At 45.6% G+C, this 52,787-nt stretch carries 63 protein-coding genes, 4 tRNA genes and 1 pseudogene; 26 read left to right on the plus strand and 42 right to left on the minus strand.

The window, feature by feature from the left end; translation table 11 throughout:
- Positions 1-76: pseudogene (locus tag RO21_RS12760) on the plus strand (IS1595 family transposase); the annotation flags it as partial.
- 215 nt (positions 77-291) lie between these two features.
- Here RO21_RS12760 and RO21_RS03790 read toward each other — a convergent pair.
- Positions 292-978, minus strand: a complete 687-nt coding sequence (locus RO21_RS03790; protein ID WP_047976467.1) for a GDSL-type esterase/lipase family protein — start codon at positions 976-978, stop codon at positions 292-294.
- 273 nt (positions 979-1,251) lie between these two features.
- Here RO21_RS03790 and RO21_RS13735 point away from each other — a divergent pair, with 273 nt between their 5' ends.
- Entirely contained in the window at positions 1,252-1,380 is a 129-nt protein-coding gene (locus RO21_RS13735; RefSeq protein WP_420911984.1) for an IS1/IS1595 family N-terminal zinc-binding domain-containing protein, read from the plus strand.
- Between the two features lie 1,076 nt (positions 1,381-2,456).
- Here the strand turns inward: RO21_RS13735 and RO21_RS13105 are convergent.
- The 14 genes from RO21_RS13105 to RO21_RS03860 form a co-directional block, all read right to left on the minus strand.
- On the minus strand, positions 2,457-2,612 hold the full coding sequence (locus RO21_RS13105; RefSeq protein WP_162198519.1) for a DUF5363 domain-containing protein: 156 nt from the start codon (positions 2,610-2,612) through the stop codon (positions 2,457-2,459).
- A 24-nt stretch (positions 2,613-2,636) separates the two neighbouring features.
- On the minus strand, positions 2,637-4,592 hold the full coding sequence (locus tag RO21_RS03800) for a heme lyase CcmF/NrfE family subunit (protein WP_047976469.1): 1,956 nt from the start codon (positions 4,590-4,592) through the stop codon (positions 2,637-2,639).
- Positions 4,589-5,110, minus strand: coding sequence for a cytochrome c maturation protein CcmE (ccmE, locus tag RO21_RS03805; RefSeq protein ID WP_047976470.1), 522 nt, complete (start codon positions 5,108-5,110; stop codon positions 4,589-4,591). The genes RO21_RS03800 and ccmE overlap by 4 nt, the downstream gene beginning before the upstream one ends.
- Before the next feature lie 248 nt (positions 5,111-5,358).
- Positions 5,359-6,633 carry a UDP-N-acetylglucosamine 1-carboxyvinyltransferase gene (murA, locus tag RO21_RS03810; RefSeq protein ID WP_047976471.1) on the minus strand — a complete coding sequence of 425 codons (1,275 nt, stop codon included), beginning with the start codon at positions 6,631-6,633 and terminating at the stop codon, positions 5,359-5,361.
- A 78-nt stretch (positions 6,634-6,711) separates the two neighbouring features.
- Complete coding sequence (locus RO21_RS03815) at positions 6,712-6,969, minus strand: BolA family protein (protein ID WP_047976523.1); 258 nt, start codon at positions 6,967-6,969, stop codon at positions 6,712-6,714.
- Positions 6,950-7,309 carry an STAS domain-containing protein gene (locus RO21_RS03820; protein ID WP_047976472.1) on the minus strand — a complete coding sequence of 120 codons (360 nt, stop codon included), beginning with the start codon at positions 7,307-7,309 and terminating at the stop codon, positions 6,950-6,952. The genes RO21_RS03815 and RO21_RS03820 overlap by 20 nt, the downstream gene beginning before the upstream one ends.
- Positions 7,310-7,319: 10 nt before the next feature.
- Complete coding sequence (mlaC, locus tag RO21_RS03825; protein ID WP_047976473.1) at positions 7,320-7,958, minus strand: phospholipid-binding protein MlaC; 639 nt, start codon at positions 7,956-7,958, stop codon at positions 7,320-7,322.
- 36 nt (positions 7,959-7,994) lie between these two features.
- Positions 7,995-8,504, minus strand: a complete 510-nt coding sequence (gene mlaD, locus RO21_RS03830) for an outer membrane lipid asymmetry maintenance protein MlaD (RefSeq protein ID WP_047976474.1) — start codon at positions 8,502-8,504, stop codon at positions 7,995-7,997.
- A gap of 72 nt (positions 8,505-8,576) precedes the next feature.
- On the minus strand, positions 8,577-9,353 hold the full coding sequence (gene mlaE / locus RO21_RS03835; RefSeq protein ID WP_047976475.1) for a lipid asymmetry maintenance ABC transporter permease subunit MlaE: 777 nt from the start codon (positions 9,351-9,353) through the stop codon (positions 8,577-8,579).
- Positions 9,346-10,149, minus strand: a complete 804-nt coding sequence (gene mlaF, locus RO21_RS03840; protein WP_047976476.1) for a phospholipid ABC transporter ATP-binding protein MlaF — start codon at positions 10,147-10,149, stop codon at positions 9,346-9,348. The genes mlaE and mlaF overlap by 8 nt, the downstream gene beginning before the upstream one ends.
- A gap of 173 nt (positions 10,150-10,322) precedes the next feature.
- Positions 10,323-10,913 carry a division/outer membrane stress-associated lipid-binding lipoprotein gene (gene dolP, locus RO21_RS03845; RefSeq protein ID WP_047976477.1) on the minus strand — a complete coding sequence of 197 codons (591 nt, stop codon included), beginning with the start codon at positions 10,911-10,913 and terminating at the stop codon, positions 10,323-10,325.
- A 16-nt stretch (positions 10,914-10,929) separates the two neighbouring features.
- Positions 10,930-11,520, minus strand: a complete 591-nt coding sequence (locus RO21_RS03850; protein WP_047976478.1) for a D-sedoheptulose-7-phosphate isomerase — start codon at positions 11,518-11,520, stop codon at positions 10,930-10,932.
- Position 11,521: 1 nt separating this feature from the next.
- Entirely contained in the window at positions 11,522-11,866 is a 345-nt protein-coding gene (locus RO21_RS12765) for a YraN family protein (RefSeq protein WP_047976479.1), read from the minus strand.
- Positions 11,867-13,600 (minus strand): penicillin-binding protein activator, encoded by a 1,734-nt coding sequence (locus RO21_RS03860; RefSeq protein WP_047976480.1) that lies wholly within the window; start codon positions 13,598-13,600, stop codon positions 11,867-11,869.
- Positions 13,601-13,691: 91 nt separating this feature from the next.
- Here RO21_RS03860 and rsmI point away from each other — a divergent pair, with 91 nt between their 5' ends.
- The 3 genes from rsmI (at position 13,692) to RO21_RS03875 (ending at position 17,060) form a co-directional block, all read left to right on the plus strand.
- Entirely contained in the window at positions 13,692-14,561 is an 870-nt protein-coding gene (rsmI, locus tag RO21_RS03865) for a 16S rRNA (cytidine(1402)-2'-O)-methyltransferase (RefSeq protein ID WP_047976481.1), read from the plus strand.
- Between the two features lie 19 nt (positions 14,562-14,580).
- Complete coding sequence (locus tag RO21_RS03870; protein ID WP_047976482.1) at positions 14,581-16,386, plus strand: monovalent cation:proton antiporter-2 (CPA2) family protein; 1,806 nt, start codon at positions 14,581-14,583, stop codon at positions 16,384-16,386.
- A 188-nt stretch (positions 16,387-16,574) separates the two neighbouring features.
- Positions 16,575-17,060, plus strand: coding sequence for a Dps family protein (locus tag RO21_RS03875; protein ID WP_047976483.1), 486 nt, complete (start codon positions 16,575-16,577; stop codon positions 17,058-17,060).
- Between the two features lie 57 nt (positions 17,061-17,117).
- Here RO21_RS03875 and pflA read toward each other — a convergent pair whose 3' ends face one another.
- From pflA to RO21_RS03890, 3 genes are all read right to left on the minus strand, one after another.
- On the minus strand, positions 17,118-17,858 hold the full coding sequence (gene pflA / locus RO21_RS03880; RefSeq protein WP_047976484.1) for a pyruvate formate lyase 1-activating protein: 741 nt from the start codon (positions 17,856-17,858) through the stop codon (positions 17,118-17,120).
- Between the two features lie 54 nt (positions 17,859-17,912).
- Positions 17,913-18,692, minus strand: a complete 780-nt coding sequence (deoC, locus tag RO21_RS03885; RefSeq protein WP_047976485.1) for a deoxyribose-phosphate aldolase — start codon at positions 18,690-18,692, stop codon at positions 17,913-17,915.
- A gap of 111 nt (positions 18,693-18,803) precedes the next feature.
- Entirely contained in the window at positions 18,804-20,078 is a 1,275-nt protein-coding gene (locus RO21_RS03890; protein ID WP_047976486.1) for a NupC/NupG family nucleoside CNT transporter, read from the minus strand.
- 247 nt (positions 20,079-20,325) lie between these two features.
- Here RO21_RS03890 and RO21_RS03895 point away from each other — a divergent pair, with 247 nt between their 5' ends.
- Complete coding sequence (locus RO21_RS03895) at positions 20,326-21,018, plus strand: N-acetylmannosamine-6-phosphate 2-epimerase (RefSeq protein WP_047976487.1); 693 nt, start codon at positions 20,326-20,328, stop codon at positions 21,016-21,018.
- 1 nt (position 21,019) lies between these two features.
- Entirely contained in the window at positions 21,020-21,907 is an 888-nt protein-coding gene (locus RO21_RS03900) for an N-acetylmannosamine kinase (protein ID WP_047976488.1), read from the plus strand.
- A gap of 211 nt (positions 21,908-22,118) precedes the next feature.
- Here RO21_RS03900 and RO21_RS03905 read toward each other — a convergent pair whose 3' ends face one another.
- From RO21_RS03905 to RO21_RS03915, 3 genes are read right to left on the minus strand one after another with little or no spacing between them, the layout of a single operon-like run.
- Entirely contained in the window at positions 22,119-22,658 is a 540-nt protein-coding gene (locus RO21_RS03905) for a GNAT family N-acetyltransferase (RefSeq protein WP_047976489.1), read from the minus strand.
- The gene (locus RO21_RS03910; protein ID WP_047976490.1) at positions 22,648-23,115 is read right to left on the minus strand and encodes a GNAT family N-acetyltransferase; all 468 of its coding nucleotides are present in this window, start codon (positions 23,113-23,115) and stop codon (positions 22,648-22,650) included. The genes RO21_RS03905 and RO21_RS03910 overlap by 11 nt, the downstream gene beginning before the upstream one ends.
- A complete protein-coding gene (locus tag RO21_RS03915; protein WP_047976491.1) occupies positions 23,112-23,555 on the minus strand; it encodes a MarR family winged helix-turn-helix transcriptional regulator in 444 nt (147 codons plus the stop codon). Before RO21_RS03915 ends, RO21_RS03910 begins: the two co-directional genes overlap by 4 nt.
- 140 nt (positions 23,556-23,695) lie before the next feature.
- Between RO21_RS03915 and RO21_RS12100 the strand changes: the two genes are divergently transcribed.
- A complete protein-coding gene (locus tag RO21_RS12100) occupies positions 23,696-24,277 on the plus strand; it encodes an opacity family porin (protein WP_053067703.1) in 582 nt (193 codons plus the stop codon).
- 56 nt (positions 24,278-24,333) lie between these two features.
- On the opposite strand, the gene pgi is transcribed toward RO21_RS12100, so the two are convergent.
- The 12 genes from pgi to dapD form a co-directional block, all read right to left on the minus strand.
- Entirely contained in the window at positions 24,334-25,974 is a 1,641-nt protein-coding gene (pgi, locus tag RO21_RS03925; RefSeq protein ID WP_047976492.1) for a glucose-6-phosphate isomerase, read from the minus strand.
- A gap of 22 nt (positions 25,975-25,996) precedes the next feature.
- Entirely contained in the window at positions 25,997-26,263 is a 267-nt protein-coding gene (ubiK, locus tag RO21_RS03930) for a ubiquinone biosynthesis accessory factor UbiK (RefSeq protein WP_047976493.1), read from the minus strand.
- Positions 26,264-26,375: 112 nt separating this feature from the next.
- Positions 26,376-26,450 (minus strand) — tRNA-Gln (locus RO21_RS03935).
- Positions 26,451-26,500: 50 nt separating this feature from the next.
- Positions 26,501-26,575: transfer RNA gene (locus tag RO21_RS03940), tRNA-Gln, on the minus strand.
- Positions 26,576-26,598: 23 nt separating this feature from the next.
- A tRNA-Leu gene (locus tag RO21_RS03945) sits at positions 26,599-26,683 on the minus strand.
- Positions 26,684-26,688: 5 nt separating this feature from the next.
- Positions 26,689-26,765: transfer RNA gene (locus RO21_RS03950), tRNA-Met, on the minus strand.
- A 159-nt stretch (positions 26,766-26,924) separates the two neighbouring features.
- On the minus strand, positions 26,925-27,746 hold the full coding sequence (gene aroE / locus RO21_RS03955; RefSeq protein ID WP_047976494.1) for a shikimate dehydrogenase: 822 nt from the start codon (positions 27,744-27,746) through the stop codon (positions 26,925-26,927).
- 3 nt (positions 27,747-27,749) lie between these two features.
- Positions 27,750-28,304 (minus strand): L-threonylcarbamoyladenylate synthase type 1 TsaC, encoded by a 555-nt coding sequence (tsaC, locus tag RO21_RS03960; protein ID WP_047976495.1) that lies wholly within the window; start codon positions 28,302-28,304, stop codon positions 27,750-27,752.
- A complete protein-coding gene (locus RO21_RS03965; RefSeq protein ID WP_047976496.1) occupies positions 28,304-28,834 on the minus strand; it encodes a DNA topoisomerase family protein in 531 nt (176 codons plus the stop codon). Before RO21_RS03965 ends, tsaC begins: the two co-directional genes overlap by 1 nt.
- Positions 28,821-29,138 carry a N(4)-acetylcytidine aminohydrolase gene (gene yqfB, locus RO21_RS03970; RefSeq protein WP_047976497.1) on the minus strand — a complete coding sequence of 106 codons (318 nt, stop codon included), beginning with the start codon at positions 29,136-29,138 and terminating at the stop codon, positions 28,821-28,823. The genes RO21_RS03965 and yqfB overlap by 14 nt, the downstream gene beginning before the upstream one ends.
- Entirely contained in the window at positions 29,116-29,574 is a 459-nt protein-coding gene (gene recX / locus RO21_RS03975; protein ID WP_420911985.1) for a recombination regulator RecX, read from the minus strand. The genes yqfB and recX overlap by 23 nt, the downstream gene beginning before the upstream one ends.
- 170 nt (positions 29,575-29,744) lie before the next feature.
- On the minus strand, positions 29,745-30,569 hold the full coding sequence (dapD, locus tag RO21_RS03980; protein WP_047976498.1) for a 2,3,4,5-tetrahydropyridine-2,6-dicarboxylate N-succinyltransferase: 825 nt from the start codon (positions 30,567-30,569) through the stop codon (positions 29,745-29,747).
- Between the two features lie 316 nt (positions 30,570-30,885).
- Between dapD and RO21_RS12105 the strand changes: the two genes are divergently transcribed.
- From RO21_RS12105 to RO21_RS04040, 13 genes are all read left to right on the plus strand, one after another.
- Positions 30,886-31,200, plus strand: coding sequence for a hypothetical protein (locus tag RO21_RS12105; RefSeq protein ID WP_162198520.1), 315 nt, complete (start codon positions 30,886-30,888; stop codon positions 31,198-31,200).
- 96 nt (positions 31,201-31,296) lie between these two features.
- Positions 31,297-31,821 carry a 23S rRNA accumulation protein YceD gene (gene yceD, locus RO21_RS03990; protein WP_047976499.1) on the plus strand — a complete coding sequence of 175 codons (525 nt, stop codon included), beginning with the start codon at positions 31,297-31,299 and terminating at the stop codon, positions 31,819-31,821.
- Between the two features lie 17 nt (positions 31,822-31,838).
- Complete coding sequence (gene rpmF / locus RO21_RS12410) at positions 31,839-32,000, plus strand: 50S ribosomal protein L32 (RefSeq protein WP_084724243.1); 162 nt, start codon at positions 31,839-31,841, stop codon at positions 31,998-32,000.
- Between the two features lie 26 nt (positions 32,001-32,026).
- Positions 32,027-33,049 (plus strand): phosphate acyltransferase PlsX, encoded by a 1,023-nt coding sequence (gene plsX / locus RO21_RS03995; RefSeq protein ID WP_047976500.1) that lies wholly within the window; start codon positions 32,027-32,029, stop codon positions 33,047-33,049.
- A gap of 11 nt (positions 33,050-33,060) precedes the next feature.
- Complete coding sequence (locus tag RO21_RS04000; RefSeq protein ID WP_047976501.1) at positions 33,061-34,011, plus strand: beta-ketoacyl-ACP synthase III; 951 nt, start codon at positions 33,061-33,063, stop codon at positions 34,009-34,011.
- 105 nt (positions 34,012-34,116) lie between these two features.
- Complete coding sequence (gene trmB, locus RO21_RS04005) at positions 34,117-34,857, plus strand: tRNA (guanosine(46)-N7)-methyltransferase TrmB (RefSeq protein WP_047976502.1); 741 nt, start codon at positions 34,117-34,119, stop codon at positions 34,855-34,857.
- Between the two features lie 57 nt (positions 34,858-34,914).
- Positions 34,915-35,259 (plus strand): YggL family protein, encoded by a 345-nt coding sequence (locus RO21_RS04010; protein ID WP_047976503.1) that lies wholly within the window; start codon positions 34,915-34,917, stop codon positions 35,257-35,259.
- Between the two features lie 97 nt (positions 35,260-35,356).
- On the plus strand, positions 35,357-36,379 hold the full coding sequence (locus RO21_RS04015) for a LacI family DNA-binding transcriptional regulator (RefSeq protein WP_047976504.1): 1,023 nt from the start codon (positions 35,357-35,359) through the stop codon (positions 36,377-36,379).
- Between the two features lie 399 nt (positions 36,380-36,778).
- Entirely contained in the window at positions 36,779-38,287 is a 1,509-nt protein-coding gene (locus tag RO21_RS04020; protein ID WP_047976505.1) for a sodium-dependent transporter, read from the plus strand.
- Positions 38,288-38,289: 2 nt separating this feature from the next.
- Positions 38,290-38,385 (plus strand): methionine/alanine import family NSS transporter small subunit, encoded by a 96-nt coding sequence (locus tag RO21_RS12415; protein WP_047976506.1) that lies wholly within the window; start codon positions 38,290-38,292, stop codon positions 38,383-38,385.
- Between the two features lie 280 nt (positions 38,386-38,665).
- Complete coding sequence (gene manX, locus RO21_RS04030; RefSeq protein WP_047976507.1) at positions 38,666-39,655, plus strand: PTS mannose transporter subunit IIAB; 990 nt, start codon at positions 38,666-38,668, stop codon at positions 39,653-39,655.
- Between the two features lie 10 nt (positions 39,656-39,665).
- The gene (locus RO21_RS04035; protein ID WP_047976508.1) at positions 39,666-40,466 is read left to right on the plus strand and encodes a PTS mannose/fructose/sorbose transporter subunit IIC; all 801 of its coding nucleotides are present in this window, start codon (positions 39,666-39,668) and stop codon (positions 40,464-40,466) included.
- A 13-nt stretch (positions 40,467-40,479) separates the two neighbouring features.
- A complete protein-coding gene (locus tag RO21_RS04040) occupies positions 40,480-41,316 on the plus strand; it encodes a PTS mannose transporter subunit IID (protein WP_047976509.1) in 837 nt (278 codons plus the stop codon).
- A 50-nt stretch (positions 41,317-41,366) separates the two neighbouring features.
- Here the strand turns inward: RO21_RS04040 and RO21_RS04045 are convergent, their stop codons facing one another.
- Both RO21_RS04045 and RO21_RS04050 read right to left on the minus strand, forming a co-directional pair.
- Positions 41,367-41,645: a virulence factor gene (locus RO21_RS04045; RefSeq protein ID WP_047976510.1), complete on the minus strand. Its 279-nt coding sequence runs from the start codon at positions 41,643-41,645 to the stop codon at positions 41,367-41,369.
- Between the two features lie 5 nt (positions 41,646-41,650).
- A complete protein-coding gene (locus RO21_RS04050; protein WP_047976511.1) occupies positions 41,651-41,839 on the minus strand; it encodes a DUF5397 family protein in 189 nt (62 codons plus the stop codon).
- Positions 41,840-42,132: 293 nt separating this feature from the next.
- On the opposite strand from RO21_RS04050, the gene RO21_RS04055 reads away from it, so the two are divergent.
- Together RO21_RS04055 and manA are read left to right on the plus strand one after the other, a co-directional pair.
- Positions 42,133-42,588, plus strand: coding sequence for a DUF986 family protein (locus tag RO21_RS04055; RefSeq protein WP_047976512.1), 456 nt, complete (start codon positions 42,133-42,135; stop codon positions 42,586-42,588).
- The gene (manA, locus tag RO21_RS04060; protein ID WP_047976513.1) at positions 42,585-43,787 is read left to right on the plus strand and encodes a mannose-6-phosphate isomerase, class I; all 1,203 of its coding nucleotides are present in this window, start codon (positions 42,585-42,587) and stop codon (positions 43,785-43,787) included. The genes RO21_RS04055 and manA overlap by 4 nt, the downstream gene beginning before the upstream one ends.
- Positions 43,788-44,175: 388 nt before the next feature.
- Here manA and RO21_RS04065 read toward each other — a convergent pair whose 3' ends face one another.
- The 7 genes from RO21_RS04065 to RO21_RS04095 all read right to left on the minus strand — a co-directional run bounded on the left by RO21_RS04065 (position 44,176) and on the right by RO21_RS04095 (position 49,721).
- Entirely contained in the window at positions 44,176-44,550 is a 375-nt protein-coding gene (locus RO21_RS04065; protein ID WP_047976514.1) for a CrcB family protein, read from the minus strand.
- Between the two features lies 1 nt (position 44,551).
- Positions 44,552-45,616 carry an MFS transporter gene (locus RO21_RS04070; protein WP_047976515.1) on the minus strand — a complete coding sequence of 355 codons (1,065 nt, stop codon included), beginning with the start codon at positions 45,614-45,616 and terminating at the stop codon, positions 44,552-44,554.
- Between the two features lie 107 nt (positions 45,617-45,723).
- Positions 45,724-47,073, minus strand: coding sequence for an ATP-dependent RNA helicase SrmB (srmB, locus tag RO21_RS04075; protein WP_047976516.1), 1,350 nt, complete (start codon positions 47,071-47,073; stop codon positions 45,724-45,726).
- 7 nt (positions 47,074-47,080) lie between these two features.
- Complete coding sequence (locus RO21_RS04080; protein WP_228064851.1) at positions 47,081-47,428, minus strand: helix-turn-helix domain-containing protein; 348 nt, start codon at positions 47,426-47,428, stop codon at positions 47,081-47,083.
- Positions 47,425-48,759 (minus strand): type II toxin-antitoxin system HipA family toxin, encoded by a 1,335-nt coding sequence (locus tag RO21_RS04085; protein WP_047976517.1) that lies wholly within the window; start codon positions 48,757-48,759, stop codon positions 47,425-47,427. The genes RO21_RS04080 and RO21_RS04085 overlap by 4 nt, the downstream gene beginning before the upstream one ends.
- A 108-nt stretch (positions 48,760-48,867) precedes the next feature.
- Entirely contained in the window at positions 48,868-49,305 is a 438-nt protein-coding gene (gene rimI / locus RO21_RS04090; RefSeq protein WP_047976518.1) for a ribosomal protein S18-alanine N-acetyltransferase, read from the minus strand.
- Positions 49,302-49,721: a DNA polymerase III subunit psi gene (locus RO21_RS04095; RefSeq protein WP_047976519.1), complete on the minus strand. Its 420-nt coding sequence runs from the start codon at positions 49,719-49,721 to the stop codon at positions 49,302-49,304. The genes rimI and RO21_RS04095 overlap by 4 nt, the downstream gene beginning before the upstream one ends.
- 82 nt (positions 49,722-49,803) lie before the next feature.
- On the opposite strand from RO21_RS04095, the gene rsmC reads away from it, so the two are divergent.
- The 3 genes from rsmC to ychF all read left to right on the plus strand — a co-directional run bounded on the left by rsmC (position 49,804) and on the right by ychF (position 52,671).
- On the plus strand, positions 49,804-50,793 hold the full coding sequence (gene rsmC / locus RO21_RS04100; protein ID WP_047976520.1) for a 16S rRNA (guanine(1207)-N(2))-methyltransferase RsmC: 990 nt from the start codon (positions 49,804-49,806) through the stop codon (positions 50,791-50,793).
- Positions 50,794-50,871: 78 nt separating this feature from the next.
- Complete coding sequence (gene pth, locus RO21_RS04105) at positions 50,872-51,459, plus strand: aminoacyl-tRNA hydrolase (RefSeq protein ID WP_047976521.1); 588 nt, start codon at positions 50,872-50,874, stop codon at positions 51,457-51,459.
- 120 nt (positions 51,460-51,579) lie between these two features.
- Positions 51,580-52,671, plus strand: coding sequence for a redox-regulated ATPase YchF (ychF, locus tag RO21_RS04110; RefSeq protein ID WP_047976522.1), 1,092 nt, complete (start codon positions 51,580-51,582; stop codon positions 52,669-52,671).
- Positions 52,672-52,787 lie beyond the last annotated feature (116 nt).

A 52,787-nucleotide genomic window follows, 5' to 3' on the forward strand; every position in this document is an offset into this window, starting at 1 on the left:
ATGGCGTTTTAACCACAGTGAAATAAAAGTTCAATTTTCCATTTTAAAACAATTAGTAAAGCAGAATTTATTCTAGTTATCTAGTACAGCCCCTTTAGATATACAAGGGACGCCAGAGTGGCGTCCCTATTGCTATTTTATGACGATATAATCCCGAAAATTTTCCCTCTTTTATTAGAGGAATTTTTACATAAATTCAGGCAAAGGCAACCGCTTGTATCATTACAATATAAGCAAAAAATGCTCTAGTCAGACGGTTAAGGAAATTTTCCAGTAGAGCACAAATCTTTTTTATTTAAGATAAGGTTTGATAATTTCTTGCCAACGCAAGTAACCTGCTCCTAATAAATGTAGCCCATCGTTACTATATTGAAGATTCAGCTTTTTCGTATTGATATCAACAAATGGGGTGTAAATATCAATATAAGTATTTCCCATTTTTTCAGCAATACTTTGAATTTGCTTATTAAATGTCGGAATTTGTTCCCAAAGAGCCGTATGTCCGGGAAATAATTTTAATTCGTTAGAAACCGGTAACAGACTTTGAATGTATAAGCTAGTTTTAGGAGAGTCCTGCTTTATTTTCAGTGATATAGCCTCTAAATTTTTAAGTACATCTTCAATTTTACCTCCTCGTCCTAAATCATTAATACCTATCAATAAAAATATTTTCTGCGGTTTACCCCGTGTTATTGTCTCTAGCCTATCCAAAATGCCTTGCGTAGTATCTCCGCTAATACCTCGATTTTTATAATACGGGTTTTGGTAAAGTTCAAACCATTCATTGCCATCTGAAATACTATCGCCTAAGAAAATAATATCCTTGTTTGAAGTAGGCAATTGTTGGAATAAACTCTCTCGTTGGTAGTAATAATTAGAATGTTTTGCCGGTGAATCAGTATTTAGAGGAGAAGGCGTATTTGGGCTATTACAAGCTGATAGTGCTAAGAGTAGAGATAAAGATAATAATTTTTTCATAGAAAGCTCCGGGGTTAGTTGATGTAGAAGCGAAAATAGTATTGAGCTCCATTCGTGGAATGTCAGCTCTTTTTTGTACCGAATAAAAAGGTCTCTAGGTAAAACTTTCAAATTAAAATAGGAATAGAGAGAAATATAGTGGGGAATTAATAAGAGAGTCAGTCTTGCTGCCGGCTATGGGGAAATGATAATGGATATATTTTGGCATATAGGGCAAAATAGTTGGGAAAAGATGACTTAACGCCTTATAGTACAAGGATTTAAGCCATCTTTTTGAAAAATGAACAAAAAACGTGTCTACATTGTCAATATTCCCCAATCCACAAGTATGGCACTCAAAATAACCTTCAGAGTTATAAATGCCCGAACTGTAATAAAACTTTTACCTTCCTCGCAAATTAAATGCCAGCCGGATTTGGCTTGATTATTCGATGGGAAAACAAACCCATCAACAATGGGCAGATAAATATCATTGTTCCCCTTGAACAATCCGCCGATATTTAGCAAAAGTTCCTAAATCTTTATTAAATTCCCCACAAAATAAATCTCTCATTCTTATTATCGATACCACCTTTTTTCATCGTGATTTTGGTGTAATGGTTTTTATCGACAGTCTCTCAACCAAAGTGGTTTATCATCAAATCGTCAAAACAGAAAAAAACATTTATAAAAGGGCACTGAATAAGCTAAGAGAGAAAGGCTATATGCTTCAATTGGTTACCTGTTATGGGAAAGCCCTTTTTAATACACCGATACAGATGTTCTAATTTCATTTAGCCTCAATGGTCATAAGAAAGCTGAGAAAACAACATAAATCTCATGCAGAAGAGAATTAAAAACGATGATAAGGGCATTAAAGCATAGTACAAAAAATGAATTTTATCTTCGCTTATCCTATTATAAGTGCATTTCCCTACCTTATTTTGGATGTGTTATCTGTTAAATACCAGCAAGCAGGTTGATGATTTTTTATTCGGTTTAGTTGAGTACGACCCATTGACCACTTGGAGGGAAAAGTGGTCAATGACTACCTCTAAGTAAAGCCTGCCTCTGTAGCAATATAGGTGATATTCTCAAACTAAATCTGGTTAGGGGAAGAAGGTAGCGTTGATGTGCAAGATTTGCCTCAAATTCAATCGCCTTCGTTTCCATACTTCCAGTGGGGCAAGGAGCTCTAAAGGCATCCGTCAATGGTAAATCGTAGCACGATATAGCGTTAAATAACGTGCTAACTACTGAGAGGATGAAAGATCATCGGGAGGAAACTTTTTTGCTGGATATTGCCGCTGTATAATTGCTTGCTCTTTGCCCACAGATGTTGGATTTTCCATTGGTTCAGGCGTAATAGCAGTACGGATACCTAAATATTAGAGTGTCCAACGGTTGAGTACCGCCTTTTATTTTTAGACAAGTTTACCAATATGTCTTTTAAATATTGTAGGAAATTAGACCATTACAGGGTAGATTGTTACTTATGGCTACGCTTTCGGCGGTTCGTCTTTTTTGCGTTCCGGATCAAATTTTACTACCGGGACGCAGCCACGGCACGCCCCTTGTTCTACGCCGAGATCTTTACAGAGGGCGTTATATTTATCCATCAGTTTACGAAAAAACGATTTTGGTTGTTCTGTCATTGCCTTTTCTCCTAGCACAGATGATTATTGAGCCATATTGGGTTTTGTGGTTTTGAGACGGTAACGTTTGTCTAGCATACAGAGTAGGCCGCCAAGTGCCATAAAGACACCGCCCAGCCAAATCCAGCGGATAAACGGCTTATAGTATAACCGCACGCCCCAAGAGCCGTCTTCCAATCTTTCACCGAGGGCGGCATAGAGATCACGGGTAAAGCCCCAATCAATTGCAGCTTCGGTCATTCCCATTTTGCTGACATTATAGAAACGTTTTTCGGCGTGCAGTGTCGCTTCGTATTCACCGTTGCGATGAATTTCAATGTCTGCCGTGCCGCCAATGTAGTTTGCGCCGTTGCTATCTCTGATGCCTTTAAAGGTAAATTGGTAATCTAGGATATTGACGCTATCGCCTACGTTCATTCTGACATCTTTCTCAATGCTGAAGTTTTGGCTAAAAGCGATGCCAAAGACCGTCATTGCGACGCCTAAATGAGCGAGTACCATTCCCCAGTGCGAGCGGGGGAGTTTAAAGATGCCGACTAAAAACGAATGGCGGTGAGTTGCCCGCTGATGCAGTTCGTAGAGGCTTAGTAGTAGGATAATCAGTGCCATCATCGTGCCTAATACGGCACTGAGGGTGATGTGATTACCGAACAGGTAAGGCAACCCAAAGCCAAGCACCGTCATCAGTATTAGAGCGATAATAACCGGCAGACGAATAGCGGAAACCTGATCCCGCCGCCATTTGACCAGTGGCCCGATACCCAGTAATAATGAAAACGGAATCATCAGGCTCATAAACATTTGGTCGAAAAACGGTGCGCCGATTGAAATAGAACCTAAGCCGATTTGCTTATGAATTAGCGGTAAGATTGTCCCTAGAAAAACCACCGATAAAAATGCCATCAGTAGAATATTGTTGAGTAGCAGCATTGATTCTCGGGAGTAACGTTCCGAGTTATCCAAACTTTTGATTTTGCTGCCTTGATAGGCATAAAGAAGCAGTGAGCCGCCGATCACTAAAACTAAATAGGCAAGAATATATAAGCCTCGGGTCGGGTCTGACGCGAAAGCGTGTACCGAGACTAAAATCCCTGACCGTACGAGGAAGGTGCCGAGCAAACAGAGGGAAAAGGCTAAAATTGCCAGTAAGACTGTCCACGCTTTAAATGTGCTGCGTTTTTCCGTAACCGCCAATGAGTGAATCAGTGCCGTCCCGGCTAACCAAGGCATTAGCGAGGCGTTTTCGACGGGATCCCAAAACCACCAGCCGCCCCAGCCAAGCTCGTAGTACGCCCACCACGAGCCGAGTACAATCCCCAAAGTGAGAAAGACCCAAGCCGCCATTGTCCAAGGGCGCGACCATCTTGCCCACGCTGTGTCCAATCTGCCGGTCATTAAGGACGCGATAGCAAAGGCAAATGCCACCGAAAAGCCGACATAGCCCATATAGAGTAGCGGCGGGTGGAAAATCAGCCCCACATCTTGCAACATCGGGTTAAGCTCGCGCCCATCGACCGGAAAATTCGGGAAAGTACGGTCAAACGGGTTGGAAGTAAACAGAATAAACACTAAAAAGCCAATGCTCACTAACCCCATAATGCCTAAAACCCTTGCTACCGCATCTTCCGGCATTTGGCGGCTAAAGAGCGCGACGGCGACGCTCCACAAGGAAAGCAGCCAAATCCAGAGTAATAGAGAGCCTTCGTGTGAACCCCACACGGCGGACAAGCGATACTCAATCGGCAGCAGGCTGTTGGAATTATTCACCACATATTGTACGGTAAAATCATTGACGGCGAACAGATAGAACAGTGCGCCAAAGGAAACGCTCAAGGCAAGGAAAAGCGCCCACGTCATCGGGCGGGCAAGTGCGATGAGGGAGGCATTGCCTTTTTCTGCGCCGACAAGCGGTAGGATCGCCAATAAAATTGACAACGCCAAGCTGACAGCGAGTGCGTAATTACCTAATTCGGCAATCATTTTTGTTCTCCCCGTTGATAGCGATCCCGTTCGGACTCACCTTTTAAATCGTTAGCGGAAATACCCATTGGCTGATGCTGTTTTTTCATCTGATCATCCAGCTCCGGCGGCATATAGTTTTCATCGTGTTTTGCTAGCACTTCGGTAGCTTTCAGTTTGGTCGGCTCAATCAATGTACCTTGTGCCACAATGCCCTGCCCTTCACGGAATAAATCCGGCAAAATGCCCTCAAATTCCACTTCGATCGCCGGTCCGATATCGTTTAAGCCAAAATTGACTTTGAGGGTTTTATTGTCCCGTTTAACCGAGCCATCCACCACCATTCCGCCTACACGGATACGTTGCCCCACTTCAGGCTTTGTTTTCGGATCGTTATTTTTGCCGTAAATAATTTCGGACGGGGTATAAAAAAGGTCGATATTTTGGCTGAGGGCATAAAGGGTCAAACCGGCGGCAACCGCGACACCGCTGAGTACAGATAACACCACTTTTAAGCGGGATTTGCGTCTTGGGTTCATAAGTAAAACACTCCGAAAGATGATAACCGAGCGACTTTGCCGATGGATTTGCAAAAAAGATGCCAAAACCAACCGCTTGTAAGCCGACTTGCCGGATCAATGTACCACTGAAAAATAAACTAAAATCGCCGCTATCCTATCAAAAAAACCGATAAAAAGCGTCAATTATTCCGTTCGGTTTTGATCTAACAGGGGTAAAAATAAAGGGGCGTTAAGCCCCTTTGATATTTGTTCATCGTTTATCGGTATTATTCTTCGTTTGCTTCGTTAAAGCGTTCAATGTTTGCCCCGATACCACGCAATTTCTCTTCAATATGCTCATAGCCTCGGTCGATATGGTAGATACGATCAACGATCGTTTCTCCATTGGCAATACAGCCGGCAAGTACCAAACTGATAGACGCACGCAAATCCGTTGCCATCACTTGTGCGCCGGAGAGTTTTTCTACCCCGTGGCAGATGGCGGTATGACCTTCGATTTCCGCCTTTGCGCCCATTCTGATTAGCTCCGGAATGTGCATAAAGCGGTTTTCAAAAATTGTTTCGGTAATTTTGCTTGTGCCGTTTGCCACCACGTTGAGCAGGGTAAACTGTGCCTGCATATCCGTTGGAAAGCCGGGGTGAGGCATTGTACGGATATTGACGGCTTTAGGGCGTAAACCGTGCGAATCAAGGGTGATTGTATCTTCACTTACCTCTACCTGCATTCCTGCTTCACGTAGTTTTTCAATCACGGCATCAAGGGTATCGGCTTTTGTGCCACGACAGGTAATACGCCCGCCGGAAATCGCTGCTGCGACTAAGAATGTGCCGGTTTCGATGCGATCTGGTACGATGTGATGCTCGCAACCCGCAAGACGTTCTACGCCTTCAATGGTAATCATATCCGAGCCTGCGCCGCTGATTTTTGCGCCCATTTTGTTAAGGAAAACCGCTGTATCCACGACTTCCGGTTCACGGGCAGCGTTTTCAATCACTGTCGTGCCTTGCGCGAGGGTCGCCGCCATCATTACCGAGAGCGTTGCGCCGACACTGACTTTATCCATCAAGACTCTTGCACCTTTTAAGCGTCCGTTTACTTCCGCTTTCACATAACCTTCGTCTAAGGTGATTGTTGCGCCCATTTTTTCAAGACCGGCAATGTGCATATCGACCGGTCTAGCGCCGATAGTACAACCGCCGGGAAGCGAAACTTGCCCTTGGTGAAAGCGAGTCAGTAACGGCGCTAATGCCCAAATAGAGGCACGCATTGTTTTAACCAATTCATAAGGGGCAACATAATGATCGATGCCGCCGGCGTCAATTTGCACTGCGCCTTGAGCATCACGTTCAACAATCACCCCTAATTTGCGCAAAATTTTAAAGGTGGTTTCGACATCTTTCAGATCCGGCACATTGGTGAGGGTTACCGGCTGTTCCGCTAAGATAGCGGCAAATAAAATAGGCAGTGCGGCATTCTTTGCCCCTGAAATATCAACTGTCCCGTTTAGGCTAACGGGGCCGTGAACACGAAATTTTTCCATATTAAGTCCTTAAATTAACACGAGAGACGGGCGGTAAGCGGTCGGTTACAGGCAAAAATCTGCAAAACGACTTGACGATTAACCCGGCATATTTAATAGACGTTCTCGTTTCCACTGTTCAGTAGTGAAGGTTTTGATCGTTAATGCGTGAATAGCATTGGAGGCAAATAGCTCTGTGAGCGGTGCATAGATCATTTGCTGCTGCTTCACTTTTGAGAGGCTGGCGAATTGATCGCTCACGGCGATTACGCCGTAGTGTGAGCCTTCACCTTGCACATACACTTCATCAAGGGTGAGGGCATTTTTGAGGATTTCTTCAATTTGTTTCGGTTCGATCATTGTAACATTCTCTGTATAAAAAAGGGGAAAACCAAGCGGATAACCCAAAGAGCGCCGCTAAATTTTTGACCGTATCGGGCGGGTTAATGACGCTATTGCAATTCTGCTTTTGATAGTGGTTGAGTAATTCAGCCAATAAAGTAAAGCCGGAAGAATCTATTTGGGTGAGTGATTTGAGATCCCAATAGATATGCTGATTGGCTTTCGGCGATAAAAAAGAAGCACGTTGCTTCCAAAGTGGAAGCAACGTGTCCCGTGTCAGTTCGCCGGATAACTGTACCATCAGGCTTTCGTTATTTTGCTGAATGTCCCATTTTAATGGACTTTTTGCATTCATAACAGTGTTATTATTTGCTCAATGTGATCGGTTGTTTGGCAGATTGCGCAACCTGTGCGGTTAAAGCATCAATGCCTTTTTGACGTAATACGCCACTCCACTCGTTTTGTTTGGTTGCGACCATACTCACCCCTTCCGCTGCCATATCGTAGGCTTGCCATTCACCGGTACGGCTGTTTTTACGCCATTTGAAATCCAGTTTGATCGGTTGAGCGTTGCCGGATTGCAACACATTGACACGGATACTCACAATAGATTTATCGCCAAGGGGTTTTTCCGATTCGATTTGCACTTGTTGATCGCTATATTGGGTGAGAACCTGCGCATAGGATTGTTCAATAAATTGACCGAACGCCGTGAAAAAGGCTTCACGTTGTGCATCGCTCGCCGCTGACAAGTTTTTGCCTAACACTAATTGACCGGCATATTTAACGTGAATATGCGGCATTAAATCGTTACGCACGATAGTCCGTAAATAGTTCGGATCTTTTTTAATTTTGGCTTGGCTGGCTTTAATATCGCCAAACAATTTATCCGCCGTTTGTTGCATCAACACATAAGGGCTGGTATTCGCAAACGCATTGTTTGCCACTAATGTTGATAGTGCAACCGCACCGGCAATCAATATTTTTTTTAGGGTTTTAATCATTTTAACACTCCAAGTTGATGGGGATTACCCACGTGTTTATTCCGCTTTGGGTTCAGCGGTATCGTTAGTTTGGTCAGCTTTTTTATCACCGTATAAAAACTGACCGATTAAATCTTCAAGCACCATTGCAGAATTAGTATCGGCAAAGGTATCGCCTGCTTTTAGCATTTCTGTTTCGCCTTCAATCGTAAAGCCGACATTCAATGCAATATATTGTTCGCCAAGTAAGCCGGAGGTTTTAATCGACAGCGAGCTGGTGTCGGGAATCTGATTAAATTCCTCATTGACGGCTAAGGTAACTTTCGGGGTATAGGTTTTGGTATCCAACTCAATATTGGCTACTCTGCCTACCACGACCCCGCCGACCTTAATCGGCGCACGGACTTTTAGTCCGCCGATATTATCGAAAGTTGCATACAGGGGATAAGTTTTTTCCGCAGAAAAGCCCTGTACGTTTGCCACACGCAAGCCGAGAAAGACTAACGCCCCCAAGCCAAGCAGTACAAACAGCCCGACCCAAAATTCATACTTAATTGATTGACGCATAATTGTCCTTAAATTTGATAAAAATCAACCGATGCAAGCGGTTTGATTATGCCATTTTTTTACCAATGTGGTTTAACCGCCGAACATAATGGCAGTCAAAATAAAATCTAAGCCCAGTACCGTAAGCGATGCGTGTACCACGGTGCGCGTGGTTGCTTGGCTAATGCCTTCGGAGGTCGGTAGCGCATCGTAGCCGTTAAATAAGGCAATCCAAACTACCGCAAAGGCAAAGACAATGCTTTTGATAAAGCCGTTCAGCAGATCGGTCAGTGTAACGCTATTTTGCATTACCGACCAAAAGCTGCCTGAGTCCACCCCTTTCCAATCCACGCCGACTAGCGAACCGCCCCAAATACCGATAGCGGTAAAGATCACAGCCAAGATCGGCATCGCAATGACCCCCGCCCAAAAACGTGGCGCAACCACGCGGCGTAGCGGATCAACCGCCATCATTTCCAAGCTGGAGAGCTGCTCGGTGGCTTTCATTAAGCCGATTTCGGCGGTTAATGCCGATCCGGCACGTCCGGCGAACAGCAGTGCCGTTACTACCGGCCCTAATTCACGCAGCAGCGAGAGGGAAACCAACTGCCCTAAACTCGTTTCGGCGGAAAAGTCCACCAAGACGACATAGCATTGCAAGCCCAGCACCATTCCGATAAACAAGCCGGAGAGCATAATAATCAATAACGATTGGACGCCTAAAACGTGGAGTTGCTTAATCAGCAGCGGCGTATGTTTACGCCATTCCGGTTTGCCAACCAAAGCCCCCCAAAGTAAAAAGCTGGCACGTCCGAATGCTCTCACTGTACGGATCACCGAGCTGCCCAGGGAAGAAATAAACTTAATCATTAAATAATTCCTCCGTGTAGGCTTTTGCCGGATAGTGGAAACGCACCGGTCCGTCTGCTTTGCCGGCTAAAAATTGCACCACTTGCGGATCTTGGCTGGCTTGTAATTGTGCCGGCGTGCCTTCAGCAATAATCCGTTTATCTGCCACAATGTAGGCATAGTCGGCGATACTCAAGACTTCGGTTACATCGTGGGATACGACAATAGAGGTCAGGTTTAAGGTTTGGTTTAATTTTTTGATTAAATCAACAATCACGCCCATACTGATCGGATCTTGGCCGGTAAACGGCTCATCATACATAATCAAATCGGGATCTAAGGCGATTGCCCGTGCTAATGCCGCTCGGCGTGCCATTCCGCCCGATAACTCGGACGGCATTAAATCTGCCGCACCCCGCAGCCCGACTGCTTCCAATTTCATTAATACTAATTTGCGGATAAGGGCTTCGGGTAAGCGGGTATGTTCCCGTAACGGAAATGCCACATTATCAAACGTGGAGAGATCGGTGAATAATGCCCCCGATTGAAACAACATTCCCATTCGTTGTCGAAGTTGGTACAGGGTTTTATTGGAGGCTGTGCAGATATTTTGACCGTCAAAGAAAATATCGCCTGATTCCGGCAGAATTTGTCCGCCGATTAAGCGTAAGAGCGTGGTTTTGCCGATCCCTGACGGGCCCATAATGGCAGTAATTTTGCCTTTTTGGACAGACAGATTGAGATTATCGTAAATCACCCGCTCACCCCGTTTGAAGGTGAGATGTTGGATTTCGACCAAATTTTGCGCTTGACTCATTCTGCGTTTCTCTTATTAAAAAAGGGTTCGGATAATCGCTAAACGGCTAAACAATGTCAAATCCTTTTAAATAAATTGACAAAAATTATCCAAATAAAAAGGCATACGGGCTGAATATGCCTTTATTACTCGCTTGTTTTGCAACAAATACGGTGTAACCGACCGCTTGCAAGCTATTGTACATAGGTGATCACTTTCACTACTTTATTCACCCCTCTGACATTGCGGGCAACCTCTGCCGTCGCATTTGCTTGGGTGTTAGACAAATTGCCCATCAAAAATACTTCGCCGTTTTCGGTGATGACTTTGACTTCGGTGGTTTTGACTTGGCTATTGACTAAAAGTTGCGATTTAACTTTGGTGGTGATCCAACTGTCTTGGCTGATTTGCCCGATGCCGATTTTTTGCCCGATGCGGATCTCGTTATAAACGGTGGACACACCCTCCACGCCGGCGGCAATACTTTTTGCCGTCTCTTTTGCCATTTCGGTTGGGGCTTGCCCGATGAGCAGTACTTTACCATTGTAGGAGACGACATTGATGCGGGCTTCCTCTTTGATTTGATCGTCTTTATTTAACTGATAAGCCACTTTTTCCTCTAGGGTTTCATCGTCTAATTGGCGACCGGCAGTGCGAGGATCGGTCGCAACTTTGGCAGCGACCGCCGCCCCGCCAACGACGGCAGTGGCAAGGCAGCCTTGTAGAAAAAGGCAGCTAAGTGTGAGTGTGCCAATGAGGGTAAAATGTTTTAAGCGTGATGACATAGCGGTTTCCTCCGATTTAGTGAGCGTTTGGGTTGAACAGTAGGTTATCTACCAGCTCACACAGTAAATTTACATAAAATTGATGCCCCTCAATAATCCGCATTTCATTGATAGACGGCATCTCGATTTCAATATCGTTTTCACTCAATAGCCCTTTAGTATGATCGTTGCGGCTACTGGTAAAGGCCAAAATTTCCAAATTTTCATTATTTGCAGAATTTATCGCATTCAGCACCGCTTGTTCATTGCCAAACGGCGAAAATGCCACCAAAATATCGCCCTCTTTGGCGATGACCTGCAACTGTTTTTTGTAGATCTCGGCCGCTTCGTTGTCTTGGCTCAAGCAACCCGCCAGTACACTGTCGAAATGCAGTAAATGTGCTGCAAGGCTCGGTCTAGCAAGATCATAACGGTGTAATAAATTGCTGACTAACAGTTGCGCATTGGCATAGGAACGACCATCGCCGCAGACAATAATTTTATTCCCCCGTAATAAGCAGCTCACAAGGCGGTTTGCCGCTTGCTGCAAACGTTGCGGCAAGAGTTCCGCTGCCGCAATTTGAATTTGAATACTTTCGCTAAACCGATCTCGAATTTTTTCTAACATATCAGCCTAAAAAATTTTTTATCCACAGGGGCGGTTGATTGCCTTCAAACACTACCACATCAAAGCGACAATCAGCGGTATCTAAACTCTGCCCACGTTCGTAGAGCCATAAATTTGCCGCTTTCAGCCATTTTTGTTGTTTGGCGGCGTTGATACTTTCCAATGCTGAACCGAATTGCGTATTTTTGCGTTGGCGGACTTCTACAAACACAAGAGTTTTGCCCTCTTGCATTACCAAATCCAATTCACCGCATTTGAAGGCTTGGTTTTGAGCGACATAGCTAAGTCCTTTTGTTTCCAAAAAGGCTCTTGCTTTTTGTTCAAACACCGCCCCTTGCGATCGCATTTAGTTTGCGCTCACGATTGAGCCGTTACGGTATTGCAGCCACGTCATTTGGCGTTCAATGTTGCAATTTGTACCGGCACTGAGTACGCCGGTTAAACCGGATACTTTATAGCCCGGAATTTGACGAAACTCATTGAATTTATTGGCAATCGACCACGCATCCGATCCCATTGCGTATAGGCGCATCATTGAAAAATCGCTTTCGGCAAGGCTTTCCGCATTTTTATATTCAGCGGATTCTGCATCGGCTAACAGTGGGATTTCACTGAATTTTACCCCTTCCATCGTCAAACGAAATTCTGCCCCGTTATTTGGAGAATTACTGCGGGACGAGGTATAAAGTGGGAATTGTCCGGCTAATGTTGAGTTGTCGATCCCTTGCTTAATCTCTAATAGTTGATTGTTTGTGCCTAAAATATAGATACCGCTTTGGCTGGCTAGACCGTTATTTTGCAATGAGGCGACACTTTCAAGCGGTTCGTTATAATAACGAATATCCGCATCTTTATTGGTGAGTTGTCGCCAACGTTGAGCGAACGCATCGGCGGAGCGTTGCCCGAAATCGCCTCTCGGCACAAGTAACACGGCGTGGGCAATGTTATCTTGGTATAAGCGCTCTGCACCGGAGCGGGCTTCGGCTTCCGGCGATAATCCGTAATAGCACACTCTCGCAACGGCTCTGGCATTGGCGGTGGCATTTAAGGCTAAGACGTTGAGGTCGTTAATTTGAGCGCTGCCCAATAAGGCATCGACACGCGGTTTGAGTAACGGTCCGATAACCGTTTGCACTCCTTGGGATTTGGCTTGGAGAAGTAAATCGTCCACTGGTGCAGTGTCGGTATCGTAGGTTTGCACGGCGATCGGGTTTGTGCCTTTGGCATCATCAAAACCACGTTTAATAATATCCCCTAAAATCTTGGCTTCACCGCTTAACGGTAATAAGAGTGCCACTTGGCTGAGTTGGGTTTGCTGAAATGAGGTAACATTTTGCAGCTCGGTCGGCATTAGGTTGGCCGCCGTATGATTTGGATATTGAGATTTCCAGTATTGAATCGCCTGCGGTAAGGCGCTCGGGTTTGACATATTTTGATTATAGGTAACTGCCAATGCCAACCAACCAGCTAAACCGATTTCGTCCGCGGTGGCTTTTTCCAACATTCCCCGATTAGCGTTGCGTAACATTGCCCAAACGTGATCGTTGTTTTGCTGGCGGGCTTTATTATCGGTTAAATAGCGATCCATTAACGATCTGGCTCGCACCGCACCGATAACATCATTCTGATTTTCGGCAACACGGGCGTAGGTTTGATATACACGCAGTAACTGCGATTGGCTTAATTGCGGTTGTGGCAACCGTTGTAATTGAGCTAATGCTTGGGCATTATTGCCTTGGAGTGCTAACAGTTGAGCGGTTAAGAGTTGATACTCTAAACTTTGAACTTCGTCCAGCTTAGTGGTATCAATATCCGCCATTGTATTTTGCGCTTCAACCACTTTATTTTCATCAATCAATTTGCGGATAGCGAGCAAACGGTAGGTTTGTTGATCTTCAATTTTCTTGGTTTGATCGGCTTTGTTGATGTAAAACTCGGAATTTGCATAGGCTTCATTTTTGAGCGTTTCGGTGATTTTATTCCCTGCACACGCACTAAGAAACAGTGCAAGGGCTGTTGGGATAAAAACAGTTTTCATTTTTTGGCGAAAATGACGAGTTTGTAATAAAATAGTTGGCATTTTATTGCTCCATATTTAGAAAATGGGATGCGATTTTTCATTATCTTTAATGAAATAGTCGGATCTTACTTATCAAACAAGTGAAAATCAAATGAAAAACGGACACTCGCCTGAACAATTCGGCACATTATATATTGTTGCCACACCAATCGGAAATTTAGACGATATTACCCAACGGGCTTTACAAACGTTTGAGCAGGTCGATCTGATCGCTGCCGAAGACACCCGCCACAGTGGGCTATTATTAAGTCATTACGGCATTAAAAAGCCGTTTTTTGCCCTACACGATCATAATGAACAACAACGTGCAAATACGCTGATCGAAAAATTACAACAGGGGCAAAGTGTTGCGTTGATTTCCGACGCCGGTACGCCGTTAATCAGCGACCCCGGTTTCCACTTAGTGCGTTACGCTAGACAAGCCGGTGTAAAAATCGTTCCCATACCGGGCGCTTGTGCGGCGATTACAGCACTATGTAGTGCCGGTATTGCTTCCGATCGTTTTTGCTTTGAAGGCTTTTTGCCGGCAAAATCTAAAGCCCGTCTAGAGCGCCTTAAAGCACTCGAAGATGAAAGCCGCACGCTGATTTTTTATGAATCCACCCACCGTATTTTAGAGACCTTAAGAGATATGCAAGCGGTCTTTTGCGACCGATTTCTTGTAATGGCTCGCGAATTAACTAAAACGTGGGAAACCATTCACGGCGCAGAACTTCCGGCTTTGATTGAATGGTTAGAGCAGGATCATCATCGCATTAAAGGCGAAATTGTGCTGGTGGTAGAGGGGAAAGTTGCAAGCCATACTGACGAGGCACTATCGGCGCAAAGCATAAAATTGCTCACCCTACTACACAAAGAGTTGCCGTTGAAAAAAGCGGCAGCGATTGTGGCTGAGACGTTCGGCGATAAAAAGAACGCACTTTACCAGTACGGTTTAGATCATTTTAAAACGCAACATTAAATCAACATTGAGGGATAATATGGCAGCGGAAGGCGCAAACTACCTAGTCAGCGTAGTAACATTACTTGGGGCGGCGGTGATTGCCGTGCCACTTTTTAAACGGCTCGGATTAGGGTCGATTCTTGGCTATTTAGCGGCAGGCTTGGTTATCGGGCCGTTCGGCTTCGGCATTTTTACCAATCCGGACAGCATTATTCATATTGCCGAACTGGGCGTAGTGATGTTCCTGTTTATTATCGGGCTGGAGATGAAGCCTTCGCATATTTGGGGGCTACGCAACCACATTTTTTGCTTAGGCGCATTCCAAATTTTTACCTGTATTGCCGCATTAACTGCCGTTGCTGTCGCTTACGGGTTTGATTGGAAAGTCGCATTTGTGAGTGCCGCCGGTTTTGTGCTAACCTCAACGGCAATCGTAATGCAGGAATTGAGCGACAGGGGCGATATTACCTCGCCGAGAGGGCAGCAGATAGTGTCGATTTTGCTATTTGAAGATCTGTTAATTGTACCGTTATTGGCGTTGGTTACCTTTCTTTCCCCCAATACTGTGGCATCATCACAGCCGGTTTGGCAGACGATTGGCATTGCGGGCATCTCCTTAGCATTACTGGTTGCCGCAGGGCTTTGGTTGTTAAACCCGTTATTTAAAATATTAGCCAAAACCAAAACCCGTGAAGTGATGACCGCCGCCGCATTATTGGTTGTACTCGGTTCTGCATTGTTGATGGAAATGGGCGGCTTATCAATGGCGATGGGCGCATTTGTTGCCGGCGTGCTACTCTCTGAATCAAGCTTTCGCCATCAGCTTGAAGCCGATGTTGAACCGTTTCGGGGACTGCTGCTTGGGCTGTTTTTCCTTGGGGTTGGAATGTCGCTCAATTTATCGGTGGTGATAGCGAACTGGGGGCTGATTATTTCCGGCGTGCTTGCCTTTATGTTTGTGAAAGGGCTGGGGATTTACTGTGTCGCTCGGATTATGGGTAAAAATAATGCTAATGCCCTTGACCGTGCGATTATTATGGCGCAAGGCGGTGAGTTTGCTTTCGTGCTATTTGCCGCTGCCGCAAGCCAAAATGTGATCAGCGCCGAGGTGCAAGCCAATATGACGGCGATTGTTGTGCTGTCGATGGTGCTTACCCCGCTTTTCGTGATTGTGCATAAAAAATATATTGTGCCTCGCTTGAGCAAGCAACAAGGCGAGCTTGAAGCCGACCATATTGATGCTCAGCACCCAACCATTATTATTGGCTTAGGGCGTTACGGGCAAATTGTTAATCACCTGCTGATGATGACCGGCTGCCACCCGACAGTGATTGATAAAGATGCAACCCTGATTAAAGGAATGAAAAAACGGGGGATTAAAAGTTATTACGGTGATGCCAGCCGCCCTGAATTGCTACACGCAGCCGGCATTGAAAATGCGGAACTGCTGATTGTGGCAGTTGATGACAAAGCACAGGCAACGCACATTGTCGAATTAGCCCGTAAAATGAACCCGCACCTCAAAATTATTGCACGGGCTTACGACCGCTTGCACGTCTTTGATTTATTCCGTGCGGGCGCGGACATTCAAGTACGTGAAACCTTTGATTCGGCATTGCGTACCGGCAAAAAAGCATTACGGGCAATGGGTTTGGATCAAGCGTTAGTCGAAGAAATCGGCGAAGCCTATTTCTACCGTGATCGCCATAGTGTGAAAGTAATGGCGGAAGCCTACGATGCCGAAAGTAAAAAATTCCGCACGGAAGAATTTTTGAAAATTGCATTGGAAAACGACCAAGAAACAATGTTGGAAATTCAGCAAATTATGCAGAAAGAACGTTAATGTGGGCATAACAGGAAATGCAAGTCATTCACATTTTTCAAAAAGAGTAAATGCTAACTAATCTTATTTATCCGATAGTCATTTTCTATCAAATGAATAACTTATATCCATTTCCTGTTTTGAATATTTAGGTATATACTGCCCCCGTTTATTAAAACAACAACTGAAATTAACATAGGAGAAACAAAATGACTAATTCAATCGGTTTAAGTGTTGATTCATCTGAAAAACTCGCCAAAGAATTAAATAATCTATTAGCAAGCTATCAAGTATTCTATACCAACGTACGCGGCTACCACTGGAATATTAAAGGCGTGAGCTTCTTTGAATTACACGAAAAATTTGAAGAAATTTATAATGATCTAGTAGTAAAAGTAGATGAAATCGCAGAGCGTATTTTAACCTTAGGTCACGTACCGGCAAATGGCTTCAGCCAGTATCTGAATGCATCGTTAATCAAAGAGGATTTAGGCGTATCTTCTGCTCAACAATGCTTAACCGGTACATTGGAAGGGTTTAAAACCTTACTAAAACAGCAACGTGAAATCTTAGCCCTTGCGAGTGAAGCTGATGATGAAGGAACGGCATCTCAAATGAGCGACTACATCAAAGAGCAAGAAAAATTAGTGTGGATGTTCTCAGCAGCAGCAACCTGCGGCGTGTGCCAAGCCTAATTAAAAGTTGAATGAAAAATTAACCCTTTCTAAGCGATTAGAAAGGGTTTTTTATTGCTAGTATTTCACCGTATGCCCGTAGCTTTCAATAATGCCTTTGATATGTTCTAAGGATTCTTTGGAAGGCGGTAAAACGTCTTCCAACTCATATTCAAAGCCGAGGGTTTTCCACTTATGTGCCCCTAGTCGATGATAAGGCAATAGCTCTACTTTTTCGATATTCTCCATTCCTTGAATAAATTGACCGAGCAGGTGAATGTCCGCATCGGCATCTGTATAACCGGGTACTACCACATAGCGAATCCACGTCCGCTGGTTGCGTTTTTGCAGATAGAGGGCGAAATCAAGGGTACGTTTGTTGGAAACGCCGATAAAATCCTTGTGGATGTCTTCGTTGAGCTGTTTTAAATCCAGCATCACTAAATCGGTTACATCCAGCATTTCATCGACGACTTCATTGTAATGACGAACAAAACCATTCGTATCTAAGCAAGTGTCGATACCTTCCGCTTTGCAGGCTCGAAACCAATCCCGCACAAATTCCATTTGCAGCACCGCTTCGCCGCCGGACGCGGTAACACCGCCGCCGGTTGCCCGCATAAAATGCTTGTAAGTTACCACTTCTTTCATTAACTCTTCCACCGAAATGGTTTTACCACCTTCCAGATCCCAAGTGTCTCGGTTATGGCAGTATTTACAACGCATTAAACAGCCTTGTAAAAAGAGAATAAAGCGAATACCTGGGCCGTCCACCGTGCCACAGGACTCGTAAGAATGATACCTTGCTAAAACTGACATATTTATCCTTAATCAATGGCTTTTTGCAAAATAAAGGGCGAATCCGACCGCGTGTTAATAACCGCGGACATCTGGGTTAGCTTGTTCACCGTTTAATGTCGCGAGTAAATTGGCTAACAGGCTGGATGCGCCGAAGCGGAAATGATCGGCATTGATCCAATCTTGCCCGAAGATCTCAGCCGCTAGAGCGAGATATTGTGCCACCTCTTCGCTAGTTTTAACGCCGCCCGCCGCTTTGAAGCCGACCTTATCCGCTACCTTTAAATCTCGAATAGTTTCAAGCATCACTTGCGCAGATTCAAGGGTGGCATTCACAGCAACTTTGCCGGTAGAGGTTTTAATAAAATCCGCCCCCGCTTGAATGGCAATTTCACTTGCTTGGCGAATAAGCGCCGGCGTTTTCAGTTCACCACTTTCAATGATCACTTTCAACACCACATTTGCCGCTTGGCAAACCGCTTTACATTGACGCACCAGCTCAAATCCGACTTCGGCATTACCCGCCATTAACGCACGGTAAGGGAAAACCACGTCCACTTCATCTGCGCCGTATGCCACCGCCGCCTTTGTTTCCGCCAGCGCAATCTCAATATCCTCGTTACCGTGCGGAAAATTGGTCACGGTGGCGATTTTGACCAGCTCAATGCCCAGTTGTTTTAAGGTTTTACGGGCAATCGGAATAAAGCGGGGATAGACGCACAGCGCCGCTGGCGTGCCAAAATCAGTGTTCGCTTGATGGCAGAGTGCGATCACTTTTTCATCGGTATCATTATCATTGAGCGTGGTTAAGTCCATCAAAGAGAGGGCTTGTTGCGCAGTTTGAACGAGTGTCATTAGTTTTCTCCTTGCAAAAATAGAGACAGAACCGACCGCTTGTATGGCAACGGTTCGAGTAGAAACGACAACACCACAGATATCTGTGGTGTGTCTTGGAACGCATACGGTTTACATTGTCATTACCGCACCGCCAATCCCGATAAATAAACCGGCAATGGCTGCACTCATTAAGTTAGATAATGTCCCGGCGATAACCGCTTTAATCCCCATACGGGCAACATCGCTGCGGCGGCTTGGTGCCATTCCGCCTAATCCGCCGATTAAGATCGCAATTGAGCTGAAGTTTGCAAAACCGCAAAGGGCGAAGGTGATGATTGCAACGGTTTTTTCGCTTAATTGCACTGTTGTTTCAGGGGCAAGGTATTTAACGAAATCCACATAGGCGACAAATTCGTTAAGCACTAATTTTTGACCAATCAATGAACCGGCAACTTGGGCTTCTTCGCCCCACGGCACACCGATTGCCCACGCAAGCGGTTGGAAAATATAGCCGAGTAACGATTGTAATGTTACATTTTCAAAGCCGGCTAAACCTGCTGCCCAGCCGATAAAGCCGTTTAACATCGCAATTAACGCAATAAAGGCTAGCAACATCGCACCTACATTCATCGCTAATTGCATACCGGAAAATGCACCCACCGCGGCTGCTTCGATTACGTTAGACGGTTTGTCTTCCATATCTGCTTCGCTCAATTCATCTTTAGTGTTTTCCGTTTGAGGATAGATAATTTTCGCAAAGAGTAAACCGCCCGGTGCAGCCATAAAGGACGCTGCAATTAAGTATGGCAACGGTACGCCCATTTGTGAGTAACCGATCATTACCGCACCCGCAACAGAGGCTAAGCCTCCGCACATCACCGCAAACAGCTCGGAATTAGTCATTGATTTGATGTAAGGCTTAACCAATAACGGGGCTTCCGTTTGACCCACGAAGATATTTGCCGCCGCAGACATTGATTCCGAACGGGACGTGCCTAATACTTTTTGTAACGCACCGCCTAAAATACGGATAATAAACTGCATAATGCCTAAATAGTACAGCACCGAAATCAATGCCGAGAAGAAGATAATCGGCGGTAAGACACGCAGCGCAAACACGAAACCGCCGCCACCGAACACTTCAAACATCTTGTCGCTGACTAAGCCGCCGAATAGGAATGAGATCCCGTCATTACCGTAGTTGATCACTTTGCTGACCGCTTCCGCCGCTGCCAATAAGCCTTTACGACCCTGTTCCCAATATAAAATAATAGCGCCCATACCAATTTGAATGGCAAGTGCGCCGATGACCGTACGATAGTTGATGGCTTTTTTATTACTGGATAATAAAAAGGCAATCAACAGTAAAATAACAATGCCAAACAGGCTCATTAGTGTATCCATTGGAAAACCTCAAAAAGTAAAAAAGCGCCGATGAGTTGCACCTTAATCGGCAGGGAAAAATCCGCCATACTATACCGATTTTTTCGCCTAAAATCTTCAATTTTTTGCGATAGGCAGGATTGTTTCGCCCTAACATAAAAAAAATTTGATCTAGTTCTCACTTTTATGCCCGATTGATTGCCTTTAGATGAAAATCCGATTATTCTTGGAGTTAATCTTCTTTTTTGTAAAGGATAACGGAGTTTTTATGTCAAGATTAACCAAACAACAAATTCTCGCTCAATTAAAACACGGCTTGGTCGCCTCTTGCCAACCGGTCGATGATGGCCCGATGGATTCACCGCAAATTGTTGCTGCAATGGCAGCGGCTTCTGTTGCGGGTGGTGCGGCGGCATTGCGGATTGAAGGCATTGAAAATTTAAAAGCGGTGAGAGCGGCAGTTGATGTGCCGATCATCGGTATTGTTAAGCGGGATTTGGATGACAGCCCGGTGCGTATCACCCCGTTTTTACAGGATATTGACGATCTTTATCACGCCGGTGCGGATATTATTGCGTTTGACGGTACGGATCGTATTCGCCCGACCACGATTGACGCCTGCATCAAACGGATTCAGGCGTTGGGTGCGATGTCGATGGCGGATTGCTCAAATTTTGCAGAAGGCAGCTATTGCCAATCGCTCGGCGTGGATATTATCGGCAGCACAATGTCCGGCTATACGGGCGGTGAAATCCCGACAGAACCGGACGTGCAATTAGTGCGGGATTTAGTTGCACAGGGTTGCTGCGTAATGGCGGAAGGACGCTATAACACCCCTGAACTTGCTGCGTTAGCGATCGAAAACGGCGCTTATGCGGTTACGGTCGGATCGGCGCTTACCCGCTTGGAGCATATTGTCGGTTGGTTTGTACAGGCGATTAACCGCCGCCAAGGAGCATAAAATGGGTGTCTGTCTAGCGATTGATATCGGCGGCACCAAAATTGCGGCGGCATTGGTACGTTTAGTGGGGAAACACGTCGAGGTCAGTGAACGGATGCAAATCCGCACGCCGCAAAACCCGGACGCTGAAGCACTGGAAAAGGCGCTTTCCGATGTGCTGAAACACTTTGCCGAGCAGTTTGATACTGTGTCGGTTGCCTCTACCGGTATTATCCGAGACGGCATATTAACCGCGCTAAACCCGAAAAATTTAGGGGATTTGGCGTTTTTTCCGCTCTATGAAACGCTCCGTAAAAAGACGGATAAACCGATTACGTTGTTGAATGATGCCCAAGCTGCCGCTTGTGCGGAATATTTAGCGCAAGACGATATTGAAAATTTTGCGTTTATTACCGTTTCAACCGGTGTCGGCGGCGGGATTATTCTCAACCGCCGACTGTTTACCGGCACAAATGGCGTGGCAGGGCATATCGGACATAGCCTTGCCGATCCGAACGGGGAGGTTTGCGGCTGCGGACGGGTAGGTTGCGTTGAGGCGGTGGCGGCAGGACGGGCTATTGCTCGTGAAGCGGCTAAATGGCAATCACCGTGCGAACCGCCGGAAGTGTTTGAACGCTTTAGAGCAGGCGAAGCGCAAGCGGTTGCATTGGTCGATAAATCTGCAAAAGCGATTGCCAACTTAATTGCCGATCTGACGATTAACCTTGATATTCAACGTATTGCGTTAGGGGGAAGCGTTGGCTTAGCACAGGGGTATCTTGGCAGGGTTGAACATTTCCTCGCACAACTGCCGGCAATTTATCGCCCGCAGATTGTTTTAGCGCATTACGCCCAAGATGCCGGTTTAATCGGAGCAGCTTGGTGGGCGGCAAACTGCGAGAAGCCCTAGCAAGCGGGTAGATGAGAGTGAAAATTTGCAATATAGTAGTTTTATAATGCTAACGATTGTTTATCGGGAGGCAATGCCTTGTCTCTTTAATATTAGGTGATATGTAAAGAGGGGCTTGCTCCCCAACATAAGATTGAACCCTCTATTTTGTTAGGCTTGTTGCATCATACCTAAAATGCACGTTCCATTACCGTTGTATAATCTAAGCACCTTACTTTGCTAAGGCGTTTTGCCTCTCATCATTCAACTGCCGTTTCATTAAAATATCGGTTTGTAGATCATTGCCGAGTTGGAAAAAGTGGCTGCCAAAGGGGACGAAACCGTTTTTCTGATAAAACGCCAAGGCGTTGCGGTTGTGCTCCCAAACACCGAGCCAAATAAAATCTACCGTCCGTGCTTTGGCTTGTTGTACGGCAAATTCATACAAGGTTTGCCCGATACCTTTGCCCTGCCACTCTTTAAGCACATAAATGCGTTCAATTTCAACGGCGTTATCCGTTTGCCGCTCGGTTTGTGCCTCGCCGAGATTGAGTTTGAGGTAGCCAATCGGTTCGCCTTGCTGTTCGGCAAAATAAAAATACGTATTCAGATTGGATAATTCTTTACCGAGTTGCTCGGCGGAAAAATGCTGCGCGAGATAGCTTTGCATATCTTCAGCGCTATTGCTGTCGGCAAAGGTATCGTGAAATGTTTGGCGGCTTATTGCCTGTAAGGCGGGCAGATCGTGCTGATTTAACGGTCTAATCTGCATCTTCAACCTGCCATTCATAGTTCAGCCATTCCGTGTTTTGTGTTGCGCCTAAACGAGCATAAAAGCGTTTGCCGTGTTCGTTCCAAGGGGCGACCGTCCATTTGATTTGTAAGCAACGATGTTGGCGAGCCTCTGCTTTCAGCTCTTGCATTAGCTTTTCGCCAACCCGTTGATTACGATAATCCGAATCGACATACAACTCTTTGAGGTAGATTGCTGGGCGATTTTGAGCGGTGAAAGGCAGGAAATAATAGACGGCAATGCCGACCAGTTTATCTCCCTCAACGGCAACCAGACTGTGAAAATCGGGCGGCTGTTTGTCGAAGCCGCATTGTTCGACAATCTCCGGTGTGATCGCAAAGGATTCAATGTATTTTTCAAACACAGCTAATTCCCGCATTAACCGCCACATTTGTGCGGCATCTTGTCGTTGAGCTTGACGGATTTGGATAGTCATTGTATGTGTTCCTGTTGTGTAAGGCGAAGTTGTTGTTTCAAGCGTTGTTGTAACTGGTCGAGTTTATCGAGCAGTGTGTTGCAGTGTTCCGTACCGAAAGCAGCGGCAACGGCACATTCCGCTGCGGTTAAACGCTCAATCAGCGGTTGGGTGAAGTATTGTCCTTTTGCCGTTAAGCCGATCAATTTGCTGCGTTTATCCTGCGGATCGGAGAGAAATTGCAGAAAACCACGCTCATCTAACCGCTTGCACACGGAGGTAACGGTCTGTTTCGGTAAACTCCATTTATCACCGATCGCAGTTGGCGAGCTTTGTCCGTAGCGCCCGATATGGTAGAGAAAATGTAGCTCGTTGAGGGTGAGATCGTATTGTTTCGCCCATTGCGCATAAATTTGCGAAAGTTGGGCGGAAAGGGTGGCAAGTTTATCGAATGGGTTCATTATTATTCCTATTTCGGACTAACTAATTTGCATTTTAGTCCGAGATAGGAATAAGATCAAGTTATCCAAATGAGATTTTAAGTGCTATCAAGCACTAAGTCGGTTAGAATAGGGCAATTTTTACTATTGAGGAGTTTAAAATGAAAAAATCCACACTGGGATTGACACTGCTTGCCACACTTGGTTTATCGAACGTTGCCACTGCACAAACAGGTTGGTTTGTGAAAGGCGATTTAGGCTACGGCAAACTCTCTTTGAAAGCACCGGGAGTAACCTTCAAAAAGAATAACTTTAGCCAAGCGATTGGCGCAGGTTATGATTACGGTGATTTCCGTTTATCCTTAGATTATACCCACAATCAAAAACTTAAAAGTGAAGACAACCGTTTCGGTTCATCGGTTAAAGCGGATTTAACTGTACATCAGATCGGTTTTAATGCGGTTTATCGTTTTGCTAATGAGAGTGCGGTAGAGCCTTATCTCGGCGCACGGATTAGCGCAAACTTTGTAAACAGCAATACCTATATCCGTGAGCCCGGATTAACCTTAGAAACCGAAACATCGGATCTAAGAACAGGCTACGGTGCATTGGCAGGGGTAGAGTTTAAACTGGCGGATCATCTGAATGCCGATGTGGGCGTGCAGTATGATTATTTAGGCAAAATTGATAATGTGAAAGTCCAAAATATTGGTGTGAAAACCGGTTTACGCTACACGTTCTAAGTTGAATTTAGCAGTAATAAAAAAGGCTCATTGATTGAGCCTTTTCTTTTATGGGGTTATCGCCACGCTTTAAATTGGTTGATTAAACCGTTGGTGGAACTGTCGTGGCTGGTAATGGTCTCGTTATTTTCCAACTCCGGCAGGATACGGTTGGCAAGCTGTTTGCCGAGCTCTACGCCCCATTGGTCGAAGCTGTAAATGTTGAAGATGACCCCTTGCACGAAAATTTTGTGTTCGTACATTGCAATCAATGCGCCCAGCGTAAACGGTGTTATTTTTTGAACTAAAATCGAGTTGGTCGGTTTGTTGCCGGTAAACACTTTAAACGGCACAATCTCTGCAACATCTGCCAAGGATCTGCCCGCTTGCAAGAACTCTTGCTCAACGGTTTCTTTCGATTTGCCGAAAGCGAGTGCTTCTGTTTGAGCAAAGAAGTTGGATAATAATTTACTGTGATGATCGCCGATCGGGTTATGGCTCTGTGCCGGTGCGATAAAATCGCACGGAATCAGTTTTGTGCCTTGGTGGATCAGTTGATAAAACGCGTGCTGCCCGTTGGTGCCGGGTTCGCCCCAAATAATCGGGCCGGTTTGATAATCGACCGCTTTACCGTCTCTACCGACAAATTTACCGTTTGATTCCATATTCCCTTGTTGGAAATACGCAGCGAAGCGGTGCATATATTGGTCATAAGGTAAAATAGCTTCGGATTCCGCACCTAAGAAGTTGTTATTCCAAATACCGACTAACGCAAGAGTAGCGGGAATATTTTGAGCAATCGGGCTGTTGAGGAAGTGTTGATCCATTGCGTGCGCACCGTCTAGCAACTGCTCAAAATGCTCAAAGCCCAATGATAACGCAATGGACAAGCCGATCGCTGACCAAAGGGAATAACGCCCGCCGACCCAATCCCAAAACTCAAACATATTGGCGGTATCAATACCAAATTTAGCCACTTCTTTCGCATTGGTGGAAAGGGCAACAAAGTGTTTCGCCACCGCTGATTCATCTTTTGCCGCCGCCAACAACCACTCACGAGCGGAAAGGGCATTGGTCATTGTTTCTTGTGTGGTGAAGGTTTTAGATGCCACTAGCACTAAAGTCGTTTCTGGATTGACTTTACGTAGCGTTTCGGCAATATGCGTGCCGTCCACATTGGAGACAAAGTGCATATTCAGGTGATTTTTATACGGACGCAATGCTTCGGTTACCATATAAGGGCCTAAATCCGAACCGCCGATACCAATGTTGATCACATCGGTAATCGCTTTGCCGGTATAGCCTTTCCACTCGCCCGAAATTACCCGCTCGCAGAACGTTTTCATTTTGGCTAAGACTGCATTTACCTCCGGCATCACATCTTTGCCATCCACTTCAACCGGTGTATTGGCACGATTGCGTAAAGCAGTATGCAACACGGCACGGTTTTCGGTACGGTTAATTTTTTGTCCGCCGAACATTGCGTAAATTGCCGATTTTAGCTGACATTCGTCCGCAAGCTGACGGAGCAAGGTTAATGTTTTCTCGTTAATCGCATTTTTAGAAAAATCGACCAAGATTTGATCGTGAAATTGAAGGGAAAATTTATTAAAACGTTGCGGATCTTCACTGAAAAGCTGCGAAATAGTGAGATTATCCGCTTTATGCTGCATTAACGCATTCCAAGCGAAAGTTTGGGTTGGGTTGATTTTTTGCATTGACTAACGTCCTCTACTAAGTTTAAACATTCGGCGATGATGAGTTTTGGTTTTGCTCGGTGAAAGCATCTAAGCGTTTTTCCAACTCATTTAATTTTTCACGGGTACGGAGCAAAACCTGAGATTGCACATCAAATTCCTCACGGGTAACGACGTCTAATTTAGTCAGCTGTGCCTGCAAGATCTGCTTGAATTTTTCTTCTAAATCATTGCCGACATTTTTAAGACTTTGCGGGAGTACACTGTGAAGTTGTTGTGCGAGGGATTCTAAGTTTTTCGGATTAAGCATAGTCGTGATTTCCTTTAAAATGATAGGGCTAATTTTAAAGAATTTTGGCTTGGATAAAAAGTAAAGAAATGCGAAATCAGTGGAAATATTTGCATTATTTATTGAAAAGAAATGGCTGGAGTACTAGGATTCGAACCTAGGAATGCTGGGATCAAAACCCAGTGCCTTACCGCTTGGCGATACTCCAAAAGAAAAAACTAACTGAAAAGTTAGTCTGGAAGATTTGATAAAAAAAGATGGCTGGAGTACTAGGATTCGAACCTAGGAATGCTGGGATCAAAACCCAGTGCCTTACCGCTTGGCGATACTCCAGTCGTATTTTTACAAGCTGATAATGGTGCGGGACGAGGGACTTGAACCCACACACCTCGCGGCGCCAGAACCTAAATCTGGTGCGTCTACCAATTTCGCCAGTCCCGCAACTTTGGTGGCTACAGCGAGATTCGAACTTGCGACCCCAACATTATGAGTGTTGTGCTCTAACCAGCTGAGCTATGTAGCCCTTATTGCGTTCACCATATCGGCTTTGCGGGGCGTATTATGCTGATTTCGCTCTACCTCGTCAAATACTTTTTTTAAAAAACGATTTTTTTCGTTTTGTTTGGATAGGGTTTAGACAATTTGCTAAAAAAAACAACGATATTGCGTTATTTTCCTCTGTTTAAGCCGATTGCATTTCCGTTTGGAGCTTCGCTAAAACAGGGGGAATTTCCGGTAATACGCCCTCCCAAAGTTGAAATGCGAAAGCTGCTTGCCCGACTAACATTCCCAGCCCGTCCTGCACTTTTTGCACCCCTTGCGTGCGTGCGTAATCTAAAAACGGCGTTTGCATAGCCGCTGCATATTGCATATCGTACACTCGGCTGTCGGCAAAGTGCTTTGGGGTAATTGGCACATACTGCCCTTGTAAGCCGAGCGAGGTTGCGTTGATGATCACATCAAACGACTGCTCGGCAATCTCGGCTAAGCAAGCGGTCTGAATTTCGCTGAATTTTGCAAAGTTTTCGGCTAAACCGGCCGCTTTCTCTAGGGTGCGGTTATAGAGCGTGATACGCTGCTTGGCTTTTAAAAGTGGATATAACACGCCTTTGGTTGCCCCGCCTGCGCCTAAAATCAGCATACGCTGATCAGTAGCCAGCCAGCCGAGCCGTTGTAAATCGGCGACTAAGCCGAGTCCGTCCGTGTTGTCGGCATATAAACGTCCGTCAGCCAAACGTTTGAGCGTGTTGCAGGCTTGTGCCTGTAAGCAACTTTCGCTATGGACATCGGCGAGGGCAAACGCCCGCTCTTTAAAAGGTGCAGTAATATTGGCACCCTTTGCACCGTTAGCAAAAAATTGGCGAAGCTGCGCGTCAAAATTGAGATTATCCCCCAGTTCTGCGGTATAGCAAATCGGCTTAGCGGTTTGCTCGCTAAACAGTTGGTGAATACGGGGCGATTTGCTTTGAGCGATCGGATTTCCCCACACGGCATATTGATTCATCGTTTACCCCTGTCTAAAAATATGTTGGCTGAAAATATCTCGAATTTCGGACGGATTTTGCTCGCCGCCCGTTTCGGCATCTAACACGGGAAAATGTTCACCGAACTGCGATCTGACTGCCTGTGCCGTGCGGCAAGGCGTTTGACCGCTCAGATTAGCGCTGGTTGAAGTCAAGGCAAAGCCGGTCGCTTGGCACAATTGGACGACCGCTGGTACACGGCATAGACGCAGAGCAATGGTGTCGAATTGCCCTTTTAGGTAGCGTGGCACGCTTGCTTTTGCCGGCATTATCCAACTAATCGGGCGGGCTTGCGGTTGCTCGAACCGCTGCCAATGAAGGTCTGTTAAGCGGCTTTCGTCTAGGTAAGGCAGAAAAAAATCTCGGCTGGGGGCGACTAAAATCAGCCCTTTTTCGATGGGACGTTGCTTCAACGCGAGTAGGCGGTGAACGGCGTGTTCGCTGTTTGGGTTGCAGCCCAAGCCGAAAACCGCTTCTGTCGGATAAGCAACGACTTGATTTTGGGTTAATTGTTCAACAATTTGATCAAAAGAAAACATTATTCCGTTTCACTAAAAAGATGTTGGCATTGGCGGTTGGCGCATTGGTAAAAGGTGTTACCCCGTTGTTTCTTGAGAGTTGCCAGCCCGCATTGGCAGACAGGGCAGACGATTTTTATCGGCTTACTCGGCAAGGTGAATTTACATTTCGGGTAATCTCGGCAGCCGTAAAAGGTTTTGCCGTTTCGTCCGGTGCGGGCGACTAATGAGTGGCTGCGACATTCCGGGCAATCGAACGTGTCTTCGGCTGAAACGTCTTCTTGCACAATAAAATCGCAGTCGGGATAACGGCTACAACCGATAAAAATCCCGAACGCCCCTTGCTTGAGCTGCAAGACGCCTTCACATTGCGGGCAAGATTGAGGCAGTGTTTTAATGACGTGATGACTTTGCTGCAAGGGTTTAAGGTATTGGCAGTCGGGGTAACGGCTGCACCCCAAAAACAGCCCTTGCTTACCCCGCTTTATGTGCAAAGGGGCTTGGCAATCGGGGCAATTTTCAGTCTGGCGGGTAGATTCAAACAGGCTCATCAACTAACTCAAATTCAATCACAAACAGTTTGGACGGGTTCGGGTAAATTGAGCGGATCACCGCTTTCAGCTCGTCCAAACGCATATTCTCTTGTATGGCGTGGCGACGATTCAGATCGGCAAAATCAATCGGTATGACGGCTTTGACTTTAATGTGGGCGAACAAGCGGTCGGTTTCGAGCGTAAATACGCAAAGGGTTTGCCCCACCTGAAAATGCGATTCCGTGTGATCCCGAATGGTAATGGTTTTTTTACCGCTCAGAATATCTGCTTCAAAACGGCTAAAAAAGGTGATCTTCTGCATAATCGCCATCCATTAAGTGATCGAAATGATCCTGATAAAAACCACGGGACACTAAGTAACGCCACATTTTTTGCTTGGCTTTGTAATCCCAAACCGCAGGACGTTTTTTTTCAAACATTTTTTCGGCAAGGGCAAACCAGTCGATCTCGGCATTATCCAACGCTTGTGTAAGCAACCAATCTGCAATGCCCTTTTGCCGCAATTCTTGTTTTAAACGGCGAGGCCCATAGCCCTGCTGCGCTCGATAACGGATAAAAACCGTACAAAAACGTTCATCACTCTGCCAGCCGTTTTCAACCGCACGGGCTAATGCCGATTCAATATCGTCTTCCGGATACGCTTTTTGGCGGAGTTTTTGGCGTAGCTCCGCTTGGCTATATTCTCGCTTGGCGAGTAAATAGAGAACGTAACTTTGGGCGGAATGTTTTTGCATCATTGTGTTGATCGTATCCTTAGCATACGGCTAAAAGCGGTCGATTGGCTTAAATTCGGTATGAGATATATCGGGAGATCGGTATGCCCTCCTGAGATTAAGATAACCGTTTTTGTACGCTGTGCTATCTCATTTTGCAAACAAAGCGTAAAAACCGACCGCTTGTCAGCAGATTACTCTTCGATAGAGCGGAGTAATTCGTTGATGCCGACTTTGCCACGGGTTTTTTCATCGACTTTTTTGACGATCACCGCACAGTAGAGGTTATATTTGCCGCATTTTGACGGTAGGCTGCCGGAAACGACTACCGATCCTGTCGGTACACGACCGTAGTGGATTTCGCCGGTTTCACGATCGTAAATTTTGGTGGATTGACCGATGAAAACGCCCATTGAGATGACACAGCCGTCTTCAACAATCACGCCTTCAACAATTTCGGAACGTGCGCCGATAAAGCAGTTATCGCCAATGATAGTCGGGTTGGCTTGCAACGGTTCTAACACGCCGCCAATACCTACGCCGCCGGATAAATGCACGTTTTTACCGATTTGCGCACAAGAGCCGACCGTTGCCCAAGTATCCACCATTGTGCCTTCGTCCACATAAGCACCGATATTCACATAAGACGGCATTAACACGGTATTTTTAGCGATGTACGCCCCTTTACGCACGGTAGCGGACGGCACAACTCGGAAGCCTTCTTTTTGAAAACGGGCTTCGTCATAGTCGGCAAATTTGAGTGGCACTTTGTCGTAGTATTTCGTTTCTGCACCGTCAATGATGTGGTTATCGTTGATACGGAATGAGAGCAAGACCGCTTTTTTTAACCACTGATGCACTATCCATTCGCCGTCAATTTTTTCGGCAACACGGAATGAGCCGTTATCTAACCCTTCTAACACCTCATTTACCGTTTGTTTTAATTCGGTATCCACATTGTTTGGGGTAATTTCCGCACGGCGTTCAAATGCCGCTTCGATAATCGCTTGTAATGACATTGACTTTCCTTATGTATTGATAATGAAAAAACGCCTGACTTTTTAGCACAGACACCGCACAATTTCCACAACATTTCACAAAATCCTGCGATAGACATTGCTACAAGCGGTGGATTGAAGGTATTTTTTGACAAAAGTCGTTGTTGAAAAGTGAGAAATAGGTAGGCATAATGATAAAAATTTGGATGTTTTTCACCCGAAATTACAAAAAATGAAAATATTCTGCCTGCTATTTATACTTGTTCTTTCACCTATTTCGGCTGCCAGTGAGGTGATTTTTTCGTGTTTGACTCAAAAGGGGAAGCAGATTTCTATTGTGCAAATCGGCAACCAATATGAGTATCGCTTCGGGAAACGGAATAAACCTGAATTAGTGTTTCGGGATTTCGTACAAGAGGCAATTCAACGCTCGCCAAAGTGGGAGGGTATTGGGCGTTATTTATGGACAAATTTAACCCTCAAAAACGGTGATACCTTTTATACCGCCAGAGTGGCGACAGACAGAATGACGGACGAGCACGAAACCGAATATAGCCTAGAAGTTTCAACGGAGGAGAAACATTTAGCAACGATAGTGTGTTCTGCAAAGAGTGAACCGATCGTGAATTTTCCGGAAGCGCTTTTATTTTAATTCAAGCGGTGAGTTATCGGTAAAATTTTGCAAAGCAGGGAAAAGCACGATTTTCCCTTTGACTATTTTGCTGGCAATCGGTAATATGCACATCCTATGCAAAAAGCAAAACTACCCCTGACTATTGACCCCTATAAAGATGCGCAACGGCGTATGGACTATGAGGGCTTGATTTCGGCAAGCCAGCTTAGTCGTTTGGGGGAATCGGTTGGAAATGTGCTAAGTGATGCACAGGTTACTTTATCGTTAGAGCTTGATCCACAACGGCTGACTGTGATTAGAGGCACGGCACGCATTGATGTGGAGCTAGACTGTCAACGTTGCGGTAACCCTTTTAAGCACACCCTTGACTGTACATTATGTTTCAGTCCGGTGGCAAATATGGATCAGGCGGACAAATTGCCCGAAGTTTATGAACCGATTGAACTGAATGCTTTCGGTGAAATAAATTTACTGGAAATGGTAGAAGACGAATTCATTCTATCGTTACCGTTAGTCCCGATGCATAGTGCTGAACACTGTGAAGTGTCCGTGGCAGAACAGGTTTTTGGCGAATTGCCGGAAGAACTGGCAAGTAAACCGAACCCATTCGCCGTATTAGCTAATTTAAAGAAAAACTAGATCTAGGAGAAAAGCCCGTGGCTGTTCAACAAAATAAGAAATCTCGTTCACGTCGTGATATGCGTCGTTCACACGATGCATTAACTACGGCAGCGGTATCTGTCGATTCTCGTGGTGAAACCCATTTACGCCACCACGTTTCTGCAGACGGTTACTACCGTGGTCGTAAGATCAAATAATCCAAACATATCTTTCGAGGTATAATTTGGCTCGTCTAACCCTTGCGTTAGATGTAATGGGCGGGGACTTTGGTCCCCGTATTACTATTCCCGCAGTCATATCGGCTTTGGTAGCTTATCCGAAGCTCGCTTTTCTTCTATTTGGCGATCAATGTCAAATCCGCCCTTTATTACAGGCTTTACCGTCCACCAGCCAACAACGTATCCGATTGGTGCATACCGCAAAAACCGTTGCTGACGATCTGCCATTCCGGCAGGCAATGCGTCAGAGCAAAGGCAGTGCAATGCAACTGGCGATTGAAGCGGTAGTAACCGGCGAAGCGCAAGGCTGTGTCAGCGGCGGGAATACCGGCTTGCTGATGGCGCTTGCCAAGCAGCATATTTCGTTATTACCGAATATTGAACGACCGGCGCTGACGTCCCTGATACCGAGTTTAAACGGTCGCTCCGGCATTATGTTGGATTTAGGGGCAAATGTGGAAGCGGACAGTGCATTGCTGTGCCAGTTTGCCGAGATGGGCAATATTTTTGCACAAGTGATGCTGGATTTGGTCTATCCCCGTTTGGCACTGTTGAATATCGGCACGGAAGAGCATAAGGGCAATCCGGCAATCCGTACCGCTCACCAACAGTTAAAACAGGCACAACATCTCAACTATATCGGCTTTATGGAAGGTGATAAGTTACTGAATAATTATGCCGATGTGATTATTTGTGATGGCTTTAGCGGTAATATTGCCTTGAAAACCTTAGAGGGTGCAGCACACAATTTATTGGCATTTTTTAAGCCGCCTCAGCCGGATTCACACCTGTGCCGACGGTTCAAGCGGGCGGTTATGCGTTTTATTTTTCAACGCTATTACCGAAAATTGCAACGTATCAATCCGGACAAACACAATGGTGCAACGTTGCTCGGTTTATCGTCCGTGGTGGTGAAAAGCCACGGGAGTGCCGGTGCAAATGCATTTTTTTATGCCATTTTGCACGCAATTCAACAGATTGAAAATGAAATTCCTGCTAAAATTTCGCAAGGATTAAATCGATTATAAGAGTATAAAGTATGTACAGTTCAATTTTAGCGACCGGTAGCTATATGCCTGCACAAATTCGCACCAATGCGGATTTAGAGAAAATGGTCGATACAACGGACGAGTGGATTGTTACCCGTTCGGGAATGAAAGAACGCCGTATTGCCGGCGCTGATGAAACCGTGGCAACAATGGGGGCGGCAGCGGCAAAAAATGCGTTAGCGCAAGCCGCTATTGATCCGCAGCAAATTGATTTAATTGTGGTTGGAACGACCAGCAACTCTCACGCTTATCCGAGCGCAGCCTGCCAAATTCAAGGAATACTCGGCATTGACGATGCAATTTCCTTTGATGTGGCGGCAGCCTGTACCGGCTTTGTTTATGCGTTGAGTGTGGCGGATCAGTTTATACGCAGCGGCAAGGTGAAAAAAGCGTTAGTCATCGGCTCGGATCTCAACTCCCGCAAATTAGACGAAACGGATCGCAGCACGGTCGTATTATTTGGTGATGGCGCAGGTGCGGTGATTTTAGAGGCAAGCGAACAACAAGGCATTATTTCAACCCACTTACACGCCTCGCCGGATACCAAATCCGCACTGGTCTTGCCGAATGAGATGCGGGGTGAAGCACAATCGGGCTTTATTGCAATGCAGGGCAATGCGACCTTCAAATTGGCGGTACGGGAACTAGCTAATGTGGTGGAAGAAACCTTAACGGAAAACGGCTTGGATAAGCGCGAGTTGGATTGGCTCGTGCCGCACCAAGCCAATTTGCGTATTATTGCAGCAACGGCGGAAAAATTGGCGATGTCGATGGATCAGGTGGTGGTAACGGTAGATCGCTACGGTAACACCAGTGCCGCGACTATTCCGGTAGCACTTGATGAAGCGGTGCGGGACGGGCGTATTCAGCGTGGGCAGCTATTATTGCTGGAGGCTTTCGGCGGTGGCTGGACGTGGGGATCGGCGTTAGTCCGCTTTTAACAAGCGCTCGGCACAGGGCAATTTTTTGCAAAAACGTTCAAGTAATTGACCGCTTGTAACTTTTATCCTCTCTTTATGAGAGGATTATATTTTGGAAAGAGATAAATGGAACAAACTTTCGCAGATAAAAAACGGAAAACCGTAGAACAAGCAGAATTTACCGCAGACGGACGCTATATGCGCAAAGTGCGCAGTTTTGTCTTACGCACCGGACGGTTGAGCGATTTCCAACGGGATATGATGAATCATCACTGGGCGGATTTAGGCTTGGATTATCAAGCAACGCCGTTCGATTTCAACCAAATTTTCGGCAATGCCAATCCGGTCGTGTTGGAAATCGGCTTTGGAATGGGCAAATCTTTGGTTGAAATGGCAGAGCAAAATCCCGATCGCAATTATATCGGCATAGAAGTTCATACGCCTGGCGTAGGGGCGTGTATCGCCTATGCGGTTGAAAAGGGGGTCAAAAACCTGCGGGTTATTTGCCACGATGCGACCGAAATTTTACGGGATAGCATTGCCGATCAGTCCCTAGGCGGTTTACAGCTCTATTTCCCTGATCCGTGGCAAAAAGCCAAGCACCACAAACGCCGTATTGTACAGCCGGCTTTTATTGAGCGGGTATTACAGAAATTGCGCTCAGACGGCTTTATTCATATGGCAACGGATTGGGAAAATTATGCGGAGCATATGTTAGCGGTGCTACGCTCATTCCCTGAACTTAAAAATCAATCACCGAGTGGTGATTTTATTCCGCGTCCGGATTTTCGTCCTCTCACTAAGTTTGAGGAACGCGGGCAAAAATTAGGACACGGCGTGTGGGATCTCTACTTTATTAAAGGATAAACCCAACAAAATTGTGCTAGAATAGCCATAATTTTATTGTCATTAAGGAGAACAAAAATGGCACAACCAACTCGTAATCGCAGACAACGCAAGAAAATGCACCTTGCCGAATTCCAAGAATTAGGCTTTTTGGTGAAATTCCAATTTGCCGAAGGCACGGGCATTGACCAAATTGATGCGCTCGTAGATCGTTTTATTGATGAAGTGATCCGCCCAAATGGATTAGCCTACGAAGGTTCAGGCTATTTACATTGGGAAGGCTTAGTTTGCCTTGAGAAAATGGGCAAATGCGATGACTCTCACCGTCAATTAGTGCAAAAATGGTTAGCAGACAACGGTTTAATTGAAATTGAGGTCAGCGAATTGTTTGATATTTGGTGGGATTTACCGATCAATCAATAATCCTTTCTTATCATAATGTGCCTAAAATTATCCCTCCGATAATTTTAGGTCATTTATTTTCATTGTTACGCTTATCGCCCTGATTAAAGGAAGAAAAATGGCGGAAAATCAACCTGTTAAACGGATCACCCTCAATGATATTGCACGGCTAAGCGGTGTGTCGAAAACCACGGCGAGTATGGTGCTGAACGGGCAATCGGAACAATTTCGCATCAAGCCGGAGACCCGTCAGAGAGTATGCCAAATTGCCCGCCAGTACGGCTACCGTGCCAATGCCTATGCTAAAGGGTTAAAATTGCAGCGTACCAACGTTGTCGGCTTGATTGTGCCGGATCTCGCCAATTACGGTTTTGCATCAACCGCCAAATATTTGGAAAAATTGTGCCGTGATAGTGGCTTACTGCTGGTGATTGCCTGCTCGGACGACAATCCCGTCCAAGAAAAATTAGCGATAGAACGTTTACTCGACCGCCAAATCGACCTCATTATCACTGCACCGACCCATCAAGATCCGAAGTATTACAAATCCGTGTTAAAGCAGACCGCCCTATTACAGCTCGACCGCTTTGTGCCGCAGCTTGATCTCTGCTACGCCATTAGTGATGACACTCCAAAGATTGCCCAGCTTGTACAGCGAGTGATTACCACCAATCATTTAAGCGAATATTTTTATTTTGGCGGGCAGCTCTCCCTCTCGCCGAGCCAATCTCGTCTGGCGGGCTTTTGTCAGGGGCTTGCCGAGGGCGGTTTGGGCGAACAGCCTGACTGGATTTTACACCGAGATTACCGCCCCGAATCGGGCTATCGGCTGATGCAATCCCTAGTCGAACGGCTGGGGCGTTTACCTCAAGCGGTCTTTACCGCCTCTTATACCATTTTGGAAGGGGTGTTGCACTATCTGACCGAGTATCAACAAATGGATAAATTGCTCAATCGCCAATTACAGCTTGCGACCTTTGACGATCACGCCCTGCTTAATGCCTTGCCTTTTCATATCCATTCGATCAAGCAAGATCACGAGCAGATCGCCAAACAAGTTTTCACACTGATTCAACAAACCCTGCAAGGTAAAGCACTTAAACCGGTAAAAGTCCCCTGTGAAATCCTTTGGAGAGGTTAAAATTTAGGGTTAAATGAAAAAAAATTGTTGTGCTAAATTCAGTTATTCTAAATGATAGGAAAAACTAAAATTTTACCTTTTTTAGTTTAATCTTCTAAATTTATGTGATTTGTATAGTGTTTTTTTCTGCGATTTTTCTGAAAATTACCACTTTTCTTTATTTTCTATTCTTTACTTTCTGCATTTTCTTCGGCATAGTTCACCGTTATAAAGCGTGCATCGGTTTTTTCGCACGTTAAAAAAGCGAATGGCATTCAAATTTCCCCTTTCGTTATCCGTAGTCGGCAAACAGTCTATTTTGCAAGCGGTCGTTTGACCCCGATATTTTGCAAAGCACAGGGGAGAGGCGAGCCAATCAATACAACATAAAATGATTTTGAGGATATTACCGTGTCTAATATGCAACACACTAGCGAGCCGAAACGGGAAACGTTTTCCGGTCGCAGAGCATTTATTATCGCTGCCATTGGCTCGGCGGTCGGGCTTGGCAACATTTGGCGTTTCCCTTATACCACCTATGAAAACGGTGGCGGGGCGTTTATCATTCCTTACCTTGTCGCTTTGCTGACGGCAGGGATCCCACTGTTATTTTTAGATTATGCGATCGGGCATCGCCACCGTGGTGGTGCGCCATTGTCTTACCGCCGCTTTAACCGCCATTTTGAAACTTTTGGCTGGTGGCAAGTGTTGGTGAATGTGATTATCGGTATTTACTATGCGGTCGTACTCGGCTGGGCTGCGGTTTATACCTATTTCTCGGTGAACGGGGCGTGGGGCGATAAACCGATCGATTTCTTCATCGGTGAATTTTTGAAAATGGGCGATATTAGCCAAGGGGTGAGCTTTGAGTTTGTCGGAATGGTTACCGGCCCATTGATTGCTGTGTGGTTGGTGGCACTTGGTGTACTGGCGCTCGGCGTACAAAAAGGGATTGCCAAATCCTCCGGCATTTTAATGCCGATATTGATCGTGATGTTCCTTGTATTAGTCGTGTCTTCACTCTTTTTACCGGGAGCGGCAAAAGGGTTAGATGCGTTGTTTACCCCAAATTGGGATAAACTCACCGATCCGAGCGTGTGGATTGCTGCCTACGGGCAAATTTTCTTCTCACTGTCGATCTGCTTCGGGATTATGATTACCTACGCGTCCTATTTGAAGAAAAATTCCGATTTAACCGGCAGTGGTTTGGTTGTTGGGTTTGCGAACAGCAGTTTTGAAGTTTTAGCGGGGATCGGGGTATTTGCCGCCCTTGGTTTTATGGCAGTTTCCGCCGGTCAGGAAGTGAGTGAAGTGGCAAAAGGCGGTATCGGTTTAGCCTTCTTTGCGTTCCCAACCATTATCAACCAAGCCCCGTTTGGCGAAGTGTTGGGGGTATTATTCTTCGGCTCGCTTACCTTTGCGGCATTAACCTCGTTCATTTCGGTGATTGAAGTGATTATTTCGGCGGTGCAGGATAAATTACAGATCGGACGGGTGAAAGTAACTTTCATTGTCGGCTTACCGATGATGCTAGTGTCTGTCGTGTTATTCGGCACAACCACCGGTTTACCGATGCTGGACGTAATGGACAAATTCGTGAACTATTTCGGCATTGTTGCAGTGGCGTTTGTATCGTTGATTGCGATTGTGGCAAACGAAAAACTCGGCTTACTCGGCGATCACCTTAACGAAACCTCGTCCTTTAAAGTCGGCTTTTTATGGCGGTTATGTATTGTAGTAACCACCGGTATTCTTGCCTTTATGTTATTCAGTGAAGGGGCGAAAGTCTTCTCAGAAGGTTATGAAGGCTACCCACGCTGGTTTGTGAATACCTTTGGCTGGGGAATGGCGATTGGATTAGTTGTTGTTTCATTCCTACTTTCCCGTCTCAAATGGAAAAATGAAGATACCGCAGTAACAGGAGAATAAAAATGAGTAGCAGCGCAATTATTATGATGATTATCGCCCTTGTGGTAATTTGGGGCGGGCTGATTTACTCGGTAAAACGCTTACCGAAAGAAGATTGAGCCTTATTATATTGATATGTTAGCCGACCGCTTGTTGAGCAATCAACAAGCGGTTTTATTTTGCCGAAATGTTGCAAAATTGACATTTAATTTTTTATTGAAAATAAAAGGTATAAAAAATCAGCAAATGTGAAATTTTATCGCTAAAAAATGTGAACTAGATCACGTTTTTACGGAATTTCGATTGCTGAAACGCCACCTTTCTTTACAATTACGCCGATTTCACTCTATTTGAAAATAAGTTTACCGATTTACAATTTCTTCATATTAAGGAGTAACAATGAGTATTGCTATTATCATAGCAACCCACGGTGTCGCCGCCGAGCAACTTCTCAAAACCACCGAGATGTTGATTGGGGAACAAAGCGATGTAGCGACCATCGACTTTGTGCCGGGCGAGAATGCCGAAACGATTATGACCAAGTATCAGGCGAAATTAGCCAACGAGCTTGCCCATTGCGAGCAGGTACTCTTTTTAGTGGATACTTGGGGCGGCAGCCCGTTTAATGCGGCAAACCGTGTTGCCGAGGGCAAAGACAATATGGATATTGTTACGGGCGTAAACGTGCCGATGTTGGTGGAAACCTTTATGGCGCGTGATGACGGTCCGTCCCTTGAGGAGCTGGTTGAAGTAGCGTTGGAAACTGGCCGTTTAGGTGTGCGTGCGTTACGTTATCAAGAAAAAGAAGCGGACGCTCCCGTTGCAAAAAACGAGCCGAATCCGACCGCTAGTCAGCCTGCCGAGCCGGCAAAAGTGGAAGCGAACGGTGTCGGGCATTTAACCATCGGTTTAGCCCGTATTGATGACCGCTTAATTCACGGTCAGGTAGCAACCCGCTGGACAAAAGAGAGCCGAGTTTCTCGCATCGTGGTGGTGAACGACGATGTGGCAAAAGACAGCGTACGTTCCACAATGCTGAAAAGCGTTGCCCCGCCGGGGGTAACGGCTCACGTCGTGAATGTGGAAAAGATGATCCGTGTTTACAATAACGCGGAATATGCCGGCGAGCGAATGATGCTGCTGTTCACTAACCCAAGCGATGTTGTGCGTTTAATGGAGGCTGGGGTCGATTTTAAATCAATCAATATCGGCGGAATGGCATACCGTGATAGTAAGAAGATGATTACCAGCGCGGTTGCCGTGGACGATAACGATATTGAGGCATTCAAAACCCTTGATGCGAAAGGCATTGAATTGGACGTTCGCAAAGTCTCAAACGACAGCCGTCAATATATGATGGATTTACTCAAGAAAAATAACTTAATCTAAGGAATTGACAATGGAAATTTCAGCATTACAAATAGGTCTCGTCTTTTTGGTTGCCTGTATTTCAGGTATGGGATCAATTTTAGACGAATGGCAAACCCACCGCCCGTTGATTGCTTGTACCCTTATCGGCTTAGTGTTAGGCGATATGAAAACCGGCATTATTGTCGGCGGTTCATTAGAATTACTGGCATTAGGCTGGATGAATATCGGTGCAGCCCTTGCCCCTGATGCCGCATTAGCGTCTGTGGTCTCGACAATTTTAGTAATCGTGGGCGGACAAGATATTACCACCGGTATTGCGATTGCCATTCCGCTTGCCGCTGCCGGTCAAGTACTGACCTATGTTGTGCGTGCGATTACGGTCGGTTTCCAACACGCAGCCGATAAAGCCGTGGAAACGGGCGATCTGAACAAACTGGATTGGATTCACCGCAGTGCCTTATTACTCCAAGCGATGCGTATTGCTATTCCGGCGTTAATCGTGGCAATGACTGCCGGAACAGACGCCGTTCAAACAATGTTGAATGCCATTCCGCCGGTAGTAACGACAGGTCTTAAAATTGCCGGTGGCTTTATCGCCGTGGTCGGTTATGCAATGGTGATCAATATGATGCGGGCAGGGCATTTAATGCCGTTCTTCTACGCTGGTTTTGTGATCGCCGCATTCACCGATTTCAACCTCGTGGCACTCGGTATTTTAGGCACGATCACCGCCATTATTTATATTCAACTTCACCCGAAATACAACCAAAGTAAACAGGTGGTGCAAGTTGCCGCCAGCAATAACGACCTTGACAACCGTTTAGACTAAAAAGGACAGCACAATGACAACTGAAATGAAAAAAGTAACCAAAAGCGATTTGAATGCGGTCGTGCGCCGTTCTAATATTTTCCAAGGTTCGTGGAACTTTGAACGTATGCAGGCATTAGGCTTTGCCTATGCAATGGTACCGGTGATCAAGCGGTTATATCCCGATCCAAATTCGCAAGAGCGTAAAGATGCGATCAAACGCCACTTAGAGTTTTTCAATACACAACCGTTTGTTGCCGCACCGGTTATCGGCGTAACGATTGCGATGGAAGAAGAGCGTGCCAACGGTAAGCCGATTGACGATGCCGCCATTAACGGGATCAAAGTCGGCTTAATGGGGCCGTTGGCAGGGGTGGGCGATCCGATTTACTGGGGAACAGCCCGTCCGGTCTTTGCCGCATTAGGGGCGGGGATTGCGCTTAACGGCAGTATTTTAGGGCCATTGCTTTTCTTCGTACTCTTTAACCTTGTGCGTTTGGCAACACGTTATTTCGGCGTAATCTACGGCTACAAAAAAGGGTTGGACGTGGTACACGATATGAGCGGCGGTTTATTACAAAAACTGACCGAAGGGGCATCTATCCTCGGCTTATTCATAATGGGCGCATTGGTGCAGAAATGGACAAGCATTAACGTACCGCTGGTGGTTTCGACCATTGAAAAGCAAGACGGTACAACGGAAATCACCACGATACAAGGCATTTTGGACAGCCTAATGCCGGGCTTACTACCGCTACTGCTCACCTTTGCGTGTATGTGGCTATTGCGTAACCGTGTGAATGCCCTTTGGATTATCCTCGGCTTCTTCGTTATCGGTATTCTCGGTGCGTGGACAGGCATTCTTGCCTAATTTGTCAGAAAACAGATTGAACAAACCGCTTGCAAATGCAGGCGGTTTTTTTATTCTTTCATTGTTGGTGTGAAATCCGACCATTGCTCAATTCTGAACGCTCGAATATCACGTACGGATTTAGAGAACCAGCCCATTGCTTTTAATGCGTTCATCGCTTGGAAAAGATTTGCCATATTCTCATCTGAATTGGTATATAAGCTCCCTTGAATACGCTCAAAACCGAATTTTTTCAATGTCATACCAATATCATAATAGGCTTGAGTTACGCCCTTTGGGTGATTTTCTTCCGTATCTGATACGATTAAATCAAATGAAATAGCGTACATTTCTTCTACTCTGCATCGGGATCTTGTAATAATTTGGATAGTTTGTACTGCGCTTTTTCACCAGTTTGTACTAGCGTAATATTGACGAGAATATCACCGTCAGGCAAGGTTTTGACAAGTTCTCCCACTTGGTAAGGAATGCCATAACTACCAAAACTTTTGACTGCGCCGACAGGAATTTGTGTAATATCCACTGCTTGCTCCTTATTTATAAAAACGCAATTTACCGCTGCACTGTTATATTGAATTGGTTAAGCACTGTACCATTTCACCGGACAAGATGCAATTTATACAGACTTATGCTTTGATGATTTTGATGATATAGTAAACTACAATCTGTAATATGATTAAACAAGCCCCAACGGGATATTCCCTCCTATTCACCCAAATTCAGTGTTAGACAACGGCGATATAATTGCGCAAAAAATCCACCCCAACCGACCGCTTGTGGTACAATGCAAGCGGTCTTTTGTGAATAAAAACTGCAATGACGAACGCAATTCTTCTCTTGGGCATTTTGGCGGGCTTTGCCTATGCTCTCTACGATCAAATTTTAATGGACAGGCTGAAAGGAGAAAATCGGTTGAGTGTTGAGCTACAACGCCAAGCGGGGATTGATGTCTGGATTTCGGTCGGGCTGATTATCCTCACCGTCATCAACAGTCTGCAAACGGGCATTGAACCGCTAACCCTATTTTTACTGGCGATCTGTATTTTGCTCTGCCTGTATATCGCTTTTTTCCGCTCCCCACGTTTAATCCTAAAGCAGCAGGGCTTTTTCTTCGCTAATGTCTATTTTGATTATGCCAAAATCCGCCAAATTAACTTAGCGGATAAACAGATTTTAGTGATCGACTTGCATAACGGCAGACGGCTGTTAGTGCGGATTAAGCAGCAATCCGATGTTGAACACGTGGTGAATTTTTTCGGAGGTTATCAATGATTTTTAAATTAGTCGGCAAGCACCAGCATTACGATTGGGGCGGCGAACATTTTATCCCCAACTGGCTCAAATTAACCGAAGCGGAAGCCAAGCCCTATGCGGAATATTGGTTGGGGGCACACCGTAGCGCCCCCTCAATGATTGAGTTTGAAGGACAATGGCTGGCGTTAGATCGCGTAATTGACAAAGCTCCAAAACTGTTGGGTGAGCAATCCCGCAGTCAATTCGGCGATGAATTGCCGTTTCTTTTGAAAATTTTGGACGTGAAAAAACCGCTTTCCATTCAACTTCACCCGACAAAAAAAGAGGCGGAATACGGTTTTGAGCGAGAGGAAGCGCAAGGCATCGCCCTTGATGCGCCAAATCGCACCTATAAAGATCGCAATCACAAACCGGAAATGATGATTGCCCTCTCGGATTTTTGGCTACTGCACGGCTTTCGTTCGCTGACCGAAACGATTGCGGAGCTCAAACAGCGCCCGTCCCTGATGTCGCTTGCCCAAGCCCTTGAACATCGGGGCTTGCCTTCTGTGTATGCGGAAGTGATGCAAGCCGAACAGGCGCAGCTTGCCGACTGGTTACTGCCGATTATTGCTGAGCAGAAAACTGCCTACCAACAGGGTAAACTCAAGCCGGATAATCCGGATTATTGGGTGCTATACACAATGGAAGCAATGGCGATTGATGTGCAAAATTTAGATGCTGGGCTGCTCAGTTTTTATCTGTTTAATATCGTGCATTTGAAAAAAGGCGAGGGCATTTATCAAGGGGCAGGCTTGCCGCACGCTTACCTGCGGGGACAGAATATTGAATTGATGGCAGCCTCCGATAATGTTATTCGTGGCGGCTTAACCCCGAAATATGTCAATATTCCGGCACTGTTGCACACCATTGATTACCGAGAAATTACCCCGAAAATCATTGAAGAATATCAAGGCGATGAACCGCTTTATCTCTACCCGACCCCTGAAGCACAGGATTTTGCGTTGCAACGGTTTGGGTTTAAACCTTTTGACGAAGAGCAATTTGTTGCGACCAGTGCGGCAATTTTATTGGTGATGTCCGGCAGTTTATACATTGATTTGGGCGAGGATTCTATCCACCTTGCACAAGGCGAAGCGGTATTCATCAGTGCCGACACTCAGGTCGATATTATCGGTGAAACGGACGGCTATGCGGTGATTGCCACCTTGCCTTAATCCGTTCGGTAAGCGGTCAGTTTACCCCGTTTTTTGCCAAATAAGACATTAGTCGCAATGTATAAAAGCGACTATCCAATATAACCGCAGGACGCCACTGCCGGCGTCCGCTCATCAAATCCGCAATATTATGTAGCAGTTGTACAAAGTTGTTTTTTATTCGCCTGTAGGGACACACTGCGTGTGTCCGGATTTTAACCGATTGAAATAATTTGATTTTTATAAAGGACACACGCAGTGTGTCCCTACATTCTGTTAAAATGTCTATTTTTGTGTATTTGCTACATAATACCGCAAATCCGCTCATTTCACGATCCGATTAAGTCAAATCGGTATCGTATTCCTACAACGTTAATGTAGGCAATAGTAATGTTATAGTGCAAAAAAATTAGCCGAACCGACCGCTTGTAAAATAACTTACCAGCCAAAAGCCCAGCAGCGTGGCGGCAAGCCCGCCGAGTAAGTGTAAGCAGACGATCCCCATTGCCGCCAGCCATTTTTGTGTGAGTAATGATTGAACCACCTCGGCAGAAAAGGCTGAAAAGGTGGTAAAGCTGCCGAGAAAGCCGGTGATAAAAAACACTTTGGCACTGTCTTGCAGATGCAGCCCTAACGCAATACCGATCAACAAGCAACCCAGCCAATTTGCCAATAATGTGCCGAAACTGACCGCTTGCGATAAAGGGTTCAGCCAGAGCCCCAACTGCCAGCGGGCAAGTGCGCCGAGGGCAGCGCCGGTAGCGATAAAGATGATATGAGCCATTTTAGGTTAATAAAAAATGTGGGATTAAGTTCATCACAACCAAAGTAAGCGACGATAATAATAACCGAGACGCACCAAAAATAAAGCCTCTGTTTTTACCGTTATCAAATTTCACTAATAAATTTGCCATTGCCGTCAGCGCATACACTTCAATTAAGGTGAAAATGATTAAATAGGCATAGGCGGAAAATAACGATGCGTAGTGCAATGCCATAAACCAAGGCGCGATAATGCCGACCGCTAATAACGGGCCGATCCGGCATAGTTGTGCCATTGTGAGATTGATTTTTCGGGAAAAATAAGATTGCAATGCCACGGTAATAATGCCGTTAATAAACAGGGCTATCGGAATATGTTCCGGCGCATTTAATTTATTATCGAATAAAAACGGGAAGATCACAAAAAAAGATAACGCAACGCTCAGCGGTAAAAAGAGTAGCAGGTGAATGGCGATAAATCTTTTATTGATGATCTCTTTAATCTGCCCCCAACGAAATTTCACAAGGGTACTTTCGTTTTGCATTTGGTAAAACGGTTTGGCAATCAGTAGCAACAAGCCTAGCTCCAATAAAAAGCAGCACCAAATCAGGCTGTGGATTTGTTCAAAACGGATAAACGGGATCGCAAGTAACGGCGCAGCCATTGCAGAAAGGCTGGTTACCCGTAAAAACTTGCCTTGTAAGCGGGTTTTTGTGTGGTATTCCTCACCGGCAAGAGCGAGTAGGCAGGCTCTGGCGTTGGTGGCAAACAGGCAACTGCCCAGCCCGAATAGCGTAGTGGCGACTAATAATAGCCCGTAGTGATCGGTGGTGATAAAAAAGACGTACGCCAGCACATCAAACACACAGCCGAGCAGCATCATTTTTGCCAGACCATAGCGGTCGCCCAAAATACCTGCCACGATCGACAAGGCTTGGTTACAGAAGAACATTAGCGACAGAGAAAAGGCAATTTGGGCATTGGAAAGCCCTTTTTGTTGTAAATACACAAAAAAGACGCTCTGCATTGAAAAGAACGCCAAAGTCGAGATAAATCGACGCCATAACAATAGATTTTGTAAAGACATTTGAAACTCCGGTTTAACACGCGGTTAGTTAGAACGGTTTTTTTGCAATGAGTACGGCATTGGGTTGCACGATGAGGGAGAGCGTAATGCAACCGCTATTATCAATGTCAGGACGCAGGCTGCGCGCCCTGACATTGATATGCCGAATGCTCGGCGGTCGGTTTACGCCGTTTGCCGATATTTTTGCTATCACGGTGGCGAATTTTCACCTTTTTCTTTTCCGCCTCTTTTTTCGCCGCTTTCTTTTGCTTTAAACGGGCTTTTTCTTTTTTGCTCACGCTCGCTGTTTCGGCATCTTTCGGGGCTTTGGTGCGGGGTTCTAACCCTTCAATGAGACGGGCTTTGAGTGCTTCTTCCGTATAGCGTTTGATTTTGCCGAGCAGTTTATAATCGTGGGCCTCCACCAGCGAAACGGCTGAGCCTTTTTTGCCGGCACGGGCGGTACGCCCGATGCGGTGGAGGTAAGTATCGGCACTGTAAGGCAGATCAAAGTTGATAACGAAATCGACATCATCAATATCAATTCCACGGGCGGCAACATCGGTGGCAACCAAGAGATTAACCACCCCGTTTTTAAGGCGTGCAATCGCTTGATTACGCTGGGTTTGCGCCATTTCCCCTTCCAAATAAGTCGCACGAATTGACCGCTTGCGTAAGGTTTCGCTTAATTCCCGCACGCTTTCACGGCGGCGTACGAACACAATCCCTCGTTCAATGCCGAACTCGCTGACAAGGCGGGCCAAAAGTTTGGTTTTATGCTCAAGATTATCTGCGTGGTAGTACCATTGCTGGATTTTTTTACGTTCACGGCGGCTCGGCTCGGCATCAATTTGCACCGGATTGTGCAAAATCCGCTCGGCGAAATCGACCAACAATTCACCTTCAAGGGTAGCGGAAAACAGCCAGGTATATTTTCGCCAACGGGTTTCAGCGGCAATGGTTTCCGCATCTTGCCCAAAGCCCATTTGCAGCATTCTATCCGCCTCGTCAAAAATCAGCACTTCGACCGAGCGGCAGTCAAAATTTTCCTCTTTGATATACTGTAACAAGCGCCCGGGCGTGGCGACCACAAGATCCTGATTGGTATTAAACACTTCACCGTGATTTTGGTAAGCTACACCGCCGGTGATGGTGGCAATATTGAGAGAAGTAAATTGTGCCAAGCTCTCTGCCTGCTCGGCGACTTGCATTGCTAATTCACGGGTTGGGGTAAGCACCAACACCCGTGGCGGACCGGGTTTACGGCAGGGGTGATCGAGCAAATGTTGAATTGCCGGCAGTAAAAATGCCGCCGTTTTGCCCGTGCCGGTCGGGGCAGAGCCCAACACATCACGCCCTTCCATTGCCGCCGGAATCACATTTTGCTGAATAGCAGTCGGACGTTTATAGCCTGCTTTCTGCACGGCTTTCAGTAATTCGGGGCTTAAATCAAGTTGTTCAAAAGTCAAAATGGTCATAGCGTTCTCATTTAATATCAGATTCTAAGGCTTGCTTAATCTGAAGCCTATTGATCGGCAAAATGCCAATATGAAATTCAAAGGGGCGTAATGCTTGGTTGATGATCTCGATGCTGTAATTGCCTTTATCATTTTCCAGATCGGACAAGGTTTTACGCGATATTTTGACAATTTTTGCATAATCTTCCTGCTTAACCGCCAGTAAATTTAAACGTAACGATTTTAATGCCTGACCAAGCGTTATTTGGTTCAAAAGCAGTTTTTTCATAATGTCGTTACGCATTTGTACACGTTGCTCAATATCAAGCATTTTTTTTGTTTTTGATGCTCTGGTCTGCTTGTCTTGCATCGTCATAGTAGTTTCCAACGAGATAATTTATCGGGCAAATAATCAAAACCAATGGCAGGAAAGTTTAAAATGCTCTCCGGCGTGCCTCTTTCCAATAAGCGGGCTTTTAAGCCGATAAGTTGTTCGGCAGTTTGGCGTAGTTCGTCCAGTAATCGATCAGACGGGCATAAGTCGGCAAGCCTTTGTGCGATCAAATCAAAGCGATATTCTCCGCCTAATTCAAGTGGCGGCGATGTTTTACTACTCCAGGTGATTGAGCGGGGAATCCCTTCGGGATCGGCTTTCATTGGGGCAAAATCGAAAATCGGTGCGAGAGATATTTGCCGAGCATTGCGTAAAAAAGCGCTGTTTCTGCCGTGATTGTCGCTATTGCCAAATGCAATATTCAATAAATCCCGCTTTAGCCATTCAATCACAAAAGTTTGAGTATCAAAGGGAGTGATGCTGGCTAGATTAGATTGTTTTATTTTATCATTGATTTGTCGGATAACCGTTTCGTGATCCAACATTGAACCCGCACCTTTTTCTAACAGTGAATAAACCGACTCCATTGCATAACGTTCAGTATTGCCTTGCGGATCAACCTGCACATCAAAGCGGGGCAACCACAAAGACGGATAACGTTCCCCTTCTTCCAAGCGCATTTTATGCGTATCTATGGTGTGAAATCCCATTGCAGCTAATTCATTATAATAATGAAATTCTGCCCTTAAAATATCACAATCAATCGGGCTGCGTTTACCACGTGGAAATTTCACCAAATAGTAATCATCATTTGAATTGCCGTGTTGTAAATTATCTATCCAAATTTTGCCGTGTTGGGTTTGGCGTAATAATAACTTCGGTGCTTCACCGCCTGCACCTGTTGCACCGCCAGCCATTGCACCACGTTGATTTGCATATTCTAAAAAATCAGTATGGCGGTTTTGCACGTCCTCCTTTTCAAATAATCGGACTGTTTCATTTTTAGGGAAAGATTCAACCGCTTGTTTAATGCGTAAATTGCCGATAGGCGCAATAGCTCCTTGTTTTAATAGAAGATAATTCTGTTGAGATAAGGGCAAATGGTTAATATCAAGCATTTTTAGCCAATAACGGCGGCTTGCTCCGGCAGGGATAATATCGTCTAAAAAATAAAACCAATCCCGTTTAGGCCCAAATGGAAACAACGAGATAGGGTAATTGAGCGATACCGCCTTGTGATTATCGCCTAAAACCTCTTCTAAATCATATAAATAGGTCAATGTCTTAACCGAATAATCAACATTAAAATCAAGTGTGGCAATGGTTTTCCAACTGCCGTCAATATAGGCTTGAAATGTTAATGATTCAGGCATAGCCTATCCTTATTGTGAGAAATATGACACATTATAACGATAAAAATGTATTAGTGATAGTTATAAGTAACACAATATGATTTTTTGTTTTTTAATGGGTAATATATGTTACAAATATAACGCCATTATCACAGCATTTTCCCGTTCTCCGTTTGGGGTCGGGTAGTAATTTTTCCGCAAGCTGACCTCGTTAAAGCCAAGCTGCTGATAAAGTTGCTGGGCGATGAGATTAGATTGGCGCACTTCAAGCCATAGGGTGATGATACCTTGCTGGCGAAGACGTTCAATTAAACTTTGTAACAGCAGCTTGCCGTAGCCCTTGCCTTGATGAGCGGGATCAACCGCAATATTGAATAAGGTTGCTTCGTCCAACACCGTTTGGCAAATGGCAAACGCTACAATCTGATTATCCACGCTGAATTTGAGGTTGAGGTAACGTTCTCCCTGATTATTGCATAATGTGCCTTTTGACCACGACACTAAATGGGCGCGTTGCTCAATCGCAAAGAGCTGCTCGAAATCGGCAGCCGCAATGGGTTCAATCACAGGTTATCCTCAAGGTGTCGGCAGAAAGGTTGCATTTGCTGCCAAAGTTGGCGTTTGGCAGCAGGCGTGTGTAATGCCTGCCAGCTTGAAATGCGCCAAAGGGGCTGATTGGTAAATTTTTTGGTTAATCGCACCGCTTGCGAGTCGGGCTGAATGCACCAAATAATCGGTTCGTGCGTGAATGTCAGCCGCAGGGCTTGTTCCACGTTGAGCCATTGATATTGCGACACATTCAGAGCTAATGTCCGTAATACGTCTTGGAAAAAGCGGCTTTGTTGGTGATCCTCATCGCAAACCACCACCAATTTAACCGCAGCGTTTAAACGAATTTGGGCATCGCCTTTCAGTACTTGAGGCTTGCTCAATACCCATTGGGCAATATTCATTTCGTTTAGCAGTAAATCACGCCGGTTCATTCTTTTTCCTCATAAAACGGTGGGGAATGTTAGCAAAAATCGGTAGAATGGCGAAATGATTTTGTATAAAAACAGGAAATTTATGTTATCACTCGAAAGTGAAGTGCTAGAACGCCATTTAGATCGCTTTAACGGGCAATCCGTTTTACTGTTTGGCAATGTACGGGATCGGTTTGCCGATCGTATCCGCCCGTTAGCCTCACAAGTCGCTATTTTTAGTAGTTATTTTGATTATGCCCGTATATATCAAGATGTAGAATTTGGTTTTGAATGTCGAAATCAAGCGAATTTAGCGGTGTTTTATTGGACGAAGAATAAGCAAGAATGTCAGTTTCAGCTCTATCAATGGCTTGCACAAGCCCCTGCCGGACAGACAATGCTGATTATCGGCGAAAACCGTGCCGGTGTGCGTTCGGCGGAAAAAATCCTTGCGCCTTTTGGCGATATTCACAAAATCGACTCGGCAAGACGCTGCGGCTTATACCAATTTGAATTCCGCACGCGACCTGCCTTTGATTGCAAAACATTCTGGAAATCCTACCACTTGCAGAACGATTTACAGATTTTTGCGCTACCGGCAGTGTTTAGCTCGGCAGAACTGGATAATGGTACAAAATTGCTTTTGTCGAGTTTTGAAGGGCAGAACCTCAGCGGCAAAATCTTGGATCTCGGCTGCGGTGCAGGGGTGATTGGTGCAAGTCTCAAACAGCAATGTCCGACGATTGCGCTGACAATGTCCGATATTCACGCAATGGCGATCGCTTCAAGCGAACGTACATTGGCGGAAAATCAGCTAGCGGGCGATGTCATTGCCAGTGATGTGTTTTCCCATATTGGAGGCAAATTTGATTTAATCGTGTCCAACCCGCCTTTTCACGATGGCGTAGATACCGCCTATCAAGCGGTGGAAACCCTGATTTTGCAGGCGAAAAACCACCTTAACCGTGGCGGCGAGCTTCGCCTTGTTGCTAATGCGTTTTTACCTTATCCGGATTTGCTTGACCGTGCATTCGGCTCACATAAAGTGCTGGCAAAATCGACCAAATTTAAGGTCTATTCGGCACGGGTTTAGGGCGAACTAACGGTTTCTTTCTTGTGAAATGTCGGCGTTTTGCCTACAATATCGCCCTTTATGTGCAAGGTGAATAGAATGTCGCAAATTAAACTAATTGTCGGGCTTGCCAACCCTGGTGCGAAGTATGAAGATACCCGCCATAACGCAGGGGAGTGGTTGGTGAATGAAATTGCCCGCCAGCATAATGTGAGCCTGAAAGACGAGGCGAAATATTTTGGCAAAACGGCGAAAATCAACACGCTACAAGGCGAAGTGCGGCTATTAGTGCCGACCACCTTTATGAATTTAAGCGGCAAAGCGGTAGGGGCGTTGGCAAATTTTTACCGCATTCAACCGGAGGAAATTTTGGTTGCCCACGATGAATTGGATCTGCCGCCCGGCACGGTGAAAATCAAACAAGGCGGCGGACACGGCGGACATAACGGTTTGAAAGACATTATCGCTGCTCTTGGCAATCGCAACAGCTTTTACCGTGTCCGTATCGGTATCGGGCATCCGGGGCATAAAGAGTTGGTGGCTGCCTATGTCTTAGGTAAACCTTCGCCAACGGATAAACCCCTGATCGATGTGGCGATTGATGAAGCGGGACGCTGTATGGCACTGCTGTTTAAAGAGGGAATTGTCAAAGCCACCAACCGATTGAATGCCTTTAAGGCTGCCTAGTTTGCACAAAATGTCCGAAAACTGACCGCTTGCACAAACAAGCGGGCGTAAAAATTCACTGTTTATCAATTTATTATCGGTATCATCATTGCCCGATAACATCATCATAAAGGAAACACTATGGGATTTAAATGTGGAATTGTCGGTTTGCCTAATGTGGGGAAATCGACCTTATTTAATGCGCTGACTAAAGCCGGTATTGAAGCGGCAAACTATCCGTTTTGTACCATTGAGCCGAACACCGGTGTCGTGCCGATGCCTGATCCCCGCCTTGATGCGTTGGCAGAAATTGTCAAGCCGGAGCGGGTATTGCCAACTACAATGGAGTTTGTCGATATTGCGGGGTTAGTTGCCGGCGCAAGTAAAGGCGAGGGGCTGGGCAATAAATTTTTAGCCAATATCCGTGAAACCGATGCGATCGGCCACGTTGTGCGTTGTTTTGAAAACGATGATATTGTGCACGTTGCCGGCAAAATCGACCCGCTTGACGATATTGAAACCATCAACACTGAATTAGCATTAGCGGATTTAGACAGTTGCGAACGGGCCATTCAGCGTTTACAAAAGCGGGCGAAAGGCGGTGATAAAGAGGCAAAATTTGAACTGTCCATTATGGAAAAAATCTTGCCGGTGCTTGAAAATGCGGGAATGATCCGCTCTGTTGCGTTGGATAAGGAAGAACTGCACGCTATTAAGGGCTACAATTTCTTAACCTTAAAGCCGACAATGTATATCGCCAATGTGAACGAAGACGGCTTTGAAAATAACCCTTACCTTGACAAAGTACGTGAATTTGCGGCGAAAGAAGGCTCGGTGGTTGTACCGGTCTGTGCGGCGATTGAAGCGGAAATTGCCGAGCTGGACGATGACGAAAAAACCGAGTTTTTACAGGATCTCGGCATTGAAGAGCCGGGCTTAAACCGTGTGATCCGTGCCGGTTATGCGTTACTTAATTTACAAACTTACTTTACCGCAGGGGTTAAAGAGGTTCGGGCGTGGACGGTTTCAATCGGCGCAACCGCACCGAAAGCGGCGGCGGTGATCCACACCGATTTTGAAAAAGGCTTTATCCGTGCCGAAGTGATTGCCTATAACGATTTCATTCAATTTAAAGGTGAAAACGGCGCAAAAGAGGCGGGTAAATGGCGTTTGGAAGGGAAAGATTACATTGTGCAAGACGGCGATGTAATGCACTTCCGCTTTAATGTTTAATCATCATCTTAATTTCAATCTTATGTAGCAGTTGCACAAAGTTGTTTTTTGTTCACTTGTAGGGACACACTGCGTGTGTCCGGATTTTAACCTATTGAAATAATTTGATTTTTATA

The sequence above is a fragment of the Muribacter muris genome, assembly GCF_001038205.1.
GTDB lineage: Bacteria > Pseudomonadota > Gammaproteobacteria > Enterobacterales > Pasteurellaceae > Muribacter > Muribacter muris.

Bases quoted from the DNA above. Each gene is read 5' to 3' on its own strand.
- RO21_RS03790 (WP_047976467.1), bottom strand. From the start codon at position 978: ATGAAAAAATTATTATCTTTATCTCTACTCTTAGCACTATCAGCTTGT.
- RO21_RS13105 (WP_162198519.1), bottom strand. From the start codon at position 2,612: ATGACAGAACAACCAAAATCGTTTTTTCGTAAACTGATGGATAAATAT.
- RO21_RS03800 (WP_047976469.1), bottom strand. From the start codon at position 4,592: ATGATTGCCGAATTAGGTAATTACGCACTCGCTGTCAGCTTGGCGTTG.
- ccmE (WP_047976470.1), bottom strand. From the start codon at position 5,110: ATGAACCCAAGACGCAAATCCCGCTTAAAAGTGGTGTTATCTGTACTC.
- murA (WP_047976471.1), bottom strand. From the start codon at position 6,633: ATGGAAAAATTTCGTGTTCACGGCCCCGTTAGCCTAAACGGGACAGTT.
- RO21_RS03820 (WP_047976472.1), bottom strand. From the start codon at position 7,309: ATGAATGCAAAAAGTCCATTAAAATGGGACATTCAGCAAAATAACGAA.
- mlaC (WP_047976473.1), bottom strand. From the start codon at position 7,958: ATGATTAAAACCCTAAAAAAAATATTGATTGCCGGTGCGGTTGCACTA.
- mlaD (WP_047976474.1), bottom strand. From the start codon at position 8,504: ATGCGTCAATCAATTAAGTATGAATTTTGGGTCGGGCTGTTTGTACTG.
- mlaE (WP_047976475.1), bottom strand. From the start codon at position 9,353: ATGATTAAGTTTATTTCTTCCCTGGGCAGCTCGGTGATCCGTACAGTG.
- mlaF (WP_047976476.1), bottom strand. From the start codon at position 10,149: ATGAGTCAAGCGCAAAATTTGGTCGAAATCCAACATCTCACCTTCAAA.
- dolP (WP_047976477.1), bottom strand. From the start codon at position 10,913: ATGTCATCACGCTTAAAACATTTTACCCTCATTGGCACACTCACACTT.
- RO21_RS03850 (WP_047976478.1), bottom strand. From the start codon at position 11,520: ATGTTAGAAAAAATTCGAGATCGGTTTAGCGAAAGTATTCAAATTCAA.
- RO21_RS12765 (WP_047976479.1), bottom strand. From the start codon at position 11,866: ATGCGATCGCAAGGGGCGGTGTTTGAACAAAAAGCAAGAGCCTTTTTG.
- RO21_RS03860 (WP_047976480.1), bottom strand. From the start codon at position 13,600: ATGCCAACTATTTTATTACAAACTCGTCATTTTCGCCAAAAAATGAAA.
- rsmI (WP_047976481.1), top strand. From the start codon at position 13,692: ATGAAAAACGGACACTCGCCTGAACAATTCGGCACATTATATATTGTT.
- RO21_RS03870 (WP_047976482.1), top strand. From the start codon at position 14,581: ATGGCAGCGGAAGGCGCAAACTACCTAGTCAGCGTAGTAACATTACTT.
- RO21_RS03875 (WP_047976483.1), top strand. From the start codon at position 16,575: ATGACTAATTCAATCGGTTTAAGTGTTGATTCATCTGAAAAACTCGCC.
- pflA (WP_047976484.1), bottom strand. From the start codon at position 17,858: ATGTCAGTTTTAGCAAGGTATCATTCTTACGAGTCCTGTGGCACGGTG.
- deoC (WP_047976485.1), bottom strand. From the start codon at position 18,692: ATGACACTCGTTCAAACTGCGCAACAAGCCCTCTCTTTGATGGACTTA.
- RO21_RS03890 (WP_047976486.1), bottom strand. From the start codon at position 20,078: ATGGATACACTAATGAGCCTGTTTGGCATTGTTATTTTACTGTTGATT.
- RO21_RS03895 (WP_047976487.1), top strand. From the start codon at position 20,326: ATGTCAAGATTAACCAAACAACAAATTCTCGCTCAATTAAAACACGGC.
- RO21_RS03900 (WP_047976488.1), top strand. From the start codon at position 21,020: ATGGGTGTCTGTCTAGCGATTGATATCGGCGGCACCAAAATTGCGGCG.
- RO21_RS03905 (WP_047976489.1), bottom strand. From the start codon at position 22,658: ATGCAGATTAGACCGTTAAATCAGCACGATCTGCCCGCCTTACAGGCA.
- RO21_RS03910 (WP_047976490.1), bottom strand. From the start codon at position 23,115: ATGACTATCCAAATCCGTCAAGCTCAACGACAAGATGCCGCACAAATG.
- RO21_RS03915 (WP_047976491.1), bottom strand. From the start codon at position 23,555: ATGAACCCATTCGATAAACTTGCCACCCTTTCCGCCCAACTTTCGCAA.
- RO21_RS12100 (WP_053067703.1), top strand. From the start codon at position 23,696: ATGAAAAAATCCACACTGGGATTGACACTGCTTGCCACACTTGGTTTA.
- pgi (WP_047976492.1), bottom strand. From the start codon at position 25,974: ATGCAAAAAATCAACCCAACCCAAACTTTCGCTTGGAATGCGTTAATG.
- ubiK (WP_047976493.1), bottom strand. From the start codon at position 26,263: ATGCTTAATCCGAAAAACTTAGAATCCCTCGCACAACAACTTCACAGT.
- aroE (WP_047976494.1), bottom strand. From the start codon at position 27,746: ATGAATCAATATGCCGTGTGGGGAAATCCGATCGCTCAAAGCAAATCG.
- tsaC (WP_047976495.1), bottom strand. From the start codon at position 28,304: ATGTTTTCTTTTGATCAAATTGTTGAACAATTAACCCAAAATCAAGTC.
- RO21_RS03965 (WP_047976496.1), bottom strand. From the start codon at position 28,834: ATGAGCCTGTTTGAATCTACCCGCCAGACTGAAAATTGCCCCGATTGC.
- yqfB (WP_047976497.1), bottom strand. From the start codon at position 29,138: ATGCAGAAGATCACCTTTTTTAGCCGTTTTGAAGCAGATATTCTGAGC.
- recX (WP_420911985.1), bottom strand. From the start codon at position 29,574: ATGATGCAAAAACATTCCGCCCAAAGTTACGTTCTCTATTTACTCGCC.
- dapD (WP_047976498.1), bottom strand. From the start codon at position 30,569: ATGTCATTACAAGCGATTATCGAAGCGGCATTTGAACGCCGTGCGGAA.
- yceD (WP_047976499.1), top strand. From the start codon at position 31,297: ATGCAAAAAGCAAAACTACCCCTGACTATTGACCCCTATAAAGATGCG.
- RO21_RS04000 (WP_047976501.1), top strand. From the start codon at position 33,061: ATGTACAGTTCAATTTTAGCGACCGGTAGCTATATGCCTGCACAAATT.
- trmB (WP_047976502.1), top strand. From the start codon at position 34,117: ATGGAACAAACTTTCGCAGATAAAAAACGGAAAACCGTAGAACAAGCA.
- RO21_RS04010 (WP_047976503.1), top strand. From the start codon at position 34,915: ATGGCACAACCAACTCGTAATCGCAGACAACGCAAGAAAATGCACCTT.
- RO21_RS04015 (WP_047976504.1), top strand. From the start codon at position 35,357: ATGGCGGAAAATCAACCTGTTAAACGGATCACCCTCAATGATATTGCA.
- RO21_RS04020 (WP_047976505.1), top strand. From the start codon at position 36,779: ATGCAACACACTAGCGAGCCGAAACGGGAAACGTTTTCCGGTCGCAGA.
- RO21_RS12415 (WP_047976506.1), top strand. From the start codon at position 38,290: ATGAGTAGCAGCGCAATTATTATGATGATTATCGCCCTTGTGGTAATT.
- manX (WP_047976507.1), top strand. From the start codon at position 38,666: ATGAGTATTGCTATTATCATAGCAACCCACGGTGTCGCCGCCGAGCAA.
- RO21_RS04035 (WP_047976508.1), top strand. From the start codon at position 39,666: ATGGAAATTTCAGCATTACAAATAGGTCTCGTCTTTTTGGTTGCCTGT.
- RO21_RS04040 (WP_047976509.1), top strand. From the start codon at position 40,480: ATGACAACTGAAATGAAAAAAGTAACCAAAAGCGATTTGAATGCGGTC.
- RO21_RS04045 (WP_047976510.1), bottom strand. From the start codon at position 41,645: ATGTACGCTATTTCATTTGATTTAATCGTATCAGATACGGAAGAAAAT.
- RO21_RS04055 (WP_047976512.1), top strand. From the start codon at position 42,133: ATGACGAACGCAATTCTTCTCTTGGGCATTTTGGCGGGCTTTGCCTAT.
- manA (WP_047976513.1), top strand. From the start codon at position 42,585: ATGATTTTTAAATTAGTCGGCAAGCACCAGCATTACGATTGGGGCGGC.
- RO21_RS04065 (WP_047976514.1), bottom strand. From the start codon at position 44,550: ATGGCTCATATCATCTTTATCGCTACCGGCGCTGCCCTCGGCGCACTT.
- RO21_RS04070 (WP_047976515.1), bottom strand. From the start codon at position 45,616: ATGTCTTTACAAAATCTATTGTTATGGCGTCGATTTATCTCGACTTTG.
- srmB (WP_047976516.1), bottom strand. From the start codon at position 47,073: ATGACCATTTTGACTTTTGAACAACTTGATTTAAGCCCCGAATTACTG.
- RO21_RS04080 (WP_228064851.1), bottom strand. From the start codon at position 47,428: ATGACGATGCAAGACAAGCAGACCAGAGCATCAAAAACAAAAAAAATG.
- RO21_RS04085 (WP_047976517.1), bottom strand. From the start codon at position 48,759: ATGCCTGAATCATTAACATTTCAAGCCTATATTGACGGCAGTTGGAAA.
- RO21_RS04095 (WP_047976519.1), bottom strand. From the start codon at position 49,721: ATGAACCGGCGTGATTTACTGCTAAACGAAATGAATATTGCCCAATGG.
- rsmC (WP_047976520.1), top strand. From the start codon at position 49,804: ATGTTATCACTCGAAAGTGAAGTGCTAGAACGCCATTTAGATCGCTTT.
- pth (WP_047976521.1), top strand. From the start codon at position 50,872: ATGTCGCAAATTAAACTAATTGTCGGGCTTGCCAACCCTGGTGCGAAG.
- ychF (WP_047976522.1), top strand. From the start codon at position 51,580: ATGGGATTTAAATGTGGAATTGTCGGTTTGCCTAATGTGGGGAAATCG.